Source organism: Hymenobacter negativus (genome assembly GCF_017571495.1).
GTDB lineage: Bacteria > Bacteroidota > Bacteroidia > Cytophagales > Hymenobacteraceae > Hymenobacter > Hymenobacter negativus.
On record NZ_JAGETZ010000017.1, the window covers coordinates 1 to 57382 of the forward strand.

Consider the following 57382-nt stretch of genomic DNA (forward strand, 5'->3'; position numbering starts at 1 on the left):
GGTGCAGCAACCAGTTGCGGAACTTGCGGCTGAAGAGCTTGGTGGACGTTTTTGCCATGAGGAATAGGGATAGATAATCAAATCCTGGCGAGAGATGACGAGGTGCAGCAACCAGTTGCGGAACTTGCGGCTGAAGAGCTTGGTGGACGTTTTTGCCATGAGGAATAGGGATAGATAAACCGTGGGCGACGTTGCCCAGAGGCGGGTCAATAGTAAGCAGAAAAGCGGAACAATAAGAGTGGATGTCCGGCCGCCATACTAGCCGCGGTTACAAGGCGTTTAGCCCGGCAGCTTTCCGGTCAAAAGCGGAAAGCTTAGTACTGTCTCTTTCACCCTTATTTCCTGTTCTATGGCCTTTTTTCGCCGCAAACCCATCACCGCCAACACCCCACCCAAGCCGCCGAAAACCAAAACCCGCGAGTGGGCCGACTCGCTCATTTTCGCCGTTGTGGCCGCCACGCTGTTGCGCTGGTCGGCGGTAGAGGCCTACACCATTCCCTCCGAAAGCATGGAGGGCACGCTGCTGGTAGGCGACTACCTCATGGTGAGCAAGCTGCACTACGGCCCCATCACGCCCCAAACCCCGCTGCAAGTGCCCCTCACGCATCAAACCCTGTGGTAGCACGGCCCGCAGAGCTACTCCGACCTCATCAAGCTGCCCACCTACCGCTTCCCAGGCTTCAGTTCGGTGCAGCGCAACGACGTAGTGGTGTTCCACGTGCCCCATGAGCAGCAGCGCCCCGCCGATGTGCGCACCAACCTCATCAAGCGCTGCATCGCCGTAGCCGGCGATACGCTGAGCATTCGCAGCGGCCAAGTGTTCCTCAACGGCCAACCCGGCGCAGTAGCCGGCCGTCCCCAAACCACTTACTTCTTGGAAGTGCCCGCGCCCAACGATGAAATCGTGGCGGCACTGCACGCGCAGGGCGTGGTCGACTACCGCGAGCCCGACGGCGTGCCCCGCGCCATCGTCAACCCCGAAACGGGCAAGCCCGGCTTCGTCATCAGCTGCCCGGCCGAGGTGGCCGCATACTTCCGCCGGCAGCCCTACACTAAGTCGCTGGAGGTGGTGCAGTATCCCGTGCAGCTATTCCCCGACGTGGCCGACTTCGACGTATCGCAGGCCGCCAGTGCCACCCCCTGCCGCTGGCAGCTCGACGACTACGGCCCGCTGCCCGTGCCCAAACACGGCCAGACCATCACCCTCACGCCCGCCAACGCCGCGATGTACTACAAAATCGTGTCGCAATACGAGCACAACGCCGGCATCACTTGGCAGGATGGCATGATACAGCAAAACGGCCAACCCCTGACCAGCTACACCATCAAGCAGAACTACTACTTCATGATGGGCGACAACCGCCACAACTCCGAAGACTCGCGCTTCTGGGGTTTCGTGCCCGAAGACCATATCGTGGGCAAAGCCGTCCTCATCTGGCTCTCAATGGACCCAAATGGTGACTTCTGGCACAAAATCCGCTGGAGCCGGCTGTTTCGGCCCATCGAGTAACCGCACCTCGCATCGCAGACCATCAGAAAATTGGAGTAAGTGAAACAAATGGGGTTGTTCCGGTATTCGGAGCAACCTCATTTGCCGTTATAGCCTACGCCAGCCCCCGCGCTGGCTCACGTTATCCACTCCTCACCACCTATCATGAAATCACCAATCACCACCGGCTGGATTGGCCTAGGCAACATGGGCACGCCCATGGCCCGCCGCCTGCTCGCCGCCGGCCTCCCCGTCACCGCCTACAACCGCAGCCCCGCCAAAGCCGAAGCTCTGCGCGCCGAGGGGGCCACTGTCGCGCCCACCCCCGCCGCCGTGCTCGATGCCGCGCAAGCCGTCTTCCTCATGGTGTCGGATGACCAAGCCATCCGGGAGCTATTCACCGGGGAGCAGGGCTTGCTGCAATCCTCTGCTACCGGCAAGCTCATCATCAACATGAGCACCGTCTCGCCCGGTGTCAGCCAGGAGATGGCCGAGCTAAGCCGCGGCAAAGGCCACGCTTACCTAGATGCTCCCGTCTCTGGTAGCGTGAAGCAGGCCGAAAGCGGCCAGCTCGCCATTATGGTCGGTGGCGAAGAAGGCGCTTTCCAGCAAGCCGAACCCTTGTTCGCGCACCTCGGCAAGCTGGCTCTGCGCGTGGGCACCACCAGCGCAGGCAACAATGCCAAGCTCGCCATGAATACGCTGCTCGGCTTCCAGGCCCAGGGCTTGGCCGAAGCCGTGCTCTTCGCCCAGAAGCACGGGCTGCAAACGGTCGACTTGCTCGAACTCATCAAAAGCAGCGCCCTCGCCAGCGTCTTCATCAACCTCAAGGGCGACGCTATTCTCAACGAGAACTACCAGGCCGCTTTCGCCCTCAAGCTCCTCGCCAAAGACTTGCGCCTGGCTAAAGCCGAAGGCTCGAATACCCCGCTAGCCAACGTAGTGCACCAGACCTTCCAGGAGGCGGAAGCTGCGCATGGCGACGAGGACGTAATTGCCATCCTCAAGCATCTGAACGAGTAGGGGTGGGGCTTGCCCCCGCCCGGACGTTAAACGACTCGCGTCTGAATCGTTCAACGACGGGCGGGGGCAAGCCCCGCCCCTACATTGTGCAGCCCCTGCATTTACAAGAAGTTTTGTTGGTGTGCTTGCATAAGTGTCAGGTTTCCCGCTACCTTTGCACTCCCAAAACCTGAGGCTTGCCTCGAAACCATTTGGCAGGTTGCCAAAAGAAACCATTGGCCGTACCGTCGCCGGGCGTGCCAAGTAGTCTTAACCGAAATTTCGTTGGTCCCGTTGGGCACCCGGCGAAATTTTCTTATCTTTGCGCTCCGAAAAAAGCGGACGTATTTAATAAATAATGAACACTGACCCAATTGCCGACTACCTGACCCGGGTACGCAACGCCATCAAGGCGAACCACCGGGTGGTAGAAATCCCGGCCAGCAACATCAAAAAGGAAATCACGAAAGTGCTGTACCACAAAGGTTACATCCAGTCGTACCGTTTTGATGATTCGTCGGTTCAGGGCACCATCAAAATCGCCCTGAAGTACAACCCCACCACGAAGGCCCCCGCCATCACCAAGCTGCAGCGCGTTTCGACGCCCGGTTTGCGTCAGTACGTGGCCGCCGACAACCTGCCCCGCGTCCTCAGCGGCTTGGGTGTGGCCATCATCTCGACCTCGAAAGGTGTGATGACCGAAAAGGAGTGCAAAACCGAGAACGTGGGCGGCGAGGTGCTGTGCTACGTGTACTAGTCCGGAACCGCTTTAGCAAATTCAATTATGTCACGTATTGGTAAACTGCCGATTTCCGTCCCCGCTGGGGTCGCTATTTCGGTCGACAACAACAACGCGGTGACGGTGAAAGGCCCCAAAGGCTCGCTCACTACGCAAGTAGACCGCGACATCACCGTAGCTGTGGAAGACGGTACCCTCACCGTAACCCGTCCCACCGAGCAGAAGCGCCACAAGGCCATGCACGGCCTCTACCGCTCGCTCATCAACAACATGGTGACCGGCGTTAGCGCTGGTTTCGAGAAGAAACTCGAGCTGGTTGGCGTAGGTTACAAAGCCTCGCTCGTGGGCAGCACGCTGGAACTGGCCCTTGGCTACTCGCACAACGTGTACATCGCCCTCCCCGGCGAAGTATCCGCTACCGCCGTAACCGAAAAGGGTAAGAACCCGATTGTTACGCTGAACAGCATCGACAATCAGCTGCTGGGCCAGGTGGCCGCCAAAATTCGTTCGCTGCGCAAAGTGGAGCCCTACAAAGGCAAAGGTGTGCGCTTCGTGGGCGAGATTATCCGTCGCAAAGCTGGTAAAACGGCCTCTAAATAAATTCGCATCATGGCATTTGATAAAGCAACTCGCCGCAAGCGGATTCAGCGCATCATCCGCACGAAAGTGTCCGGTACCACGGAGCGTCCGCGCCTGTCGGTGTTCCGCAGCAACACGGGCATTTATGCTCAGATTATCGACGACACGACCGGCCGCACCCTGGCTGCCGCTACGTCGAAAAAAGTAACCGCCGAAGGTGGTAACGGTGTGGCCCTGGCCGCTGCCGTAGGCCGGCAGCTCGCCGCCGTAGCCCAGGAGAAAGGCATCACGAAAGTGGTGTTCGACCGCTCGGGTTACCTCTACCACGGTCGCGTAAAATCATTGGCTGAAGGTGCTCGCGAAGGCGGCCTCAATTTCTAAACTATCATGGCGCAAGAACGCGACAACAATCGTCCTGGCGGAGACCGTCAGCGCAGCAACGACCGCGACCGGAACAAGGATAACTCCCGCATGGGTGCTGACTCCGACTTCAAAGAAAAAGTAGTAGCCATCAACCGCGTAGCGAAGGTGGTGAAAGGCGGTCGCCGCTTTAGCTTCTCTGCCATCGTGGTAGTAGGCGACGGCAACGGCAACGTAGGCTACGGCCTCGGCAAAGCCAACGAAGTAACCGACGCCATTGCCAAAGGCATTGACGACGCCAAGAAGAACGTGGTGAAAGTGCCGATGTACAAGCACACCGTTCCTCACCTCATGGAAGGCCGCTACGGCGGTGGTTTCGTGCTCATCCAGCCGGCTGCTGCCGGTACGGGTGTAATCGCCGGCGGTGCTATGCGCGCTGTGTTCGAGAGCGCCGGTATCAAGGATGTGCTGGCGAAGTCGAAAGGCTCGTCGAACCCTCACAACGTGGTAAAAGCTACGTTTGCAGCCCTCGCCAAAATGCGCGACCCGTTGCAAATCGCTCAAGCCCGTGGTATTTCTTTGGCCCGCGTTTTTAACGGTTAATTGACATGGCACAAATTCAAGTAAAGCTCGTGCGCAGCGCCATTGACCGCCCCGAGCGTCAGAAGCGCACCGTTCAGTCCCTCGGCCTGAACAAACTCAACAGCACCGCTACCCACGAATCGAACCCGTCCATCTTGGGCATGGTGAAGAGCGTGCAGCACCTGCTCCAAGTAACCGAACTGTAAGACTATTATCGTCATGCTTAATCTCAGCAATCTATCGCCCGCCTACGGCTCGACTAAAAACGAGAAGCGGATTGGCCGGGGCGAAGGCTCCACGCGCGGTGGCACGTCGACCCGTGGTCACAAAGGCGCCAAGTCGCGTTCGGGCTACAAGCGCAAGTCCGGCTTTGAAGGTGGCCAGATGCCCCTCCAGCGCCGTGTGCCTAAGTTCGGCTTCACGAACATCAACCGCGTCGAGTACAAAGCCATCAACCTCGATGTGCTCGCTGGCCTTCTCGAGAAGAACAGCGCTACCACCTTGGATGCCGCTTACTTCGTGGCCGCCGGTCTGGTTTCGAAAAACGCCAAAATCAAAGTTCTCGGCCGCGGCGAAATCGCCACTGCTGTTGAAGTTCATGCTCACGCCTTCTCGAAATCGGCTGTTGAAGCCATCGAGAAAGCTGGCGGCAAAGCGGTAACGCTCTAATAGCTACCTTCGGCAATGAATAAGTTTATCGAGTCGATAAAAAACATTTTTGCGATTGAGGATTTGCGTACGCGAATCCTCAATACGCTTTTCTTCATTGCCATCTATCGCCTAGGCGTTTACGTGGTGTTGCCGGGCGTTGACCCCACGCAACTCAAGACCGGCGCCCAAGGCTTGTTTGGCATTCTGGATACGCTGCTCGGCGGCGCATTCAGCCACGCGTCCATCTTCGCGCTGGGCATCATGCCGTACATCTCGGCGTCGATTGTGTTGCAGTTGCTCACCATCGCCGTGCCCTACTTCCAGAAACTCCAGAAGGAAGGCGAGTCGGGACGTAAGAAAATCAACCAGTACACCCGGGTTCTCACGATTCCGATTGTATTGGCCCAATCGGTCGGCTTCATCGCCACGATTAACGCGGAGGCTATCATCAACCCCGGCACGTTCTTCACCGTTTCGACCATGATTATCATCACGGCCGGTACGTTGTTCTGCATGTGGCTGGGCGAGAAAATCACGGATAAAGGCATCGGCAACGGTATCTCCATGATTATCATGATTGGTATCGTGTCGCGTCTCCCCGGTGCCATCATCGGTGAGGCTGCTGCCAAAGGCGTCAACAAATCCCTCATCTTCCTGCTGGAAATGGTGGTGCTGTTCCTCGTGGTGATGGCCGTTATCGTGCTCACGCAAGCGGTTCGCCGCATCGCGGTGCAGTACGCTAAGCAAGTAGGTGGCACTACGCAACTGGACGCCCAGCGTCAGTTCATTCCTCTCAAGGTGAATGCTGCCGGTGTAATGCCCATCATCTTCGCCCAGTCGCTGATGTTCGTCCCCGCCATTGTGGCGTCGGTATGGCAGAACCAGAGCGATACCGCCAGCTACATCGGCGTGAAGTTTTCGGACTACACCTCGTGGCAGTACAATCTGACCTTCGGCCTGCTGATTATCATCTTCACTTACTTCTACACGGCCATCAGCGTTAACCCTAACCAGATTGCCGATGACCTGAAGCGGAGCGGTGGTTTCGTACCCGGTGTAAAGCCTGGCCGCGATACCTCGGAATACATCGATGAAATCCTGACGCGCATCACCCTGCCGGGTGCCGTGGCGCTGGCCCTCATCGCCATCTTCCCCGCGTTGGCTTTGTTGCTGGGCGTAACCCGTCCGTTCTCGGCTTTCTATGGCGGCACGTCGCTCATCATTATGGTGGGTGTGGTGCTCGACACGGTGAACCAGGTGCAGAGCTACTTGTTGATGCAGCACTACGACGGCATGATGAAATCGGGTAAGCTGCGCGGTCGCACGGCCCAACCCATTTCCATCGCCTCGTAATTACGCAATGGCAAAAGGTCCGATACAATACAAAACCGAAGAAGAGATTGACCTCATGCGGGCGAGCGGCCAACTGCTAGCCCGGGCTCACGGCGAAGTCGCGAGTCTTATCAAGGAAGGAGTGACAACGCGGCAGCTTGATAAGCGCGCGGAGGAATTCATCCGAGACAACGGTGGAATACCTTCTTTCAAAGGTTTATACGATTTCCCCTACAGCCTGTGCCTCTCGCCGAATGCGGTGGTGGTGCACGGGTTCGCCACCGACGAGCCGCTGAAAAGCGGCGACATCATCTCGGTGGATTGCGGGGTGTTGCTGAATGGCTACCATTCAGATAGTGCCTACACCTACCCAATTGGGGAGGTGGCGCCGGAAGTGCTCACGCTGCTCAAGGAAACGAAAGCGGCGCTGTACAAAGGCATCGAACAAGCCGTGAGCGGCAACCGCGTGGGCGACATCAGCTACGCTATCCAGAACCACGTTGGCCCCTTGGGCTACGGGGTGGTGCGGGAGTTAGTTGGCCACGGAGTTGGCGCGAAGCTGCACGAAAGCCCCGATGTGCCGAACTACGGCAAGCGGGGTTCCGGGCCGCTCTTGCAAACGGGATTGGTCATCGCCATTGAGCCGATGATAAACCTGGGCAAGAAGGACGTGGTGCAAGAGGCGGATGGCTGGACCATCCGCACCAAGGACCGCAAGCCCTCGGCGCACTTCGAGCACACCGTAGTAGTTAGAAAAGAAAAGGCGGAGATTCTCACCTCCTTTGAATACATCGAAAAAGCATTGCAGCAGTAGCCCTTATGGCAAAACAAGCCTCGATTGAGCAGGACGGAACCATCCTGGAAGCCCTCTCCAACGCCATGTTCCGCGTGGAGCTGGAGAATGGTCACCAGCTGATTGCCCACATTTCGGGCAAGATGCGGATGCACTACATCAAGATTCTGCCCGGCGACAAGGTGAAGCTGGAAATGTCGCCCTACGACTTGTCGAAGGGCCGGATTAAGTATCGTTATAAATAAACCCGTTTCCCTTCACAGGTCATGAAAGTAAAAACCTCGGTGAAAAAGCGTAGCGTGGACTGCAAACTGGTCCGCCGTAATGGCAAGCTCTACGTCATCAACAAGAAGAACCCGCGCTTTAAGCAGCGTCAGGGTTAATTCAAATTTTTAGAACCCCGGAACCTTGGGTACTGAGTCGTTGGTTACTAGCCTTCGGCCCGCCTTCCAAGTAGTTGCCGGGTTTCTGTCCGCAAACACATAACCACACACAATGGCTCGTATCGCAGGGGTTGATATCCCGGACAACAAGCGCGGCGAAATCTCGCTGACTTACATTTTCGGCATTGGCCGGAGCAACGCCAGCAAGATTCTGGTAAAAGCTGGCGTCGACGTCAATAAGAAGGTGAAGGACTGGACCGACGAGGAGTCGGGTGCTGTCCGTGCCATTATTGCCGCCGAACACAAGACCGAAGGCGTGCTGCGCTCGGAAGTAACGACGAACATCAAGCGTTTGATGGACATCGGCTGCTACCGTGGTCTGCGTCACCGCAAAGGTCTGCCGGTTCGTGGTCAGCGCACCAAGAACAACTCGCGTACCCGCAAGGGCAAGCGCAAAACGGTGGCCGGCAAGAAGAAGGCAACGAAATAAACTTAACCGGGAATCGGCGCTGGCTCTGGCGAGTATCCTACTCGCGCAGCCAGCGCCAACACCTCCCGCATTTTTTGCGATAACCAAATGGCACAAAAAAGAAAAGACAAAGCCAAGAAGCGCGTTGTCGTGGTGGAGCAGGTGGGCCAGGTACACATCCGTGCCTCGTTCAACAACATCATCATCTCCATCACCAACAACAACGGTCAAGTTATTTCGTGGGCTTCGGCCGGCAAAATGGGCTTCCGTGGTTCGAAGAAAAACACGCCTTACGCCGCTCAAATGGCGATGAGCGACTGCGGCAAAGTGGCCCACGACCTGGGCATGCGCAAAGCCGAAGTATTCGTGAAAGGTCCAGGCTCGGGCCGTGAGTCGGCCATCCGCGCCCTCGGCAACGTGGGCATTGAGGTGACCACCATCCGCGACGTAACGCCGCTGCCGCACAACGGCTGCCGCCCCCCCAAGCGTCGTCGCGTTTAGTTTTCCACTTCAGAAATTAGATTACAATGGCACGTTATACCGGCCCTACCTCAAAAATTGCCCGTCGCTTCAACGAGCCGATTTTCGGCCCGAGCAAAGCGCTCAACAAGAAAGCCTATCCTCCGGGCCAGCACGGCCGCGGCCGTCGCAAGAAGCAGTCGGAGTACGCTGTCCAGCTGATGGAGAAGCAGAAGGTGAAGTACATGTACGGCATGTTGGAGAAGCAATTCGAAAACCTGTTCCACAAAGCAGCAGCACTGCCCGGCATCACCGGCGACAACCTGCTCGCATTGCTGGAAGCCCGTCTGGACAACGCCGTGTACCGTTTGGGCATTGCCTCGACGCGTCGCGCTGCTCGCCAGCTCGTAGGTCACAAGCACATCACCGTGAACGGTGAAGTGGTGAACATCCCTTCGTACCACCTCCGTCCCGGCGACATTGTGGCCGTGCGTGAGAAGTCGAAGTCGCTGGAAGCCATCACCACGAGCCTGTCGGTTCGCAACTCGCGCCAGTTCTCGTGGCTGGAGTGGGACGGCAAGGAGTTGGCTGGCAAGTTCCTCAACGCCCCCGCCCGTGAGCTGATTCCGGAGAAAATCACCGAACAGCTCATCGTCGAACTGTATTCGAAGTAAATAACGCTACTGGTAGCGGCCCGGCAGTTTGTCGGGCCGCACTTGTGCTTATACTTCACCAATTTTTTTCTAATTTTTTACGCCCCACATATGTCAATCTTAGCTTTTCAGATGCCGGAGAAAGTGGTGATGGAGAAATCCGACGACTTCACCGGGACGTTTGAATTTAAGCCGCTCGAGAAGGGCTACGGCGTCACCATCGGCAATGCGCTGCGTCGCATTCTGTTGTCGTCGCTGGAGGGTTTCGCCATCACGTCGGTGCGCACCAACAGCGTGCTGCACGAGTTTTCGACCATCGAAGGGGTGATTGAGGACATGTCCGAAATCATCCTGAACCTGAAGATGGTCCGCTTCAAGAAAGTGAGCGACGCCATCTCGGATAAAATTACGGTGCGCGTGAAAGGCCAGGATACCTTCTCGGGCGCTGATATTGCCAAGTTCGCCAGCGGTTTCGAAGTACTGAACCCCGACCACGTGATTGCCCACCTCGACCCCAGCGTGGAGCTGGAGTTGGAGCTGACGATTGCCCGTGGCCGTGGCTACGTGCCCGCCGACGAGAACAAGCCGGCTGACCAGGTTTTCGGTCAGATTGCCATCGACGCTATCTACACGCCCATCAAGAACGTGAAGTACAGCATCGAGAACACCCGCGTGGAGCAGAAGACCGACTACGAGAAGCTCGTTATCGAGATTCAGACCGACGGTTCGATTCACCCGGAGGACGCGCTGAAAGGTGCGGCCAACATCCTCATTCAGCACTTCATGCTGTTCTCGGACAACACGATGACCCTCGAGGGCCCGCGTGTGACCGAAGACGAGCCGATTGATGAGGAAACCATGCAGATGCGCAAGATGCTCAAGACTCCACTGGAGGACATGGAGCTCAGCGTACGCGCTAAGAACTGCCTCAAGGCTGCTGACATCAAAACGATGGGCGAATTGGTGCAGCTCGAAATTGCCGACATGATGAAGTTCCGCAACTTCGGCAAGAAAAGCCTGACCGAACTGGAAAACCTCGTGGAAGAACGTGGTTTGGAGTTCGGTATGGACCTGGGCAAGTATCGCCTGGACGAGGACTAGTAGTTAGAATACCGGATGTGCTGATTGGCTGGACTTGTCTGGCGGGTTAGCACATCTTCTTTTTTATCCATTTACTATTTCACCAGTGTGCCCCAGGGGCAGCGGTTCTAATGAGGCCTTGAGGCCCGCCGTGGTCGCCGCCCGCAAGCACACATTTTTTCAAACGACCGATGCGTCACGGAAGAAAAATCAACCACCTGGGCCGGACTACCGCCCACCGCCACGCCATGTTGTCGAACATGGCTTCGTCGCTCATCCTGCACAAGCGTCTGACGACGACTGTGGCCAAAGCCAAAGCCCTGCGCAAGTACGTGGAGCCGATGCTGACCAAGTCGAAGGAAGACACGACGCACTCGCGTCGTATGGTATTCGCCGCTCTGCAGGACAAAGAGTCGATTAAGGAGTTGTTTGGCAACATTTCGGGCAAAATTGCTAACCGTCCCGGTGGCTATACCCGCATCCTGAAGCTGAGCGATACCCGTCTGGGCGACAACGCCGAGATGTGCATCATCGAGTTGGTGGACTTCAACGAGACCCTGATTGAGTCGAAGCAGGCTGCTGCTGACAAAGCTGCGGCTGGCACTACCCGTCGTTCGCGTCGTGGTGGTAAAAAGGCTGCTGGTGACGCTCCTACTTCGGCTACCGAAGTAACCGGCGAAGCTGTAGCTCCCGCCGCTGTAGTTGAGCAGTCGGCTCCGGCTGACACGGCTACCGAAACTGTAAAAGACGGCGAGAGCCGCGAAGAAGCTAAGGCTGACGAAGCTGGTGCTTAATTCGTAACAGTTGCTGCAAAGTTGAAAGGGACGCTCCGTGAGGGGCGTCCCTTTTTTTGTTCGAAAATTTTAGGGGAACAAGAGCAAATCAGATTGCCTATTTGAGCCGATTCAATCGTTAGCGCAAACTGTGGTAAGGCGCTACGAAATGTTCTTTTAATATCGTTAGCGTGCTTATGCCGGCTGATTCGCGTACGTTTGCAGCATATTTAACTGTTTACAAAACGACTTGCTATGAGCTTCATCTCGCAAATTCACGCTCGCCAGATTTTTGATTCCCGCGGTAATCCGACGGTAGAAGTTGACGTCACGCTTGACTCCGGTGTAGTAGGCCGCGCCGCTGTGCCTTCAGGCGCTAGCACTGGTAAACACGAAGCGGTAGAGCTGCGGGACGACGATAAATCCATGTACATGGGCAAAGGCGTGCTGAAAGCTGTAGAGAATGTAAATTCTCGCATTGCGGAAGAACTGGTAGGCTTCTCAGTGTACGAGCAGGCACTACTCGACAAGATTATGCTGGAAATGGACGGCACGCCCAACAAGGCTAATTTGGGTGCCAATGCCATTCTGGGTGTGAGCCTAGCCGCCGCCCGCGCTGCCGCGCAGGATGCTGGTATGCCGCTCTACCGCTACGTAGGTGGGGTGGGGGCGGCCACGCTCCCGGTGCCAATGATGAACATCCTGAACGGCGGCTCGCACGCCGACAACTCCATCGATTTCCAGGAGTTCATGATTATGCCCACAGGCGCTTCTTCTTTCTCGGAGGCACTGCGTTGGGGCACGGAGATTTTCCACCACTTGAAGAACGTATTGAAAAAGCAAGGCTTCAGCACGAACGTAGGGGATGAAGGTGGCTTTGCTCCCAACATTAAGTCGAACGAGGACGCCATTAAGATTGTGTTGCAGGCCATTGAAACGGCCGGCTACCGCCCTGGCGAGGACGTGTTTATTGCCATGGACGCAGCTGTGTCGGAGTTTTATGAGGATGGGGTATACCATTTCAAGAAGAGCACCGGCGACAAGCTGACTTCGAGCCAAATGGTGGACTACTGGGCCGATTGGGTTAAGAAATACCCCATCATCAGCTTGGAGGATGGCATGGACGAGGACGACTGGAGCGGCTGGAAATCCTTGACGGAGCGCGTGGGCAAACAAACCCAATTGGTGGGCGACGACTTGTTCGTGACCAACGTGGACCGCCTGCAGCGCGGCATTGATGAGGGTATTGCCAATGCCATCCTCATCAAGGTAAACCAAATCGGCACGCTGACTGAAACCATCAATGCGGTGAACCTGGGCCGCCGCAATGGCTATAAGTCGGTGATGAGCCACCGCTCGGGCGAAACTGAGGACAGCACGATTGCTGATTTGGCCGTGGCTTTGAATACTGGTCAGATTAAGACGGGCTCGGCTTCCCGCTCGGACCGGATGGCTAAGTACAACCAGTTGCTCCGCATAGAGGAAGAGTTGGGCGAGGTGGCCTACTTCCCTGGCAAGAAGATGTAATAAGTCACGTAGTTAGGTTGCCAAACGGCCGATTCCGCATTATGTGGAATTGGCCGTTTGTATTACCTTTATCCCGCAATGAATCTACCGTCCTTCATTAACCCGGTATTCCGGGTTGCCCGCAGTTTTTATTTCCTTACTGGTATGGGCTTTCTGGTCTGGATGCTGGTATTCGATGCAAACGATTTGGGCAAGCAGTTCGACATTTATCGCAAATGGCAGGACCTGCGCAATGAGAAGCAGTACTACCTCGACAATATTGAGGTGGTGAAGAAGGACCGCGCTGAGCTGATGAGTTCACCGGCGCTGCTGGAGAAATTTGCCCGGGAAAAATACCTGATGAAACGCCCCGGAGAGGACGTTTTCGTGCTGGTGCCTGCCACCGCTGAGTAGCGTTTATAGGGAGTTGCTGCAACCACTGTTCGACAGCGGCCGGATTCTTGCTGCCTTAATATTCATTCATTTCATCATTTTTTCATTTCTCTTCTTATTTGTATGAAGCACTACTACCCTGCCGCTTCGCGGCTGCTTACCGGGCTTTGGAGACTACTGTTGCTGGCCGGAATTGCCAGCCCGGTGGCGGTACATGCCCAGTCTTATTCGCTGCCCCTTTCGGGTAGTAACACCATTACCACCTGCGCGGGCACGCTGTATGATGATGGGGGCGCGAATGGCTCCTATTCGACCTATGCCAGTGGCGCTACCACCATTTTGCCTGCTACAGCAGGCAACAAGGTGCGACTGCAGTTTACCACGTTTGCTGTAGAGACGTACTACGACCGGGTTTCTATTTACGATGGCACCAGCACCAGTGCGCCGCTGATTGGCACGTACGATTCCAGTACTCCGCCGACCACGGTGTATGGCACCACGGCCTCAGGGGCGCTGACGGTACAATTGACTTCCGACGGCGTGGGGCAATTCAATGGCTTTGCGGCCACCATTGGCTGCGTAACCACGGTGCCACCTCAGGCGCAGGCCGACTTAACGGTGCAAAGCGCTTACCTGTCGCCGTTGAGCGTGGTGGCGGGCGGTAGCACGTCGGCCAGTTGCTACATCTACAACTTATCGGGTGCTACTGCGAGCAGCAGCTCGGTCGGGTTCTATTTGTCGACCGATGCGGTATTGGATGCAACGGACCAGCTCCTAGGTAGTGCCATTGGCTACGCGCTGCCCGTGAGCCAGTCTTCGTCACGCTATGCCAACCTAACGGTGCCAGTAGGTACGGCGGCGGGCAACTACTACGTGCTGTTTGTGGCCGACTACCAGAACCAGGTTTCGGAAAGCAATGAGAACAATAACGTGGCAACGGTAAACCTAACCGTGACGCCACCGAGCATCGACCTGACCATTCAGCAGGCTACAGTAACTCCGCAGAATATCGCCCCTGGTACGCCGTTGAGCATGAGCTGCTACATTGACAACCAAGGTAACGCTATGGCCAACAGCAGCAGCGTAGGCTTCTACTTCTCGACCGATGCCACCCTGGACGCTGCCGACCAGCTCCTGACCTCGCAGTATGGCGCGGCGCTGTATCCGAACTATACGCAGTCGCGCTACGGCACGGCAGCGGTGCCCACAGGCACGGCACCAGGCACTTACTACATCCTGTTCGTAGCTGACTACCAGAACCAGGTGGGCGAAACGAATGAGACGAACAATGTATCGGCGGTCAGCTTTACGGTGTCACCTCCCGGGGTTGACCTCGTGATTCAGCAGGAGTACCTGTACCCGAGCTCGACAGTAGCTGGCAACTCGGTTCAGGCCACCTGCACCATCTTCAACCAAGGCAACATGCTGGCCAACAGCAGCACGGTAGGCTTTTATCTCTCCACAAACCAAACGTTTGATGCTGCCGACGTGCTGCTGAATACGTCGACTGGTTCCTCGTTGTCGGCTAACCTGGGCAGCTACCGGTCGGTGTATCCCGTGATACCCGTGGGCACAGCGGCTGGTAACTACTACGTCCTGTTTGTGGCTGACCCGGCCAATGCCGTGACCGAAACCAGCGAAACCAACAACGTGCGCAGCGTAGCACTCACAGTACTGGCAGCTACTATCGACCTGACTATCCAAACTCCTTACCTGACACCAACCGTCACGGCACCGGGTGGAACTACGGCGGCCTCGTGCTATCTCTACAACCAGGGCAACGCGCTGGCCAATACTGCTACGGTAGGCTACTATCTCTCGACCAACCAGACGCTGGATGCCAGCGACGTGCTGCTGGGCAACACTACCGGCTCGCTGTACGGCGGCGGCTACGCCTCGCGCTACACTACCCTAACCATCCCGACCGGTACGGCTGTGGGCAACTACTACATCTTGTTTGTGGCCGACCATCTGAACCAAGTAACGGAAACGGTTGAGACCAACAACATTGCAACGGCTTCGCTGCAAGTCGTAGCACCCGGCATCGACCTGATGCCTTCGCAGGCCTACGTCACGCCTTATTCGAGCGCGCCGGGCAACACCGTTGCGGCGAGCAGCTATATGCAAAATCTGGGTAACTCGACGGCTCCAAGCAGCACGCTCGGGTACTACCTCTCGACCAACCAGACGCTGGATGCCAGCGACGTGCTACTGCTGACCAGTCCTGGTGGCACCCTGGCGGCTAACCAGTACATATCGCGCTACGACAACGTGCCGATTCCTGTTGGCACCGCCCCCGGTAGCTACTACATGCTGTTCGTGGCCGACCCGGCCAATGCCGTGACTGAAACCAACGAGAACAATAACGTAGTGAGTACTGCGCTGGTGCTGGTAGCGCCCGGAGTTGACCTGACCATCACCCAGCCTTATCTGACTCCTACTTCGGTGGCCCCAGGCAGCACACTGTCAACGTATTGCTACATTCAAAACCTGGGCAACTCGACGGCGGCCAGCAGCACGATTGGTTATTACCTCTCGACCAACCAGACGCTGGACGCCAGCGACGTACTGTTGCGGACTACGGTCGGTTCCTCACTTGGTGCCGGCCAGTACACTTACCGGAGCGACAGCCCACTGGTTCCGACGAGCACTGCACCCGGCAACTACTATGTGCTGTTTGTAGCCGACCCGTCCAGCGTAGTGACCGAGACCAATGAAAGCAATAACGTAGCCAGTGCTCCGCTGTTGGTGATTGCTCCAGGCATTGACCTCCAGATTCAGCAGCCTTATCTGTCGACCACGACTGTAACGCCAGGTTTTACCCTCAGCGGTAACTGCTACATTCAGAACGCGGGCAATACTACGGCCGCCAGCAGCAACGTTGGCTTCTACCTCTCGACCAACCAGACGCTGGATGCCAGCGATGTGCTGCTCAGCACGGCTTCTGGCTTTTCTTTGCCTGCTAGCCAGACGTCGTACCGTCTCGGCAACCTTTTGATTCCGACAGGTACGACGGCCGGTAACTACTATGTGCTGTTTGTGGCTGACCCCACCAATGCCGTAGCGGAAACGAACGAGAACAATAACGTGTCGGCTCTACCGCTGACGGTACTGGGACCCTTCACGGGTACCATTGTGCCGTATACCGGTTCTTCTACCATCACTACCTGCTCGGCTACTATCTACGATAATGGTGGCTACAATGCCTACAGCACGTATTCCAGCGGTTCGCTGACCATTTTGCCGGCCACCACCGGGGCCATGGTACAGCTCACCTTCAACTCGTTTTCAACAACAAGCGGCTACGACTACGTGCGCATCTACGACGGCACGAGCACCAATGCTCCGCTGTTGGGTAGCTATACCGGCAACCAGATTCCGCTGCCCCTGACAGCGACCAACACGGCTGGTGCCCTCACGGTGCAATTCACCAGCACTTACTACACAGCCGCTGGTTTTGACGCCACGGTAAACTGCGTCGCCGCACCGTTGTCCGACTTGCTGTTGACGCAGATTGGTGCTTCGCCATCGTCGGTGCCGGCGGGGGGCAGCTTGTCGTTGAGCGCAACCATTGCCAACCAAGGCGGTGGTCCGGCGGCCAGCTCGGCCGTGGGCTATTACCTCTCGACCAATCAGACGCTGGATGCCAGTGACCGACTATTGGGCACCAGCTCCGGCACAGCCCTGGGCGTGAACCTTGACGCCAACCGTCAGCTGGTGGCCCCTGTGCCCGCCAACGTGACGCCCGGCCCGTACTACGTGCTATTTGTGGCGGACCCGGCCAACGTGGTATCAGAAACCAATGAGAACAATAACATCGCCTCGCTGGCGGTGACCGTAACGCAGGGCTTGGCCAGCCGCGACCAGACTGCAGGCTATACCGTGGCTGTAGTGCCCAACCCGGTAGCTGGTGGCAACGCCCTGCGAGTGCAGCTAAGCGGTGCCGGTACGACCAACGCAGCCGTGGTGGAGCTCTACAATGCGCTGGGTCAGCGCGTGCTCACGCAGAACATGCAACTGAGTGCTGGCCGTGCCAACCAAGCCGAGCTATCCACGCAGGGCCTGGCTACCGGCGTGTACACCCTGCGCCTTACCGGCAAGGATATGAGTGTAACCCGCCGTGTAGTGATTGATTAATTGAGCGACTTCGGCCAGCACCACTGCGGTACTGGAGCGGGGGCGGCAGGTTGGGCACAGCGCCCGGCCAGCCGCCCCCGCTTATTTTTAGGCCATGCAAGCAATGATTCGTTGGGGTATGCTGGCGGTGATAGTGGGCGGCATTGGGCTAAGCACGAATGCGGGTAGGTTAGGCGGCCACGCTGGCAGCCGGCCGGCGCAGGGCCAGGCCGCCTGGCAGTTTCTAAATGCAGTTTTACACGGCAACTACCAATCGGCCTACAGTCGGCTGGCTCCTGAAGTGCGGCAATCCATCAGCTTGGGGCGCTTTGAAGCTCAGGCGCGGCCTATCTGGAAAAGCGGGCAGCGTCATGGCAAAGTCATTGAACTGTATAAGCTCGGTATGCGACTGGGGGAGCGGGGCAGTTCGAGGCTGTTCTACAGCTTTGCTTTCGCAGCTGATTCGAGCCTGAAAACTCCATCGGAGCTGCTGGAGGTTACTTTTCGAGATACAACGACGCGGGCGGTGCTGGGCTTCGGCCTACGCAATATGGCCACGCCTGGTAAAAGAGCCATAGCAGCGCCTGCTGCGAAGCCGCTCCGCAAATAAGTGTTGACTAGAGCAAAAACAGCATCGCACAAAAGGCAATCATGCTAAGCGCCGCCGAGGTATGTTGCATGCAATACCAATGCAATTTGATTGAAACTAGTATTGCCCTCGGGGTATAACTAGGAACGCACACTATGGTGTTCAATAGATTCAGTTCTGTGCAGCTACTTGATAACGATGTTGCAAAAAGCCCACCCAGGATTTCCTGGGTGGGCTTTTGAGGACTTTTTCTGGGGTACAAAATGAGCTTTGTGCCTCGTTGTGCCGATAGAGTGGAGCTTACTCGATTTTCTTGCCGGCCATAGCCTGTTGAATCGATATGTTCATTACCCGTTCGGCGTAGGGGCGGGTTAGCTCGTCCAACTCGTCCATGGCTTTCAGAATGGGGTCGCGTTCGGTGCCGGTGAGGGCGGTTCGTACTTGCTCTACCTGGGCTTCAGTGGCCGTCAGTTCTTGCTTGGTGAGGTGTTGGCGGTTTTTGCGCGTGAAGTTCGTGACCTGATACAAAAGCTGCTCGGCGGCGGTGCGGGCCTCAATGAGCAGGCGAGCGGCCACGTCTTCCTTGGCATTAACCAGCGAATCCATCAGCATTTGCTCCACCTGCTCATCGGTCAGGCCGTATTGCGGCTTGATTTCGACTTGTTGGCGCGTGTTAGAGCGCAGCTCAATGGCCTCCACCTTCAGAATACCGTCGGCGTTGAGTAGGAAATTGACATCTACCTTGGGCAAACCGGCGGGCATGGCTGGAATGCCGCTGAGCACGAACTCGCCCAGCTTCCGGTTCTGGCTCACAAGGTCACGCTCACCCTGGTACACGGCAATTTTCAGGTTAACCTGACCGTCGACGCTGGTGGTGTACTGGCGGCCGGCTTTAGTCGGAATCTTCGAGTTGCGCGGGATAATGGGGTCCAGCAGCCCGCCCAACGTTTCGATGCCCAGCGTCAGCGGCGTTACGTCCAACAGCAGCACATCGCGCCGGTTGCCAGCCAAGATATCGGCCTGAATAGCGGCGCCCAGCGCCACCACCTCGTCGGGATTGAGCGAGTTGTTGGCGGGCTGGCCGAAGAATTCCGACACGGCATCGTACACCAGCGGCACGCGGGTAGAGCCACCTACTAGCAGCACGGCATCGAGTTTCGTTGCCAGTTGCTCGCTGTCAGTTATCAGCTTCGCATCGGCCACGGCCTGACGGCAGGCGGTGATGGTGCGGTCCACCAGCGGGCCAATAAGGGCGTTGAACTGCGCGCGGGTGAGTGTGACAGTGGTGTTCTGGCCCGCTGCGTCGGTAAGTTGGGTGGTGAAGTCGTCGTGCTGGCTGAGGTAGCGCTTGGCCATTTCGGCAGCCAGGCGCAGCTGCTGCTGTAACTGCGGGTTAGTATGGAAGGCCTCGGGTAGGCCGAAAGTGGCCGTCCAGTGGTCTACCACGGCGCGGTCGAAATCATCGCCGCCCAGGTAAGTGTCGCCGTTGGTGCTCAGTACTTCAAAAATGCCTTGCTGAATGCGCAGGATACTAACATCGAAGGTGCCACCGCCGAGGTCGTATACGGCCACGGTTTTTTCTTCGCTGGGGTCGAGGCCGATGCCGTAGGCCAGGGCCGCAGCGGTGGGCTCGTTTACAATGCGCAGCACTTCGAGGCCGGCGAGGCGGCCGGCGTCGCGGGTGGCCTGACGTTGCGAATCGTTGAAGTAGGCTGGTACGGTGATGACGGCCCGGTTAACGGGGGTTTTGAGAGCATGCTCGGCGCGGGCGCGCAACTCCTTCAGAATGTCGGCCGACAGCTCGATGGGGGAGTAGAACCGGTCTTCAACCCGGATTTTTACCAGGCCTTCCGAATTGTCATCGATGACCTTATAGCCGAGCTGGCTGGCATGCTGGCCGAGGTCACGGTAGCTTTTGCCCAGCAGGCGTTTCACCGAGTAGATGGTACGCTGCGGGTCGGTGAGGAGAAATTCGCGGGCTTCGTTGCCCACCACGGGGTCGTGGCCATCGGCTGGGAAGTGCACCACGGAGGGCACGATGCTGCCGCGGCCCTGGTCGTTGATGGCCAAGGGCTGGCGCGAGTCGGGATGCACATAGGCCACGAGGCTGTTGGTGGTGCCGAGGTCGATGCCGACAATGATTTCTTCCTGTTGAAATGTTCCGGTGGCCAGGTTGATAGCGACTGTAGCCATATGTAGAGGAGCCCGGCGCAGCCGTTGGCTCAAAAAATTGATAAAATGACGCCGACTGGCGAAGTGCAAAAGTAGGGTCTAAACCTGCCGGGGCTGGAAATGATATAGGTTCCAGAATAAGGCGCTGGTAAAACCCGAAATTTTATTTGCGAAAACGGAGGATTTTTCAATCCGAAACGATTGCTGAGCACGTAAGAACAATACTAACACGCTTAACTATTTGGGAATCCAAATTATCCGGCCTTATACGGCAGGTGTTCGGGCGCTGTATTTCTTTCTTTTTTCACCCATCCCTTTTTAGCTTTTTCATGAAAAACCTGCTTACTCGACCCCTTCTGCCAGCCGCGCTAGTAGCCACGGCCATAGGAGGAATGCTCGCCTGGAGTGGCCAGCATAACACCTTAGAGGCCTCCAGTCACCGCGAAGCCCCGCTTATTGCCGACGACCCGTTGGCCGACAACACCGACCTGTACGCCTTCCGCAGCCCCGATGCGCCGAACAACGACGCCAACGCTACGGTCACGATTATCGCCAACTACATTCCGTTGGAGCTGCCCCAGGGCGGCCCGAACTACAACACGTTTGGTGAAAACGTGCACTACGAAATCCATATCAAGAACGGTACGGCAGGCAATACGGGTGACGACATCACTTACCGCTTCACCTTCACCCGGACCAACCAGGACCCCACCACGTTCTTCAACATCCGGCTGGGCCAGCAAAACCTGAAAACCACCTACACCTGCGAGAAGAGCGTAGGCGGTGGCGCGTTCACCCCCATCGTAACCGGTGGCATTGTTCCCCCGCCGAATGTGGGCCCGCGTTCTATTGCCGGGGCTGCTGGGTTGAATACTCCGTACAATACGTTAATGACCAACGCTATCCAGACGTTGGGCGATGGGACTAAAATCTTCTGCGGCCCAACCGACGACCCATTCTTCGTGGACCTGGGCGGCATTTTTGACCTCGGCGGCGTGCGCGCTCCCGGCGCGGCCCGCGACGGCGTGGCCAAGAAAAATACCCACGCCATTGCGATGCAAATTCCGGTGTCGCTGCTGAAAAAAGCCAGTGCTGCGGCTCTGTCTTCGACCACCAGCATCCTGGACAGCGACTACGTGATTGGCGTGTGGGCTTCGGCCAGCCGTCCTTCCACGCGTGTATTGTCGGCTACCGGCGCCGCTTCCACCTACTCGGGCAACTACGTGCAAGTGTCGCGCATCGGCATGCCCCTGCTGAACGAAGTTATCAACCCCATTGGGGCGAAAGATGCATGGAATGCCATTACGCCTTACGCCGAGGTTGCTGCCACCGACGACTACCTCTCGAACCCCGAGCTGGGTCTGTATGTAGCCGATAACACGCCCGTAGCCCCCGCAAACACTACCAAGCCTGCTGGCCAAACCTACTACGGTGAGGCGGTACCCGGCCTGGGCCCGTTGCGTATCCAATCCAAGTCGCTGGCTGGTCAGGCCCTGCTCGGTGGTGCCACCTTCCCCGGTTTTGACTTCCGCAACGGCGGTGCCGGCCTCAGCGGCCTGGCCGGAAATGCCCTGCTGAACGGCACAGCCCTGGCTGCCAACACCTACGGCCCGTACCTGCTGCGCGCTGGCAAGCCCCGCTCGGTCGACATTCTGCCCATCTTCCATACGGGGGTGCCAAATGCTATTCCCTATCAATTGGCAGCCGGCAAAAATGGCAACCCGCTGGCCGCTGGCAAGCCCTTCATCAACAACTTCCTGCTGGTGGGCGCTTCGGCTAGCAACCCTGGTGGCGACGTGCTCCGCCTGAACATGGCCGTGCCGCCCACGGCCCGTAACTCGGCCGACTTCAGCTCGGAAGGCCTTCTGGCCGCTGCTGTGCTGGGTCTGACGGACACCCGCTTCAACGGCAGCACCGCCATCCAGAACATTCCGAACATGGACGGCTTCCCTAACGGCCGCCGCTTGGAGGACGACGTGACCCGCATTGAACTGCAAGCCGTAGGCGGGGTGGTACTGGCCGCCATTGGCCTGTGGTACGACGACTACACGCCCACTTCGACGAGCCCCGTAACGACCCAGCTGGGCCGCGTGCTGAGCTTCAACACTGGCATCTCGGCCAACGACACCACGTTCCGTGCGGCCTTTCCTTATGTGCAGACGCCTTGGAGCGGCACCAACGCCCAGCGTACGGTTACGTCGCAGCGCACCAGCCTCGGCCTATCGCCCAACCTGACAGTAGCCCAGGCCTACCCGAACCCCTTCCTGGACCGCACCACGCTGCACTTCGAATTGCCCACCAAAGGCACGATGAGCATTGTAATCAGCGACGTAACGGGCCGCAAAGTAGCCACTGTGGCCAAGGATAAATCCTTCGCAGCTGGTACCAACGAAATTGCCTGGACGCCGGGCCGCGACGTGGCCCCCGGCCAGTACATTGCGACGCTTTACAACGGCACCACCGTGGTGCAATCGGTACGCATCGAGCGCCAGTAAGTAGCGCTGACCGCTGATTGAAAAGAGCCGTCGTTGGACCCGCATTGGGACTGGCGGCGGCGCTTTTTATTAATGATTAACGGCTGGTAATTAATGATTGGTTGCGTCTTCTGTATGGGCTAAAAGCTCGTAAGTAACGGAGAAGCTGTTTAAGCACTCTGTTTCTGAGTTCTGGGCTTCAGTTTGCAAGCTCAGGCTAGCAGATAGACTTAGGATGACGGCTGTTCTTAATTCCTGAACAACCTTAGATTAACTATCAATCACTAATCCATTTCCCTCCGCCTTTCATCTTTTCTGTCTTGAAAAAGTATCTATACCCGAGCTTATTGGTGGTGTTTGGCCTAATGGCCGCTGCCATCTTTTTCTTTAAAAAGCCCGAGCACCGTCTTCCGGAGCTAAAAGCCCGGCGCGGCGACCTGGCCGCTGGTGGCGAGTGGTTGAACACTAAATCCGCTATTGAGGGCCTGCTGGCCAAGCTGCGCACCGACCCCACCGACCAGAAAAGCCGCCTGCTGCTGGCCCAAGCCTACATGCAGGAAGCCCGCGTAACCGGCGACCATCCGTATTATGATGGGGCCGCCATGGAGATGCTGGAAGAAGTGCTGCAAAAAGAGCCTGAAAACTTTGAGGCCCTGTGCTGCAAGGCTTCGCTGTGCCTCACCCAACATCACTTTGCCCAAGGGCTGGGCATTGCCGAGCAGGCGCAAAAAATCAACCCTAATAGCGGATTCGTTTACGGCCTGCTGACCGATGCCAACGTGGAAATGGGCCACTACGACGAGGCCGTGAAAATGGCCGACAAGATGAATGCCATCCGGCCCGACCTAGCGGCGTATGCCCGCGCCAGCTACCTGCGCGAGATTTACGGCGACATGCCCGGCGCTATTGTGGCCATGGATATGGCTGCCAAAGCCGGCTACATCGGGTTGGAGCAAACGGAGTGGACCCGCGTGGCGCTTGGCCACCTTTACGAAGTGAGCGGCGACACAGCGCACGCCCACGCCTACTATATGATGGCCCTACTGGCCCGTCCCGGCTATGCCTACGCGCTGGCCGGCCTGGGCCGCATGGCAGCAGCCCGCAAAGACTACCCAAAGGCCATCAAGCTGTATCAGCAAGCCCGTTTCACGGTGAAGGACTATGCCTTCTCGGACGAGTTGACCGACTTGTACCGCCTGAATGGCCAGCCCGATGAAGCCAAGAAGATGGCCGATGAATCCATCGGCATGCTGGCCAATGCTGCTAAGGAGGCCGATGACAACGAGCAGATGGGCCACTACGCCGACCGCGAATTGGCCTATGCCTACCTCAAAACCAACGAGTTGGACAAGGCGCTGGAGCACGCCAAAATCGAGTACGCCCGCCGGCCTGATAACATCGACGTGAACGAAACCATGGCCTGGGTGCTCTACAAGCGCAGCCAGTTTGCCGAAGCCCAGAAGTACATGCAGGTAGCCCGGCGCACCGGCTCAAAGAACCCCGTGCTGCTGTGCCGCGCCGGCCTGATTCTTTCCAAGCTGGGCAAGGCTGCTGAAGGCCAAGCGCTAATTGAAAATTCGCTGAAAACTGCGCCTTACCTCAACCCGGAACTGGAAGCGGAAGGCAAGAAGATGCTGGCGGCCCGTTAAGATGTACACCATCGGAATACCGTTGCGGAAGCTGCCGCGCCGCGCCCTGGCGCTGCTGCCGTTGTTGCTATTGCTGACCCGGCCCGCCGCCGCGCACGTCCTCAACACGGACCTGAGCAAGCTCTCGCGAACGGAGATATTCTGGACTTACCTGCAGTTGGGCTTCACGCACATCATTCCGCTGGGGTTCGACCACATTCTGTTCATCATCAGCCTCTACATTCTGGAGCCCCGCCTCAAGCCAGTGCTGATGCAGGCCACCGCTTTCACGGTGGCGCACTCCATCACGCTGGGGCTGGCGATGTACGGGCTTATTTCACCGCCTTCGGCCGTTATTGAGCCCATTATTGCGTTGTCCATTCTGTTTGTGGCCATCGAAAATATCATCACCGATAAGCTGAACCCGTGGCGGCTGCTCATTGTGTTTGGCTTCGGGCTAGTGCACGGCATGGGGTTCGCGAGCGCGCTGACGGGGCTGGGGCTGCCGCAGAAGGACTATTTCGGCTCGCTCATTTCCTTCAACGTGGGCGTGGAGCTGGGCCAGGTAAGCGTGATTCTGCTGTGCTGGGCCTTGGTGGGCCGCTGGGCAGCCAACAAAAGCTGGTACAAGCAGCGGGTGGTGGTGCCGGCGTCGGTGGTCATCGGGCTCATAGCCGCTTACTGGACAGTAGAGCGCGTTTTTTTTACCTGAAATAGTTGCTGGCGGCCAACCCATTAGTCGTCTAGTTTTCGTAGCTGGCAGATATGAACTGCGACCGGCCAGTTGATTTAGTTCGTTTCGCTTGCTGCTTCCCTCGCTTATGCTTCGCCAATACCTCACGCTGCTGCTGCTGCTCAACTACCTGCTGGTGGTTGGAGCCGGCCTCGTGGAGCGTCCGGTGCGGCCCATCGACCGGCCTTTTGCCTATGTGCACAGCCAGGACTGCCAGCTGAAGCACACCCTGCGCCTGGCCTGTTTCGATGATTGCAACGGCGTGCAGTACACGGTGCAGAAAACCGGCGAGCGCCTGCCTTTGCAGCTGCTGCTTAGCTCCTTCAAAGGGCTGGATACGCACTGCCTATCGGAGGTGCGGGTGGCGTTTACCCGGCCGGTTTTTGTTTCCTCTGAATCCCGATTGGCGGCCCGAGTGGCGGCTGTGCCCATTGGCTACCGGGGCCAGATTGAGTTGCCGCCCCGTCGGGGATAAGTTGAGTGTTGGCCTCGTTGCGTTCGGTTCGAATCCAAACGAGGCCACCGGGTACGGGTGCCGCCAGGCAGCCGCGCCGCTTCTGCTTATCCAACCATCCGACGCTGCTTGCCGGGCCGTGGAGCCCGGGCGCGTTCAACTCTCTATTACCATGATTTTCCGGGCTAATTCCCTCCAACCCGTAGCGGCTGCTACGGGCGCTGCTTCCCGTGTGCAATTGCCAGTTGCGGGTCGCCTTGCCACCAACCCATTGGGCCTGAACGGCCGTCCGACACTGCCGGCTGCGGCTATGCGCAGCCAGGCACGCGGCCACTTGGGCCAGCAGCGCACCCAGCACCAGGTGCAGTGCCGCGCCAACTGCATGAGCAAGGCCAATTTCTAATCCGAACGAGCGGCTTCGCTCCGGCGGAGCCGCCTTTCCTTCTTCTGCATCAGATGAAACAACTCTTTACTGTTCTAGTGGCCTTGCTTATTGGGCTGTGCTGCCAGGTGCCGGCTACGGCTCAAAGCACCGCCACCCTGCGCGGCACCGTGGCCGATTCCCTTTCCGGCTTGCCGGTGGCAGGCGTGAGCGTGGGCCTGCAGGGCCAGCCCGGCGGTACCGCCACCGATGCGCTGGGCCAGTTTCGCCTCAGCGGCCTCGCGCCAGGCACGTATTCGTTGCGGGTGGGCGCCCTGGGTTACCGCGCCCAAACCGTGCCCGTAGCCCTAGCCGCCGGCGAAACCCGCAGCTTCCAGCTGACGACGGCCGCCACGACTCTCAACCTCTCGGAGGTGACCGTGAGCCAGCCGCGCGACCCCAACCAGAGCTTGGCCGCCATTTCGCATATCGACCAGGTGCTGCGGCCCCTGAACTCGGCGCAGGACCTGCTGCGACTGGTGCCGGGCCTGTTTATTGCCCAGCACGCGGGCGGGGGCAAGGCCGAGCAGATTTTCCTGCGTGGTTTCGACTGCGACCACGGCACCGATTTCGCGGTGAGCATCGACGGACTACCAGTGAACATGGTGAGCCACGCCCACGGCCAGGGCTACGCCGATTTCCACTTCGTGATACCTGAAACGGTGGAACAGTTGAAGGTGTACAAAGGGCCCTACACCGCGCGGTTTGGCGATTTTGCTACGGCCGGAGCGGGCGAATTCACTACCAAAACGCGCCTCGACCACAGTCAGGTGAAACTTGAAGTGGGCCAGTTCGACACCCGCCGGGCCCTAGTGATGCTCGACCTGCTGGGCCAAAACCACCACCTGCTCAGCAAGCGCCCCGAAAGCGCCTACGTGGCTGCCGAGTACTACTTCACCAATTCCTACTTCGATGCCAAGCAGCATTTCAAGCGCTTCAACGGCATTGCCAAATACACCGGGCAGCTTTCGGAGCGCACCTCGCTCACGCTCATGGGTTCGCATTTTACTTCGAACTGGGATGCCAGCGGACAGATTCCCGAGCGCGGCGTGGAGAATGGCTACATCTCGCGCTACGGCAGCATTGACCCCAGCGAGGGCGGCCGCACCGGCCGCACCAACGCCAGCATCGTCCTCACCACCGCGCTGCCGCACGATGCCGTGCTGCGCCAGCAGGCCTACTACTCGAAATACGATTTCAGCCTGTTTTCCAACTTCACTTTCTTCCAGCGCGATTCTATCAACGGCGACGAAATTGAGCAGACCGACGACCGTCACCTCTTTGGCTACACCGCCACCTACGACCGCGACGACCAGCTCGGGGCCCACCAGCTGCACTCCACTCTGGGCGTGGGCACCCGCAACGACTTCTCCAATCTGGGCCTATACCGCGCCGTGCAGCGCCGCATTCTGGGCACTACCACCCAGGGCCGGCTATTCGAACAAAACATCAACGCCTACCTCGACGAAACCCTGACCCTGACCGACCGCCTCACGGTGAATGCTGCCGTGCGAGCCGATTTCTTCACCTTCGATTTCCGGGGCCAACTAGCTAATGAGGAAAACGGCGGTGCGCTGGAGCCGCTGCGGGGCCGCGTGAGCCACGCCCGCATCTCGCCCAAGCTCAACCTCTACTACCAGCTCACGCCCGCCGTGCAGTTGTTCGCCCGCTCCGGTTTTGGCTTCCACTCCAACGACGCGCGCGGCGTGATTCGCGACGCTAATGCCAACGTGCTGCCCCGCGCCATCGGCTCGGAGGTGGGCAGCACCTTCAAGCCCGTGCCCAGCCTGGTGGTGAATGCCGCCCTTTGGAGCCTGCACCTACAGGACGAGCTGGTGTACGTGGGCGACGAGGGCGTGACCGAGAGCACCGGCCCCACCCAGCGCTACGGCGTGGACCTGGCTCTGCGCTACCAGCTCAGCCGCCGCGTCTTCCTCGATGGCGACTTCAACTATAACCACGGCCGTCAGATTGACGCGCCCGAAAATGCCAACTACATCCCGCTCGCGCCTACTTTCACTAGCATCGGCGGCCTCACCTATAAGGCGCCGAAGGGCCTGAGCGGCAGCTTGCGCTACCGCCATATCGACTCACGCCCGGCCAATGACGACGGCAGCATCCAGGCTCGCGGCTACTTCCTTTTCGATGCCGTGCTGAGCTACACCACGCCGCGCTTCCAAATCGGGGCCACCGCCGAAAACCTGCTCAACGTGCAGTGGAATCAGGCTCAATTCGCCACCCAAACCCGCCTGCTCAGCCCCGTGCGCGAAAGCCCGGAAGGTGTGGACGAGCTGCATTTCACGCCCGGCACGCCGTTCTATGCCAAGCTAAACGCCAGTATTTTCTTTTAAGGAACTGCTCCTGATTTCAGGGGGCCAATAATGTGCATCTTCGCTTGGCGAATGCATATTATTGGCCCTTTTTTATGTTGAAACGGTACCTATTGCTTCTACCATTTGTGCTGGCTGCGGCGAGCGGCTCGGCCCAAACGGCCAAACAAACCGTCAGGCCCGCGTTGACCACCGTGACGGTATACCGAAACGGAACGGCGCTGGAACACAAAGGCCAGGTGAATTTGGTAGCGGGCCTGAACCGGCTATTGGTTACGAATCTGTCGCCTCGGATGGCTTCGGAAACGCTGGAGGTGCAGCTGGGGGAGGGGGGCGAGCTGCTGTCGGTGGACGAGGACGAGGAAGCTCCCGAAGCATCGAAGGTGCTCAATCAAACGGCGGTGGACAGCTTGGCTCGGGTCGAAGCCGAGGTACGGACCATTGAGGGAGAATTGCAGGGGCTGCAACAGGAAAAGGCCTTCCTGCTGGCCAACCAGACCCTACCTACAGGTACGCAGGCCAACTGGAGCGCCGAAGTGCAGAAAGGCGCCGCCCTGATGCGAACCCGGCTTCCGGCCATTCAAACAGAAACCACACGGCTGCAAAACCGCTTGGAAACCCTGAAAACACAGACCAGCCAGCTGCAGCCCCGCGCATCCGAAACGGGCAGTGGCAGCCGGCGGGTACTGCTGGTGCGGGCAGCGCGTGCCAGCACGGTGCCCCTCACGGTGCACTACCACGTGGGGAGCCGGAGCCCGTGGTTTCCCAAACTTGATATTCGGGCCGATGCAACCGGCCGCGAGCTAAAATTTGTGTCGCACGGCCTCTTGCGCAACCAGTCGGGGCTGCCCTGGCAACAAGTGAAGCTGGTGCTGATGCGCCATAACATCAGCGAAAACATAGCGCGGCCGAACCTGGAGCCCTGGTCCCTGGACTTCAACGGCGGCGACCACACCGGCGAAGGCCGCGTCGACGAGTTTGTGGTGAAGGGTACCGCCAAGGGCCGCCCGGTAGACGTGTCGCAGGGCACGCGCTACGAAGTGCCGGAACTGGTTACGCTGGGCATCGGTGGCCGGCGCGACCTGAGCCTGCCGGTCGTGCCACTGGCCGGCCGCCCCGAATACCTGGCCATTCCGCGCTTGTCGGAAAACGTGTTTTTGCAGTCCAAAGTAGCCGGCTGGGAAGGCCTGCAGTTGCCCGATAATGCCAGCGTGTACCACGAGGGCGTGTACGTGGGCGAAACGGAGCTAAACGCCCGCGCCTACAACGACTCGCTGGAAGTGGCCCTCGGCCACGACGACCAGTTGGTAGTAGGCCGGGCCAAGCTCGAAGATTTCAGCGGCAACGTGCCCCTCAGCGACAAGCGCCGCGTGCGCCTCACCTACGAGCTAAATGTGCGCAACCGCCACCCCGAAACCGTGCGCCTACGCCTGCTCGACCAAATTCCGATATCCGAGGAAAAGGAAATCAGCGTGAAAGCGGGCGACGTCAGTGGCGCCGAGCTGGACGCTCGCACCGGCAAGCTTACCTGGGTGCTCACGCTGGCTTCCGGCGAGAACAAACGCGTGCGCTTCAGCTTTCAGGTTGATTATCCCAAAGACAAAACGGTGGAAATCATCAACCACCAAGTCCGGATTTCCAGCCCGAAATTCCGCTAAAGCCCGCGCAAGAGGTGCACCTGCCACCCGGCCTGTTGCCGGGCCTTGTATACCTTTTGACCGTTTATATGCAATAGTTGTTGGGAAAAATACTGTTTCTGGATGTGCGAGAGCTCGGGACGGGGCTACGAGAGCTCGGGACGGGTGTACGAGCATGGTGGTAGTGGCAACGAAAGAGGAGGAGGAGCCCACGGGCATTGGGGCCACTGTAACGAGAGCGGAGGATGCTGCTACCAGCGTTGAGGCCACTGCTACGGGTGCGGTTTTGGTCTTCAATGACTGGTGTAAAAGTGCCCAAGCGGCGGGGCGATGACGGCGTAATTGCACTGCCAGCCGTACTTTCAGGGTCTGTTTGGGATGATAGAAAGGCGCGCTGCCGCCAAAAGATGATGGAAAAAGGACTGCTTCTACGTATTGCCGCCGGCGCCTTGCTGCTTGCCGGCTGCCAGCTACGAGCGAATGAGTCGGAGGTACCCAAAGCGGCACTCGCTACCAAAACGGCCACCACATCTGCGCCCGACACCACTGCTACCCAAGCTACTGCCACCACACCCATCCCCGATTCGCTGCGCCTCACGCCCGTAGCTACCGTGCCGGGCGTGCCCGATACGTTGCGCCAGGCCATCCGGCAGTTGCACGCCGCCTTGGGCCCCACCGCCGCCGAACTGCGACCCGAAGTGCTGGAACAGGCCTGCGTGGGTTACCTCACCCTGCATCCAACCGGCCGCATTGAGCGCGGCGGCCTGCTGGCCGTGGCCGACATGGACCTGCCCAACACCACCGAGCGCTTCTGGGTCATCGACCTCAAAAATGCCCAGGTGCTGCACCGCAGCTACGTGGCGCACGGCGAAGGGTCGGGCCACCTGCGCGCCACCCGGTTTTCCAACGAGGAAAAGTCGGCCTGTACGTCGCTGGGTTTCTACCGCACAGCCGGCACCTACGATGGCATTCACGGCTACTCGCGCCGAATCGAGGGGCTCGACAAAGGCCAAAACGCCAATGCCTTCGACCGCTACGTGGTGCTGCACGCCGCCGATTACGTCAGTCCGAAATACATCGAGAAATATGGCCACTTGGGCTACAGCCGCGGCTGCCCGGCCCTGCCGCCCGAGCAGTTCAAGGAAATTATTGCCACCATGCGGGTGGGCAGCATGATGCTGCTGAGTGGCCCCGGCATCAAGTCGCGCTGGCTGGATGGGCCGGCCGCGGGGCGGCGCTTCGTGCAGCGCGGCTGGCGATAGGAGGGGGCAGAAAATAGCGGTTTGGAATTATTTGAGGCGAGCGGCCGTTTATACATTGCCCTCTGAGGCTACATTCTCGTATAAGACTTTAAACCAGTTGCCGTCCGGTAACTGGTTTTTTAGCCCACGCTAATAACTTCTTCGAAATCATGCACCAGACCAGCATAGTTCAGCGGAAACGGAAGTCCTTGCGTCGCCAGCGTCTGGCGCGTCGGGTGTTGCCTTTTCTGGCCTCCTTGTTCCTGGCCACGCCCATGGCTGGCCCGGTAACTAAGTCGATGGCCGGCAACTCGCACAATGAGGTGCGGATGCCCAAAGTTGATTTCTCGCCCCAGGCCCAGTTCGACCACACCCTACGCACCACCTACCAGGCCCTCGGCGCCGAGCAGGAAGGCTTGCGTTTCGAGACCTTCGCCAAGGCCATGACCGGTTATCTCAACCTGCGTCAGGCCGGCAAGCTGGCCGAAGACAAGCAGACCCTGACGGTAGTCGACTTCGACCTGCCCAGCACCGAAAAGCGCCTCTGGGTGCTTGATTTGGCTAAGAATGAAATCCTGTTTCACACCCTTGTAGCCCACGGTCACAACTCCGGCGAGAACGAAGCCACTAACTTTTCCAACACCGACCAGAGCAACATGAGCAGCCTCGGCTTCTACGCCACGGGCAGCGAGTACGAGGGCAAGCACGGCCACTCCCTGCGCCTTGAAGGTCTGGACGAAGGCTTCAACACCAACGCCGCTGCCCGCTCCGTGGTGATGCACGGCGCCGACTACGTGAGCGAAGACTTCATCAAGCAGAATGGCCGCCTGGGCCGTAGTCTCGGTTGCCCCGCTCTGCCACTTGACCAATATGCTCAGATTATCGACGCGGTAAACGGCGGCACCTGCTTGTTTCTGAACAAGTCAGATGCCGGGTACTCATCGCGGTATCTGAACCAGGAAGCGGCCATTGCCGCGCTGGTACCGACGGCTACAAACCACACCTCTTAAACAGGCGGTTTGATTTAAAGAAACGGCCTCAGCGATATGCTGAGGCCATTTCTTTTTGCTAGGGTATAGCTATTATAGTTTCACCCCAAACTTCGCGCCCACGCCTTCCAGGTCCTTTACTACGGCATCGAGCAGTGGAATGCCTTCCAGAATTCGGTGAGCAGCTATTTCCCGCTCCGGGTCGCCGGGAATGAGCACCTTTTTGCCCTCCACAGCCTGCGCGTTGCGGAAGGTCGAAATCCAGTTATCCATATGGGCTTTGAACTCGTCGGCTGGCCGGAAGGCATCCACGCGCATGGCGCCGAAGAAATGGCCCAAACCCTGGCCCACCGGGTTAGCCGAAGGCTGCAAAAACGCCACGAAAGGCGGCACCCACGGCCCGTAGTTGGCACCGGAGAGCACGGCTGAGAAGATGTCCACGATGCTGCCAAGGGCGTAGCCCTTGTGCGAGCCGGTGGCACCGCCGAGCGGCAGGAGGGCGCCGCCGTTTTTCACGGCGTTGGCATCGGTGCTGGGCTGGCCGTCGGCGGTTTGGGCCCAGCCTTCGGGCAGGGGCAGGCCTTTGCGCTGAGCTATTTCGAGCTTGCCGTTGGCGGCGGTAGTGGTAGCCATGTCGGCCACGAAATCCGGCTGCTCGCCAGCCGGCACGGCCACGGCGATAGGATTGGTGCCGAGCAGCCGGTCCAGCGAATACGTGGGCGCGACCAAGGGTGAGGCGTTGGTCATGGCGATGCCAATCATGTCGTGCGCCAGGGGGAGCATGGCGTGGTAGCCGGCGATGCCGAAGTGGTTGGAATTCTTCACCGAAACCCAGCCACTGCCCACTTGCTGGGCTTTTTCGATGGCAATTCGCATAGCCTTGGGGCCCACTACGAGGCCAAGGCCACCATCGCCATCTACCACGGCGGTGCTGGGTGTTTCATACGTCACACCCACGCGGGGCATAGCGTTGATGCGGCCGGCTTCCCACAGCCGCACGTAGCCCACGAGGCGGGCCACGCCGTGGGAATCCACCCCGCGTAAGTCGGCAGAAAGTAGGGTTTCGGTGGCAAGGGTAGCGTCGGCATCGGGGCAGCCAATGCTGCGGAAAACGGCTTCGGTGAAGGCGAAGAGCTGGGTGTAGGAAAAGGTCATGGCGGGCAAAATTACGGCCTGGCGTTGGGACCTCATCCCCGGCCCCTGTCCTGCGAAGAGGGGAGCCTGACGATTGAGGAAGACTATGCTGCCGTGGCTCCCCTCTCCACGGGAGCGGGGCCGGGGGTGAGGTGAACAGCAGAGGCTACTGCTGCTGTTGCTGCTGGGCCCAAGTGATGTACTTCCGATACGAATTGACTGGCGCTACCAGCTCCTGCGCCTCCCGCACGTACATGGGCGTTTCGGAATCGTGCGCAGCTTTAAGCGGCTTGCCGTTCTCGATGTGCACTGATACAGTGAGTGTATGCGCCCCGGTGCCTTTGTACGTGCCTTTGATGGGCGTACAATCGGCAAATTGGCGGCCGATGGCCATGCGGACGTGGCCGTCGTTCACGATGCAGTTGTTGGTGGGGTCGAGGCCGAGCCAGCCGTAGAAGGGAATGTAGGCTTCGACCCAGGCGTGGGTGGCGCCGGCCCCACGTACGCCCTCTTCCTTGGGGCACACGTAGCCGCTCACGTAGCGTGCGGGGATACCGATGAGTCGCAGTAGGAACAGCAGTAAATGCGCAAAATCCTGGCATACGCCCGCTTTCAGCCGCCAGATTTCCTCGGTGGGTGTCTCAATGTTGGTCACGCCTTGCTCGTAGTGCAGGTTGGCGTACACGTATTCGGAAAGAACCAGGGCATTTTTCAGGGGCTTGTCGTTCCCATTCACCACGCCTTGCAGCGCCGCCCGGATTTCCTCGTGCAACAGCGAGGTATGCGGGTCCAGGAAGTCCATAAAGGCCGCGTCGTAACGGATGTCGGCCAAGTGCTGCCACTGTTGCTCGGCCGGTTCCTCATCCATCGGAAACAGGATGGGCATGGTGACAATCTCCAACGTCGAATCAATCAGCAGCTCGGAGTGCGGCTTGATGACCGTGAACACGCCCACCTGATTGCCGAAATAATCGGTGAAAAACGCGATTTCAGGATTTGCCGAAATGGTCACGGTTTGGCTTTTGACTTCCAGCCGGTCGTCTTCCAGCGGGTAAATCATAAGCTGATTGGCGCAGTCGATAACCGGGGCGGCGTAGGCGTAGCGCGTAAGGTGCTTGATTTTATAGGAAGGCATGGGAAAAACCTGATTTTAGACCGTCATGCAGCGCGCAGCGAAGTATGACGGTCAACTTGTGATGTTCAGCTAGCTATTGCCGAAATAGTGCGTGTTGAGCGCGCCGGCTACTTCGAACAACTCGCTGCGCGTCTGTTGTAGAAACTGCGCCAGAGCCGGGCCGTTGCGGGCCTGGAAACTGCTGTAGGCCACGTTGTTTTTGGCTTTGCCGATGAGGAAGTGCAAGTGGTCGTAGCTCTCGGGCAGGCTTTGGTCGCGCAGGCGCTCGCAGTAGCGCTGGAGTTGGCCCAGGCTGTAGGCCAGGGAGTGCGGGAAATCCTCGTCGTAGACAAGCATTTCGAGCACGTTTTCGGGAGTGATGACGCCCTTATAGGTCTTGGTGTAGAGTTCGTAGCCGAACAGCGCATACAGCAGGTAGCGCAGGCCGGCGGCGGAGTGGTGCGGCTCGGTGTTTGGGGCGAAGGCTTCTTGTTTCAGGCGCATGATGTCGGCCGTTTGCAGGGCGCGTTCGAGGTATTTGCCCATGCTCAGGAACACGTAGCCCTCGTCGCGCGGCATGGTGTGCTGCACGGTGCCGGCAAAGAGCAGGCCCTGCTTAAACAGGAAATCGATGCCCGAAACAGGGTCTTCCACCTGTACCAGCCGGGCCACGTCCTCCTGCCGGATGGCGTGGTAGTAGTCGTTCAGGCTCAGCCACACTTCCTTGGTGATGTGGTCCTGCACGGCGCGGGCGTTTTCGCGGCCCTGCACAATGTTGTTGTACACCGAAACGGCGTTGTCACGGTCAAAAATCAAGTGGCCGAGCACTTGCGCGGTGTCCCCAACGGTGGCCGTGATTTCCTCCTCCGTGAGGTCGCCATAAGTGTAAAGCAAAGGCCGCCAGCCTTCAAAGGCCTGCTCGTCCTGCGAAGCAATGTAGTTGATGCGCAGCACCTGAAGCATGGCCTGGCTCCGTTCGAGGTAGCGGGCCAGCCAGTAAATTGTATCGGCAACGCGACTGAGCATGGGGTAGGATGAGGGCTTTTATAAATCAAGAAAGTTGTGCCGGCTTAGGAAGACGGCCCTAGCACCCAAGTGTCTTTGCTGCCGCCGCCCTGGGAGGAATTGACCACCAGCGAGCCTTCGCGCAGGGCCACGCGGGTGAGGCCGCCGGGTACGATGTCGATGCCTGACGGACCGTAGAGCGCGAAGGGGCGCAGGTCGATGCGGCGCGGCTGGAGCACGCCATCGATGTAGCAGGGGGCGGAGGAGAGGTTGATGATGGGCTGGGCGATGAAGCTGCGCGGGTCCTGGCTGATGGCGGTGCGGAAGTCGGCCATCTGCTCCTCGGTGGCGGCGTTGCCGATGAGCATGCCGTAGCCACCCGATTCGTTGGTCTTTTTAATCACCATGCGTTCCATATTAGCGAACACGTGCTCGCGCTTCTCGGGGTCGTCGAGGCGGTGGGTGGGCACGTTTTTCAGAATCGGCTCCTCGTTGAGGTAGTAGCGAATCATGTCGGGCACGTAGCAGTACACGGCTTTGTCGTCGGCTACACCGTTGCCCATTGCGTTTACGATGGCCACGTTGCCCTTGCGGTAGGCCCAGTACAGGCCGGACACGCCCAGCGCGCTATCGGGCCGGAACACCAGCGGGTCGATGTACTCGTCATCGACGCGGCGGTAAATTACGTCCACGCGGGCCAGGCCCTTGGTGGTTTTCATGTACACGAAGTGGTTGTGCACGATGAGGTCGCGGCTTTCTACCAGCCGGATACCCATGAGGCGGGCCAGGGCGCTGTGCTCGAAATACGCCGAGTTGTAGATGCCCGGCGAGAGCAGCACCACCGTGGCCTCGCTGGCCTGCCGCGCCCCTAGCGCCAGCAGGTTGCGAAACAGCAAATCGGGATAGTCCTTCACCGGCAGCACGTTGCTTTTAGGTAGCAAATCGGGGAAAATGCGGTAAGTAATGCTCCGGTTTTCGAGCATGTACGACACGCCGGAGGGCGTGCGCAGGTTGTCTTCCAGCACGTACAGCTCGCCGTCGTGGTCCCGAATCAGGTCGACGCCCGCAATGTGCGTATAGATGTCGTGCGGCACGTCCACGTTCACCATCTCGCGCAAAAACTGCGGGCACGAGTACACCAGCGCCGCCGGCATGATGCCGTCTTTCAGAATAAACTGCTGGTGGTAAATGTCCTTCAGGAAGATGTTCAGGGCCCGCAGCCGCTGTTTGATACCGGCCTCAATGCGGACCCACTCGGCGTGGTTGATGATGCGCGGGATGATGTCGAAAGGAAAAATCTTCTCGATGCCCTCGCCGCTGCTGTACACCGTAAACGTCACGCCCTGGCTCAGGAACAGCTTTTTGGCCAGCTCAGCCTTCCGGGTCATTTCGGACCCCTGCAGGTTTTCGATAGCCGCCACGAAGTGCCGGTATTCGGGACGGGTGCCCTCTGCCCGGAACATTTCGTCCCACACGTTGGCCAGTTCCGGATAGGAATTCAGTAAGGCATTTTCGGACATGAGAGCGGAGTTAGAAGCAGTAGAAGCCGACAGAATCAACAGGCCAAAGGCGATTTCCTGTGCCCTTAACAGTTATAGGGCTATGCGATGGTATTTGGGTGTAATAACCCACCAAAATGGTGAAAAACAATAGGGGTTTTGTGGTAACCATACTATTTATCGTGCTAGTGCCTATGAAAAACAAGGGGTTTGTTCAAATTTCGCGTTCGTCATGGTGGTGTGCTACAGAATACGCTCCCGGGAACCCAGCCATGTAGCCCTTCCCGCCCAGATGCGTACTAGGAAATTCCCTTCCAGTCCTCCGCCACGACCCAGAAAATGAAGCTCTTCAAATGCACACACTGTGGGCAGCTGCTCTACTTTGAAAACAGCCAGTGCGAGCGGTGCCATTTCCCGCTCGGCTTCGAAACCACGCAGCAGGAACTGCTGCCGCTGGTAGCCCAGCCCGACGGCGCGTTCCAACTCTACGCTGCGCCGGCCCCCACCACTTACCGCTACTGCCAAAACCACGCCGACGCCTATTGCAACTGGCTGGTGCCCACAGATAGTCCCATGCCATTCTGCACCGCCTGCACCCTCAACCGCACTATCCCTAACCTCGGCAACCCCGAGCACCACCTGCGCTGGCAGCGCCTCGAAACGGCCAAGCGCCGCCTCGTGTACACCCTGCTCCGCCTGAAGCTGCCCGTGGTGAGCAAAGCCACCGACCCGGAGCACGGACTGGCCTTCGATTTTATGTCCGACCCTGAGGCCGGCGACCGCATCCTGACTGGCCACGACAACGGCCTCATCACCATCAACATTGCCGAAGCCGACGACATCGAGCGCGAGATGGCCCGCAAGGCCATGGCCGAAACCTACCGCACGCTGCTCGGCCACTTCCGCCACGAGGTGGGCCACTATTATTGGGACCGATTAATCGACAACTCCCCGTACCTGGATGAGTACCGTCAACTCTTCGGCGACGAGCGCCAGGACTATGCCGAAGCCCTAAAAACGCACTACGCCAACGGCCCGCGCCCCGACTGGTCCCAGCATTACATCAGCGCCTATGCCAGCAGCCATCCCTGGGAAGACTGGGCTGAAACCTGGGCCCACTATCTGCACATCCTCGACACGCTGCAAACCGCCCACGCCTTCCAGCTCGACGTGAACCCTCTTGGTGCTGACGACGAGCAGCACCTCCGCGCCACCTTCTCCGAAGACCCCTTCGAGGTGCCCGATTTCGGTCGCATCATGGCCCACTGGCTGCCACTCACCTTTGCCATGAACAGCCTGAACCGCAGCATGGGCCAGCCCGATTCTTATCCGTTCATCATCCGGCCCGAGGTGGTGAGCAAAATGGCGTTTATCCACCGCGTATGCCGGGAGGAACTCAAGAATTGAAACTGTTGAAGAAGCCCATTACTCAACGCAGCATTTCCGCCAGCAATCCTTCCTTTAAGGCAAATGCCGAGGTGCGGATGCGCGTGATTTCGGTGATGCCCAGCACGTAGTCGATGAGTACGGCGGCTACTACCAGCATGTCGGCCCGCATGGGCAGGATGCCGGGTAGGGCCAGGCGCTGCTCGTGGTTGCCGCTGAGCAAGTGGCGGTAGCTGCTTTGAAAGGATTCGAGGGCCAGTTCGGTGCTGGGCGGGAGTTGGCTTTCGGTACGGAGCTGGCCGAGCTGCATGTCGGCTAAGCTGTCGAAGCTGCCTGATGCACCTACCAGCCCTACTGGCTTGTAGCGCTGCACGGCCTCGATGAGCGGCGTGAGCACGGAGCCCAGATATTCCTGCTCGGCTGCCACGGCGGCGGCGGGGAACACGCCGCTGGGGTCTGGAAAAAATTTATCCAGCAGGCGTTGGGCCCCGATTTCAAAGCTTTGCTTCCAGAAAATGGTGGCCTGGTTGGCGATGATGAACTCCACGGAGCCGCCGCCGATGTCCACAATGAGCTGCTGCTCGGTCCCAAGGTCCACAGCTTGGCGCACGCCTTCGCAGATGAGCTCGGCCTCCCGCTCGCCGGGAATCACGTTGACCTGAATGCCGGTTTGCTCGAAGATGTCGCGCACCAAATCCGGTCCGTTTTTGGTCACGCGCATGGCGCTGGTGGCCGTGGCCCGCACTTCTTTTACTTCGTGCAATTCAATTTCCTCCTTGAAGCCGGCCAGCGTGTGCAGCGCACGGGCATACGGCTCGGGGGCAATAATGCCCCGGCTGATGCCGCCTTCGCCGAGGCGCACTCCGGCTTTGGTCCGCAGCAGGATGTGGGGCTTGTCGCCGGGCTTGGTGGACATTTCCACGATGAGCAGGTGGAAGGTGTTGGTGCCCATGTCGATGAGGGCGACGCGGCGATGATGGCTAGTTGTTTGGTGCATTGAGGACTGGCGTAGCGAAAGACTGGAACGGCAGGACTTGGTATATCGAAGAAGCACTATCGTTCATTCGCTTCCTACGTAACTTTGAGCGCAAAATAAGTGCTATGGCTGGTGAAAAGTTGGTTTCTACGAAGAAGTGCCCGTCTTGCCAGCAGTGGTCGAACTGGCAGCAGCAAGCTGCCGACCGTTGCGAGCACTGCGGCGAGTTGCTCGATGCCCGCGCTCAAACCGAAGCCCAGCAGCAGGCGGCTACGGAGCACCTGCGCGGCGGCATCCAGCTGATGGAAATCAACCCCGAAGATGGTGGCGTTTTACGCTTTTTCAAGACCATTGTGCGCGGCGGCCAACTGTTATTTATTGCCATCATCGGATTTATTGTCTGGCTGGTGACGGTAATGGCTGCCTGATATGCGGATGCCGGCTGTGCTCCGCCACCCCCTGTTTCTGAGCAGCGCCTTGCTCGCCGGCTGCGCCCAGCTAAGCAAGCGCTGGCTGCACTGGCCGCTACCAGCATGGCTCACTTCGTACCTGAGCGACATATTGTTCCTGCCCCTCACCTTAAGCCTTGCCCTGGCCGCGCACCAATTGTTGTATGGCCGGCAAGCTACGCTGCCCGGCTCCTGGGTACTGGCGGCCTGGGCCGTAGTGGCGCTGTGGTTCGAAGGCCTGTTGCCCCGCTGGTCGGCCACGGCCGTAGCCGACCCATTCGATGTGCTGGCTTACGCGGCGGGGGCGCTTCTCTTCCAGCGGTGGCTGAACAAGCCGGCCTGATGCTCCGCCCGAACTACGTGGCGAAGCGGCAGAACGTGCCCAACGGTAGCTTGCGCTGCCCGGCATCGTGCAGGTAAATCTCGCCCAGCTCGCGCACGGCCTTCTGGCCGGGGAAAATAGCGGTGGTCAGGTTGTCCAAAATCAAGGCCGAGAAGCCGAGCGAGTACAGGTTCACCACGAAAAAATGGTCTTCGGGGTCGAGGAGCTGCTGGCTGAGCTTGAGCATCTCGTTGAGCTCGTCTTCAAGCTGCCACTTCTCGCCGTTCGGGCCGCGGCCGTAGGCGGGCGGGTCGAGGATGAGGCCCTGGTACTTGCTGCCGCGCTTCACCTCGCGTCGCACGTACTTCATGGCGTCTTCTACCAGCCAGCGCACGCCGTCGAGCTGGCTGGCGTCCATGTTGTCGCGAGCCCAGAAGTTGACCTGTTTCACCGAGTCGAGGTGCGTGACGTCGGCCCCGGCGGCGCGGGCGGCCAGCGTGGCGGCGCCGGTGTAAGCAAACAGGTTGAGCACGCGCGGCAGCTTGGCGCGGCGCTTTTTCGTTTGATTATAAATGAACTGCCAGTTGGGGTCCTGCTCCGGAAACAGGCCCACGTGCTTGAATGAGGACAGGCCGAGGCGGAATTTCAGGCGCAGGCCATCGGGGCGCTCGTAGGCGATGACCCACTGCTCGGGCATGCTGGGCTTGAGGCGCCACTGGCCTTTTTCGGTGGAGCCGGGGGCACGGGCGAAGGCGGCATCGGCGCGCTCCCACTCCTTGAGCGGCAGGTGCGGGTCCCAGATGGACTGCGGCTCGGGGCGGGCCAGCACGTAGGGGCCAAAGCGCTCTAGCTTCTGGAAGTTGCCGGAATCAATCAGCTCGTAGTCGGGCCAGGGGGAGGTGGTGAGGAAGTCGTACATAAGCAGGCCGCAAAGGTAGGGGCGTGCCCGGTAGGGCAAGGCGTTGGGAGCACAGGCGCTGGCGCGAAGCCTTTTGGGGTCAGTGGTCGTACTGTATCTGAATCCTTCTACTTTCCCCGTTTTTGCCATGTCTGAAATTCCTCGCCTGGTCGACCAGCTCCGCCGCGCTTTCAACGGTGAACCGTGGTGCAGCCCTTCGCTGCTGGCCAATCTGGAGGGCTTAACCGCCAGCCAGGCGGCCCAATATCCACTCAAAAATGCCCACAGCATTTGGGAAATCGTAATTCATGTGGCCAACTGGACGGCTATTGTGCGCCGCCGCATTGCCGACAACAGACCCCTGCAGCTTGGCGAGGCCGAAGACTGGCCCGCCCTGCCCACCGACCTCTCCGAAGCCAATTGGCAGGCCGCGCTAACCGACCTGCGCACGGCCCAGGAGCAGTTGCTGGCGTTCATTGAAACGCTGCCTGAGGAGGAGTTGGACCGCACCATCGGGGCCACGTTTGAGCCGCCGCAGGGCAACAGCTACACCGCTTACCAGATGCTGCACGGCGTGTTGCAGCACTATTTCTATCATGGCGGACAGGTTGTGCTGCTGCGTAAGCTGCTAGAGTAACAGGAGTAGCCCTTGAGAAGCAGGCATCCCAACTACTTCCCTGTAATTGGCCTGCTTCGAACCGTTGCCGGGCCAGTTCATCGAAGAAGCCGTATCACCTGCGAGCAGAACACTAGCTTTGCCGAATGCTGCCTGCCAACCGCAAAAAGTTAGCTGCCTTAGGTATTGTCCTGCTCCTGGCCGGGCTGGTACTGCTGCTGTGGTGGCGCCGCATGCCCGTGGATGTACCCGGTGTGGGCGTCATTCTCCCGCACGATACTTACACGCCGCACCGCAATGCCTTCACGCCGACACGTGGCCGCATTTTCGACCGTCGCGACTCGGTGCTGGCCTACACGGGCCCGCGCTACCTGCTCGTGCTGCCGCACTGGGGCCGGCTCGATTCCACCCGCCTCAACCGCCTGCTGGGCTGGCCCGACAGTGCCTTTGAATACCGCAGCCGTGACCTGCGCCGCCGCGAGTTGCCCTTGCAGCTGGAGCTAACGGCTGCTGAATACAACATCCTGCGCCGCCACCGGAGCGAGTGGCCCAAGCTCACGCTGCGCGAATACACGGCCCGCAACTATGCCACCCACGTGGCCGCGCCCGTGCTGGGCTACGCCTACGCCAATGCCCAGCCCTTTCTGTACCAGGCGCAGCGGCTGGCGCGGGGCCGATTCTATCGCCTGCGCAACGGCGGCCTCGAAACATACTACAACAGCCTGCTGAAAGGTAGCTTCGGAGCCTACCACCCGCTGCTCGACGTGCTGAATCAGCCCCACGGCACCTGGGCCACCGATACCATCTACCATGCGGGCCAGGACCTGCACCTCAGCCTCGACACCGAGTTGCAGGCCTACGCCGAGCGCATCATGCGCGAGCGCAAGGGCTACATCGTGGCCCTCGACCCCGCCACCGGCGAAATTCTCTGCTACGTTTCGGCCCCGACCTACGACCCCGCCACCATCACCGCCCTCAGTCGGGGGCGTGAGCGGAGCGCCCTGCTACTCAGCGAAGACATGCCGCTGCTCAACCGCGCTGCCTTGCAAGCCAACCCGCCCGGCTCCGTATTCAAGCTGGTGAATGCGGCCGTGGCCCTGCAATTGGGCAGCATCACGGCCAAAACGGGTTTCCGTTGCGACCAGTCGCTCATCAACTGCGTGCACGAGCACCCCAAAGCCCGCAACCTCACCCAAGCCCTCAAATACAGCTGCAATCCCTACTTCTACCAGGTACTGCGCAAGCTGGTAAACGACGTGCCCGATACGCTGGTGCAGCCCGTGGATACCTGCGCCCAGCGCCACCAAAACCTGGCTGCCTGGACGCGCCACGTCAAGTCCTTCGGCCTCGACACGCTGCTGGGCGTCGACTTGCCGCAGGAGCGCCCCGGTTTCATCCCCACACCCGCCTACTACGACCGCCGCCGCGGCCGTTGCGGCTGGACCTACGGCAGCATCTATTCCCTGAGCATCGGCCAGGGCGAAATCAACCTTACCGGCCTGCAAATGGCCAACGTGCAGGCCATCATTGCCAACCGCGGCTACTATTATATCCCGCATTTCGTGCGCAGCGTGGGCACAAGTGGCCCGTTGGCCCGCTTCCGCGAGCAGCACCACACGCTGGTCGATAGCATCCATTTCGCGGAGCTCATCCCCGGCATGGTGGCCGCCCTGCGCCCCGGCGGCACCGCCTCTCTGGCCAACCTCGACGATGTAGGCATTAGCGTGGCCGGCAAAACCGGCACCGTGCAAAACGACGAAGGCGACGACCATGCCACCTTCGCCGGCTTCGCCCCAGCCGAGAAGCCCAAAATTGTGGTAGCCGTCTACATCGAAAACGCTGGTTTTGGCGGTCTCTCTGCCGCTCCTTGCGCCGCCCTGATTATGGAAAAATACCTGCGCGGCAAAGTCGCCAAAAAGCGTAAGCGCTGGGAAAACTGGCTCCGCTGCGGCGATTTGGCCGAGCAAGGGCACTGAGGAACGAAATGCCGACGCGGCGGTTTTCGATGAACGTTACTTTTGCACCATGCAATTTCACAAATACCAGGGTACGGGCAACGACTTCGTCATGATTGACGACCGCGCCCGCGGCTTCGACGAAACCGACCAGCCGCTCATTGCCCGCCTTTGCGACCGCCGCTTTGGCATCGGCGCCGACGGCCTCATCCTGCTGCGCAATAAGCCCGATTTCGACTTCGAGATGGTGTATTTCAACGCCGACGGGCGGCCCAGCTCCATGTGCGGCAACGGCGGCCGTTGTACCGTGGCCTTCGCCAAATACCTCGGCCTCATCGGTGACCAAACCCGTTTTCTCGCCATCGACGGCCCCCACGATGCCCGCGTAGAGCCCGACGGCACCGTGCGCCTCAAAATGATTGACGTGAATGCGCCCATCGAAGCCGAAGTAGGGGAGGAGGACGTATTCCTGCACACCGGCTCGCCTCATCACATCCACTTCCTCGACCCTGCCGAGTCGCCCAGCCTGGCCGAGTTCGACGTGTACGGCACCGGCCACGACATCCGCTACGACCAGGCCTACGACCCCGCCGGCACCAACGTCAACTTCGTCGAAATCCCCGCCGACCCCGCCCACGCCTGGCCCGTCCGCACCTACGAGCGCGGCGTCGAAAACGAAACCCTGAGCTGCGGCACTGGCGTCACGGCCGTCGCCCTGGCCGCCTCGCAGCGCGGCGCGGTATCGCCCGTGCGCCTGCAAACCATGGGTGGCGAGCTGCAAGTAAGCTTCGACCAGCAGGCTGACGGCAGCTTCACCAATGTGTGGCTGAGTGGCCCGGCTACGCGCGTATTTGGCGGTGAGCTGTAACCTCATCTCCTGGCCAGAGGCCGGACCTGCTACTGTAGAGATGAAACAAAAAAAGGCCACTGCAAACGCAGCGGCCTTTTTGCTTGATTTAAGTCGTCTAATTTGAACCAATGCCTCCGCTCCCAAAAGAGAGGGAGTAGGTTACTTCGCCAGCAGCTTCAGCAGCTCCTGTGCTGCGGGCTCTGATGAGGCCGGATTCTGGCCCGTAATCAGGTTGCCGGCCGATACCACGTAAGGCTGCCAGTCGGCGCCCTTCGAGTAGTTGCCGCCGTTTTCCTTCAGCATGTCTTCTACCAGAAAGGGCACCACGTTGGTTAGCTGCACCGCTTCCTCTTCGGTATTGGTGAAGCCGGCTACTGCCTTGCCCCGCACCAGCGGCTCGCCGTTGGCCGCCTTCACGTGGCGGAGCACACCGGGAGCGTGGCACACCAGCGCCAGCGGCTTGCCGGCAGCGTAAGTGGTTTCGATGAGGGCAATCGACTTTTGGTCTTCGGCCAAATCCCACAGCGGGCCGTGGCCGCCAGGGTAAAACACGGCATCAAAATCCTCGGCTTTGATGGTATCGAGCGTCACGGTATTAGCCAAGGCCTTTTGAGCGGCCGGGTCTTGCTTGAATCGCTCGGTAGCTTCGGTCTGGGCACCAGGCTCGTCGCTTTTGGGGTCGAGGGGCGGCTGGCCGCCTTTGGGCGAGGCCAGGGTGATGTCAGCCCCAGCATCAACGAAAGCATAGTAGGGCGCGGCGAACTCCTCCAGCCAGAAACCGGTCTTGTGGCCGGTGTTGCCGAGTTGGTCGTGCGAGGTCAGAATCATGGCAATTTTCATGGGGCAATAGAATAAGTGGGAAGTAAGGGCAGGTTGTACCCGCCCGTCATTTAAATGGAATCGGTGGTTTTGAGCGAAGGATGGGCGAGTGCAACCCGCGCCTAGGCCACTTTCACCACGGCCTTACCGGTGTTCTCACCGGCAAACAGGCCCAGGAAAGCCGCTGGAATCTGGTCGAAGCCTTCGGTGATGGTTTCCTCGCCTTTCAGCTTGCCAGCGGCATACCACTCAGTTAGCTTGGCCACGCCTTCGGGCCAGCGGCTGTGGTAGTCGCTCACGATGAAGCCCTGCAGCTTGGTGCTCGTCTTGAGGAGCTTGCCTTCGGGGCGCGGGCCGGTGGGCGTTTCGGTCACGTTGTAAGTCGAAATCTGGCCGCAGAGGGCAATGCGGGCGTGCTTGTTCAGCAAGTCGTACACGGCATCGGTGATGGCGCCGCCCACGTTGTCGAAGTAGCAGTCCACGCCGTTGGGCGCGGCATTGGCCAGCGCCTGGGCAATGTCCGGCGTGGTTTTGTAGTTGATGGCCTCATCGAAACCCAGGGCTTTGAGGTGGGCCACTTTCTCGTCGGAGCCAGCCGTGCCAACCACTCGGCAACCCTGGATTTTGGCCAGCTGGCCCACAAGCAGGCCCACCGCACCGGCTGCGCCCGATACCACCACCGTTTCGCCCGCCTTGGGTTGGCAGATATCAAGCAGCCCGAAGTAGGCCGTGAGGCCAGGCATACCCAGCAACCCCAGGAAGTAGCTGGCCGGGGCCTTGTCCACGGGCACGGGGTTCAGCGTTTTGGCATCGGCCACGCTGAATTCCTGCCACGGCAGGTTGCCAACCACAGTGCTGCCTACAGGCAGGGCGGCACTTTGACTTTCAATGACTTCGGCCACCACGCCGCCCGCAATTGGCTGGCCCACTTCAAAGGGGGCTATGTACGATTTGGCGGCACTCATCCGGCCACGCATGTAGGGGTCGACGGATACATACAGCGTTTTCAGCAGCACCTGTCCCTCAGTGGGGGCAGAAATCTCGCGGGTTTCGAACTGGAACTGGGCTGCGGTAGGCGCCCCTTGGGGGCGGCTGGCGAGCAAAATGGCTTGCGATTTCATAGGCTGTAGCACTGGATTGGAAATAAAAATAGCCGTGCCCTAGCAGCGCCGGCACGGCTATTTTGGGGTGGCGGCGTGGCAGCCGCGGCAGCAACTAGGCGTTGGTCGTGGTGCTCAGGGTCACCTCGATGTTTCCTTTGGTGGCGCGCGAGTACGGGCAGATGCCGTGCGCAGCTTCTACCAATTCTTCGGCCTGCTTCTGCTCCACGCCGGGAATGTTGACGTGCAAATCGGCCGATATGCCATAGCCGCCATCTTCCGCTTTGCCGAAGCCGATGAAGGCTTCCACGGTCACATTTTCCAGCTTCACTTTGGCCTGGCGGGCCGCAACTCCCAGCGCACCCTCAAAGCAAGCGGCGTAGCCGGCGGCAAACAGCTGCTCGGGGTTGGTAGCGCCGGGTTTGCCGGGGCCGCCCATCTCCTTGGGCGTGCTCAGGTCGATGTCGAGCACGTTGTTATTGGTGGTTACGTGGCCGTCGCGGCCGCCTTTGGCCAAAGCCTGGGCGGTGAAGATTTTTTCGATTTTCATTGGAATGGGTAAGTGAATTGGGTAAGAAAAAAGTGCTGGCGACTAAGCCAGCTGGGTAAGCAAGTGCGTGAGGTGAACCCGCAGGGCCATTATTTCAGCTTCTGACATCTGCATCTTATCGAGCATCTGCTCCGGAATCGGGCCAGCCTGCGCCTCCAGGGCTCGTCCGGCGGGCAATAGCTCGATGATGACGGAACGCTCGTCGCGCGGGTCGCGGCGGCGGCTGAGCCACTGCTTCTGCTCCATGCGCTTGAGCAGTGGGGTGAGTGTGCCCGAATCCAGCAGCAGCTTTTCGCCCAACTCTTTCACTGTAAGCTGCCCATGCTCCCACAGCAGCAGAAACACGAGGTACTGCGGGTAGGTGAGGTCAAGGGCTTGCAGCAGCGGCTGATACGTTTTGGTAATCAGCCGCGACACGGCATAAAACGGAAAGCAAATCTGGCTTTCCAGCTTCAGCAGGGAGTTCTTGGCGGGTTGGGTTGGGGTCGTTGCCATGTGGGTTCGCAAAGGTAAACGCAGAATGGTTGTGTAATGCTTGATTGTGTACAATTAATTTTTTGTTCTAGCGTGATATTTCGCTTCTGCCCTTACTCATCTGAGCAAGGAAGCAGGGGTGAAGTATCTATGGCATAAGCTGTAGCCTGCGCATTATGCACATCGTTGCATGGTTCCGGCACGAATCAAATCATTCGCAACAAAAACCGTCTTCACGAACTGGTGCCTAGAGGGGGCAGGGGGGGTAGAAACGCAGAGGACGACCCAGCAAAAAGCTACCTTTGCCCCTCCATGCACCTGCGCGCGCTCGAACCCGACGACCTCGAATTTCTCTATGCTCTTGAAAACGACCCGGACATTTGGGGCGTTTCCGACACCCTGGCACCGGTGTCGCGGCATGCCCTGCGTGAGTACTTGGAGCATGCGTCTGCGGATTTCTACGTAGTGCGACAGTTGAGGCTAGTGGTTACTACTGAAATTAGCGGCCCACCGGTAGGCGTCGTCGACCTGTTTGACTTCGAACCGCTGCATCAACGGGCTGGTGTTGGTATCACTATTCTGGCAAAAGAGCGGAAAAAAGGCTACGCCCAACAGGCCTTGGATTTGCTAAAAAACCACGCCCGGAATGCCTTGCGACTGCACCAGATTTACGCTACCGTAGGCGCCGATAACCTGGCTAGCATGAGGCTTTTTGAAGCTGCCGGGTTTCGAAAAATCGGCACTCGACTAGCGTGGCTGCGCACCCCTTCCGGCTGGCAAGATGTTGTGGAATGGCAGTGCTTTTTGGCCAGCCCGGACGACATCAGAGAATAGGCTTAGCCGTATATCCTGTTGATAGCGTGAAGAATCGGTGAGCTTTTAGTATTGTAAGCTGGGCTATATCCTTTGGCCCAGGGCCTTCGTATAGGGTAGCAAGCGGCCCGGCCTGGCAGGTACAGCATCCTGTGGCGCGGCGCGAAACTCCTTTTTCCTGCTACTTTTCATGCCACCTTCTTCGACGGTGGAAGCGCCCTTGCGTGCCTCCGCCACCGCTGCCCGGCCCAGCGATTCAGCCGCCGAAACTCCTGCCTCTTACACCCTGCCCGACCTGGTTTGCTTCGCACACCTGCATTGGGACTTTGTATGGCAGCGCCCGCAGCATTTGCTGTCGCGTTTTGCCCAGCACGGCCGGGTTTTTTACGTTGAAGACGCCTTCTACCACAACGACGACCTGATTGAGCCGCACGTCGAAATTAAAGACCGCAATAATGGTGTGAAAGTGGTGGTGGTGCACCTGCCCCAGCGCCTGCGCCACGATGAAAATGCCGCCGACCAGGCTCAGTTCGAAACCTTAAGCCATTATTTCAACGAACAAGGCGTTACCAACTACATTTTCTGGTACTACACGCCGATGGCCCTCGGCAAGTCGCGCCAGTTCACGCCCAAGCTCACCGTGTACGACTGCATGGATGAGTTGGCTGCATTCAAATTCGCTCCGCCCGAACTGCGCAACCGCGAGCAGGAGTTGTTCGGCAAGGCCGACCTCGTATTCACCGGCGGCCACACGCTCTACGAATCCAAGCGCGAGCAGCACCCCGATGCCCATCCCTTCCCGAGCAGCATCGACAAAGCCCACTTTGGCCTGGCCCGCGGCCCGCTGGCCGAGCCCGCCGACCAGGCAGGCATTGCGCACCCACGCATCGGCTTCTTCGGAGTGGTAGACGAGCGGCTGGACATTGAGTTGCTGCGTGAACTGTCGCAGCAGCATCCGGAGTGGCAGTTTGTCATCATCGGGCCGGTGGTGAAGATTGACCCGGCCATTTTGCCCCGCACGCCTAACGTGCATTACCTCGGCGGTAAGGACTACAAGGAACTGCCTTCATATTTAAAAGGTTGGGAGGTGGCAACGCTGCTTTTCGCCGACAACGAAAGCACCAAGTTTATCTCGCCAACTAAAACGCCCGAGTACCTCGCCGCCGGCAACCCCGTGGTGAGCACACCCATCCGCGACGTGGTGCGCCCCTACGGCGATTTGAACCTCGTCCAGATTGCTGACAATGCCGTTGATTTCGGCAAGGCCATCTCAAAGGCCCTCACCCAGCGCGAAGATGCCGACTGGCGTCAGCGCACCGATGATTACCTGGCCACCATCTCGTGGGACCAGACCTGGCAGCAAATGGTGGACCTGATGCAAACCCGTCTCGCCGCCAAAAAAGTGGACGCCGCCACTACCACCCACGACAGCCAGCCGCGCATGGCCACCAAAGTGTCGGAAGTAACCCTGCCGCCTATTGCGGCGAGCTAAAATCAGCTGCGCAAACAGCACCAAGTAGTCGGCATGCGGAGGACGCTAATAAATCCTGTCTCCGCCTTTTGCAGCTGCTTGCTGAATAACAAATAATTACTACGAATCAACACGTCCCTCCCTTACACATTTCCATACCCCTGCACTATGTTCGACTACCTCATCGTTGGGGCCGGTTTCGCCGGCAGCGTGCTCGCCGAACGGCTAGCCACCCGCAGCAACAAAAAAGTCCTCGTTATTGACAAGCGTAGCCACATTGGGGGCAATGCGTACGACCATTACAACGAAGAAGGCATTCTGGTGCATAAGTATGGTCCGCACATCTTCCATACCAATTCGAAGGATGTATTTGACTATCTGGGCAACTTCACCGACTGGCGTCCTTACGAGCACCGCGTGCTTGCTTCGGTCGACGGCCAGCACGTGCCGATGCCCATCAATCTGGATACCATCAACAAGCTTTACGGCCTGAACCTAACCAGCTTCGAGGTCGAAGAATTCTTCGCTTCGGTAGCCGAGTCGGTGCCTGTCATCAAAACGTCGGAAGATGTAGTGGTAAGCAAAGTTGGCCGCGAGCTGTACAATAAATTCTTCAAGAATTACACCAACAAGCAGTGGGGCCTGGACCCCTCGCAACTGGATAAGTCGGTGACCTCGCGTGTGCCCACCCGTACCAACCGCGACGACCGGTATTTCACCGATACCTACCAGGCTATGCCCCTGCACGGCTACACCCGAATGTTTGAGAACATGCTCAACCACCCAAATATCAAGGTGATGCTGAACACGGACTACCACGAGGTAATCGACTTCATTCCTTTCAAGGAAATGATTTTCACAGGCCCGGTAGATGAATATTTCGACTACAAGTTCGGTAAGCTGCCCTACCGCTCGCTGGAGTTCAAGCACGAAACCCTGAACAAGGAGAAGCACCTTGCTGCACCCGTGGTGAACTACCCTAACGAGCATCCTTACACCCGCATCACCGAGTTTAAGGCCCTCACCGGTCAGGACCACCCTAAAACGGCCATCGTGTACGAGTATCCTCAAGCCGAGGGCGACCCGTACTACCCCATCCCGATGCCCGAAAACGCCGAGTTGTACAACAAGTACAAGAAGCTAGCCGATGAGACGCCCAACGTTCACTTCGTGGGTCGCCTGGCTACCTACAAGTACTACAACATGGACCAAGTAGTGGCCCAAGCCCTGACGCTCTATAAGAAGCTGACGGAAAAAGAGAATGCCAGCAAGCCAGTGCTTCCCGCAATTTCGGGTAGCACCGCGCTGGTAGAGAAGCTGATTAGCCGCTCGCCGAAGCAGGAGTAGCTTGCCCTTGCAGAATAGCTGATAATAGCGTCATGCTGGGCTTAGCCGAAGTGCATTGTATGCAACAGTAAGCCAGCCTGCTGAAAGATAGAGTTACTCCGCAAGCGAGATGCTTTCTCGGCGCTCAACATGACGTTTTATTTTATCAGCCAATGAAAAAGCCCCGCCAATTTGGCGGGGCTTTCCTTTTTGGGACGGTTTTAGCGGAAGGCTCCGTAAATTTGGGGTGCGCCACAGCGCTATTCGCTAAAATACTACCTGATGTTTGAATTCCTAGGCAAGACCGTCGCCAAAATATTTGGCTCCAAGTCGGAGCGTGATTTAAAGGAAATCACGCCCTACGTGGCGCTGATTAATGCCGAATATGCCAAACTGGCTGGTTTGAGCGACGACCAGCTCCGCGACCAGACCGATGCTGTGCGCGCCCGCATTGCCGAGCGCCTCGCTGGCCTCGACGGACAGATTGCCGGTTTGCAACAGCAAATCGACAGCCAGCCTCAGCTCGATGTGGCCCAGAAGGAAGGCCTTTTTGAGCAAATTGATGCGCTGGAAAAGCAGCGCAACAAAGACCTCGAAGCTGTGCTGCTGGAAGTGCTGCCATCGGCCTTTGCTATTGTGAAGGAAACTGCCCGCCGCTACAAGGAAAATGGCCAACTGGTAGTAACCGCTAACGACCACGACCGCGAATACGCCTATACCCATTCCAACTGCCGCATCGAAGGCGACCAGGCCATCTGGTCGAATAAATGGCTGGCGGCCGGGGCTGAAATCGTCTGGGATATGGTGCACTACGACGTGCAGCTGATTGGCGGCGTGGTGCTGCATCAGGGCAAAATTGCCGAAATGGCCACGGGTGAAGGCAAAACCCTCGTTTCGACCCTGCCGTCCTTCCTGAATGCGCTGTCGAAGCGCGGTGTACACCTGGTTACGGTCAACGACTACCTGGCCAAGCGTGACTCGGAATGGAACGCGCCGCTGTTCGAATTCCACGGCATAACGGTGGACTGCATCGACAAGCACCAGCCCAACACGCCGGAGCGTCGTGCCGCCTACCAAGCCGACATCACCTACGGCACCAACAACGAATTCGGCTTCGACTACCTGCGCGACAACATGGCGCGTGACCCCGAGGAACTGGTGCAGCGCAAGCACCACTTTGCCATGGTCGACGAAGTGGACTCCGTGCTGATTGACGATGCACGGACGCCGCTCATCATTTCGGGCCCGGTGCCGCGAGGCGACGTGCACGAGTTCTACCAACTCAAGCCGCGCATCCAGCGCCTTGTGGACGAACAGAAAAAGGTGGTGCAGAACTACCTCGTGCAAGCCCGTAAGCTCATCGCCGAAGGCAAAACCGGCGTGGAAGAAGGCGATAAAAACGGCCTCGGTGGCCTGATGCTGTTCCGCGCCCACCGTGGCCTGCCCAAGAGCAAGCCGCTCATCAAGTACCTGTCGGAGCCTGGTATCCGGGCGGTGCTGCAAGCCACCGAAAACCACTACCTGGCCGATAACTCGCGCCAGATGCCCAAAGCCGACGAGCCGCTGTTCTTCACCATTGACGAGAAGAACAACCAGATTGAGCTGACCGAAAAAGGCATCGATTTGATTACGGCCCAGGGCGAAGACCCGAAACTGTTCATCATGCCCGACATCGGCATGGCCATTGCCGATATTGAGAAAAATAACACCCTCTCGGCCGAAGAGAAGCTCCAGCAAAAAGAAAAGCTGATGAGCGACTATAACGAGAAGTCGGAGCGCGTGCACACCGTGAACCAGTTGCTGAAAGCTTACACGCTGTTTGAGAAGGATGACCAGTACATCCTGACCGACGACGGCAAGGTGAAAATTGTGGACGAGCAAACCGGCCGCGTGATGGAAGGCCGCCGCTACTCCGATGGCCTGCATCAAGCTATCGAGGCCAAGGAAAACGTGACCGTGGAAGACGCCACCCAGACTTACGCTACGGTAACGCTGCAGAACTATTTCCGCATGTACCACAAGCTGTGCGGCATGACTGGTACGGCCGAAACCGAAGCCGGTGAGTTCTGGGAAATTTACAAGCTCGACGTAGTGGTAATTCCCACCAACCGGGTGATTTCGCGCAAAGACGCCGACGACCAGGTCTACAAGACGGTGCGCGAGAAATACAACGCCGTGGCCCTGGAAATCCAGAAGCTGGTGGAAGCTGGCCGCCCTGTGCTGGTAGGTACCACAAGCGTGGAAATTTCGGAGCTGATGTCGCGCATGCTCAAATTGCGCGGCATTCAGCACCAAGTATTGAACGCCAAGCAGAACCAGCGCGAAGCCGAGATTGTAGCTGCCGCTGGCTACCCCGGCACCGTGACCATCGCTACCAACATGGCCGGTCGCGGTACCGACATCAAGCTGCGCGAAACCAGCCGCGAGGCCGGTGGCCTAGCCATCATCGGCACGGAGCGCCACGAGTCGCGCCGGGTGGACCGCCAGCTGCGGGGCCGCGCCGGTCGTCAGGGCGACCCGGGCACGTCGCAGTTCTTCGTGAGCCTGGAGGACAACCTGATGCGCCTGTTCGGCTCCGACCGGATTGCGAAGCTGATGGACCGCATGGGCATGGAAGAAGGCGAGGTGATTCAGCACTCGATGATTACTAACTCCATCGAGCGCGCCCAGAAGAAAGTAGAGGAAAACAACTTCGGCACCCGCAAGCGCCTGCTGGAGTACGACGACGTGATGAACGCCCAGCGCGAGGTGGTGTACAAGCGCCGCCGCAATGCCCTGCACGGCGACCGCATGGAAGTGGACATCCTTAACATGATTTACGACGTGAGCGAGGACATCGCCAGCGGCCACAAAATCACGGGCGATTTCGAGGATTTCAAGCTGAACGTCATCAAGGTATTCGGCTATGATACCTATATCACGGCGCAGGAGCTAAGCAGCCTGCAGCTGCCCGCCCTCACGCAGAAGCTGTACGACGAGGCCCTGGGCTACTTCCAAAGCAAGAACGAGCACATTGCTTCGAACTCGCTGCCGCTGGTGAACGACCTGCTGAATAACGGCGCGCCTTACGAGAACATCGCCGTGCCCTTCACCGATGGTAAGAAGCAGGTGCAAGCCATTGCCAACCTGCGCCGCGCCCAGGCCACCGGCGGCCACGACATCCTCCGCCAGATGGAGAAAGTGGTGGTGCTGTCCGTAATCGACACAGCCTGGACCCAGCACCTGCGCCAGATGGACGACCTGAAACAGGTGGTGCAAAACGCAGTATATGAGCAGAAGGACCCGCTGCTGGTGTACAAGTTCGAGAGCTTCGAGTTGTTCAAGCGCATGATTGCGAAGGTGAACGAGGAAACCACCACCTTCCTCTTCCACGCCGACGTGCCGGTGCAGCAAGGCGCTGTGGGCACCAACGACGAGCAGGAATACTACTACGAAGACGAGGAGCCCGCTCCGCGCCTCACCGTGGAGCACGAGTCCAACCTCGACTCCCTCGGCGCCGGCCCCGAAGACATGGGCCCCACCGACCAGCCCGCCGTGAAGCAAACCCCTGCGCGGAGCCAGAAAGTGGCCAACCGCAACGACAAGGTGAACGTGCAGTACATGGACGGCCGCGTGGTGCGCGACGTGAAGTACAAGTCGGTAGAGCAGGACGTGGAAAGCGGCCGGGCGGTGCTGGTGGATTAAGTAGCCTTCGCACTTAATGAGAATGAAAACGCCCTGGCCGGTTGGTCGGGGCGTTTTTGTGTGTTAGGGCTAAGCTACTAATGGCTAGATTTGCCGACTTTATTATATTTTGAGTTCTTCCTATAAATGAAGCGCTTTTTCGCTTTTTTGCGCAGTTGGCAAGTGGTCAGCGTCATTTTTTTAATATTGAAGGGACCTGTGGTTCAAGCTCAGGCGCCGGTTTGGCAGATGGCCACCTCGGCAGCGGGTGATTTTTCTGTGGTGTATGCAGCAGAAGTGGATGCTGCTGGCAATGTTTTTTTGACCGGTATTTTCCAGGGAACGGTCAGCTTCGGCACTACCACGTTGACCTCGGCCGGTAACTACGACGTGTACGTGGCCAAATGGAGCACGACTAGCCAACGCTTTGTGTAGGCTCAGCGAGCCGGTGGGGTAAGCGACAACAATATCTACATTGCCGGTCGCTTTCTGACCCCATCCACTTCCACTTTTGGCAATATTGTGCTAACCGGTGCTAATTTGGTTCAGCATGAGGTTTTTGTGGCCAAACTCGTTGATAATGGCAGCACGGGCAGCTTTGTGTAGGCGTACCAAGCGGGAGGAAACACCAACGATACGGTGCCTTGGTCGTGTCAGGTAACAACGTGTACTTGGCGGGGAGCGTTAGCCCACCGGCCGGTTTCGGGTCATACACCATTAACACGCCCACTACTAACAGTGTCGGTTTCCTAGCATCCCTCGCCGACCCTACGCTCACCGCTACTGCGCCCGCCCTGCGTCCCGAAAGCATCGGCCTCTTTCCCAATCCTGCTCGCGGCAAGGCCACTATTCAATTGCCCGCCATCCCCGGTGCGCCCACGGCCACCCTTATCATCCTTGATGCCCTGGGCCGCACTCTGCGCACCCAAACGGCCAATGCCAACACCAAGGCCGAACTGGACCTCACCGGCTTCGCACCCGGCCTCTACACCGTGCGCGTGCAGGCGGGCAGCAGCACCGCTACCCATAAGCTGGTGGTAGAATAAGTAATAGGGCCGTGTGGTATTAGGCCGGAACTTCCAACAGAGATTCAATTGCCTATTTGTGGGACAAACCCTGTTTTCGCAGTGAGTGAGAGAAGAAGTGCCCCAGCCAGCTGGTCAGGGCGCTTTTTAATGGGCCTTGGCGGTACATTCCCGCTACATTTGCCGTCGTGGCCTATAAGTACTTTTGCTTCTACTAACCTGACTCTCGGCATGAGATATCACGCTACACGGAATGCCGGCCTTTGGCTGGCTAAGATACTTGTGCTAATGTTGCTAGCCACGGCCGTGGCCCGGGCCCAGGCGCCCACCTGGCAACTGGCCGTGGCTGCCACGGGTGGCACCTCCGAGGTATTTGCCACGGCCGCCGATGCCAGCGGGAACGTGTTCCTGACTGGCACGTTCAGTGGCACAGTCGGCTTTGGCGGCATGTCCTTGACCAGTACGGGCCGGAACGACAACGACGTATTCGTAGCCAAGTGGAGCGGCGTCACCAACCGTTTCGTGTGGGTGCAGCGGGCCGGCGGCGTGGGCAACGATAGTTCCCCAACTATTGCTGTGAGCGGCACCAGCATCTACATCGCCGGGCGCTTTGCTGGTACAGCTAGCTTTGGAACTACGGTTTTGACAGCCGTGGGCTCTGATGATGGCTTCGTGGCCAAGCTGACCGATGCGGGTACTACTGGGGCTTTTGGGTGGGCCTTTGGGATAGGCGGGCGCGACAGCGAGCAGGCCACTGCGATAGCCGCTACGGGCAGTAGCGTATATGTGGGCGGAAGCTTCTATAGCCCCACGGTAGGTTTCGGCAGCATTTCGTTAACCAATTTTTCGGCGGCGGCCCCGTTACAGTCTGATGGCTTCGTGGCTAAGCTAACGGATGCTGGCACCACTGCCAGCTTTGTTTGGGTGCAGCAGGTGGGAGGCTCCGGCGATGACCATGTAGTGGCCCTGGCCAGCACAGCTAACGGCGTGTACGTCACAGGCAACTTTTCCAACACCGCCAGCTTTGGGGCTACCATGCTCACGGGGGGCAATCTGGCGGCCTTTGTGGCCAAGCTAACCGATACCCCCGTCCCCAACCGCTTTGTCTGGGCCGTGGGTACGAGCGGCGGCGCGGTATTCCCCAATGCCGTGGCAGTGAGTGGTCCGAACGTGTACGTGGCCGGGCGGTTTGTCTTCACTACAAGTTTCGGTCCGACGGCCCTTACCAGCACGGGCACCCAGGGTGGCTACGATGTGTTCGTGACGAAAATTGCCGATGCCGGCACCACTGCGGGCTTCACCTGGGCCGTGCAGGCCGGCGGGGCCCAGAGCGACTTCGCTACTGCGATAGCAGCCAGCGGCAGCAGCCTCTATGTGGCGGGCGTGTTTCTGGGCCCCAGCAGCTTTGGCAGCGGTAGCCTCACTAGCTTTGCCAGCAGCGACGACGCCTTTCTGGCCAAGCTCACCGATGCCGGCCCCACCGGCAGCTTTGCCTGGGCCACGGCGGCCGGCGGCAGCGGGGCCGACCAGGCCAATGGACTCGCACTCAGCGGCAGCACCATCTATGTAGCCGGCCCCGTGATGCCTCCCGCCAGCTTTGGGCCCCTCGCGCTAGCCAGTCCGGGGGGAGCTTCCGTTTCTTTCCTGGCCTCTCTGGCTGACCCTACGCTCACGGGCACCACATCGGGGCACTATTTGGAAAGCCTGCACCTGTTTCCCAACCCCGCCCACGGCCGCGCCACGGTGCAACTGCCGGCTGGTATCGGTCCGGCCACGCTTACTGTGCTCGATGCCCTGGGCCGGGTTATGCGCACTCAGACGACCATTAACGGTCCCAAAACCGAAATCGACCTGACTGGCCTCGCGCCCGGCCTCTACGCCGTGCGGATGGCGGCAGGCGGTGGCGCAGC

The 57382-nt window shown here is 58.9% G+C and carries 54 protein-coding genes and 1 pseudogene (1 of these 55 cut by a window edge); 44 read left to right on the plus strand and 11 right to left on the minus strand.

The genetic code is table 11. From position 1 onward, the window contains the following. Nucleotides 1-349: 349 nt before the first annotated feature. The 22 genes and pseudogenes from lepB (J4E00_RS30105) to J4E00_RS25345 form a co-directional block, all read left to right on the plus strand. Nucleotides 350-829: pseudogene (lepB, locus tag J4E00_RS30105) on the plus strand (signal peptidase I); the annotation flags it as partial. A gap of 456 nt (nucleotides 830-1285) precedes the next feature. Beyond that, the gene (lepB, locus tag J4E00_RS30110) at nucleotides 1286-1510 is read left to right on the plus strand and encodes a signal peptidase I (RefSeq protein WP_317196671.1); all 225 of its coding nucleotides are present in this window, start codon (nucleotides 1286-1288) and stop codon (nucleotides 1508-1510) included. Between the two features lie 144 nt (nucleotides 1511-1654). Beyond that, nucleotides 1655-2512 (plus strand): NAD(P)-dependent oxidoreductase, encoded by an 858-nt coding sequence (locus J4E00_RS25250; protein WP_208178137.1) that lies wholly within the window; start codon nucleotides 1655-1657, stop codon nucleotides 2510-2512. Between the two features lie 337 nt (nucleotides 2513-2849). After that, nucleotides 2850-3248, plus strand: a complete 399-nt coding sequence (gene rpsH / locus J4E00_RS25255) for a 30S ribosomal protein S8 (protein ID WP_068191741.1) — start codon at nucleotides 2850-2852, stop codon at nucleotides 3246-3248. A gap of 27 nt (nucleotides 3249-3275) precedes the next feature. Next, on the plus strand, nucleotides 3276-3830 hold the full coding sequence (rplF, locus tag J4E00_RS25260) for a 50S ribosomal protein L6 (protein WP_208178138.1): 555 nt from the start codon (nucleotides 3276-3278) through the stop codon (nucleotides 3828-3830). Nucleotides 3831-3839: 9 nt separating this feature from the next. After that, entirely contained in the window at nucleotides 3840-4190 is a 351-nt protein-coding gene (rplR, locus tag J4E00_RS25265) for a 50S ribosomal protein L18 (RefSeq protein ID WP_188561971.1), read from the plus strand. 6 nt (nucleotides 4191-4196) lie between these two features. Continuing rightward, nucleotides 4197-4772 (plus strand): 30S ribosomal protein S5, encoded by a 576-nt coding sequence (rpsE, locus tag J4E00_RS25270; protein ID WP_051719164.1) that lies wholly within the window; start codon nucleotides 4197-4199, stop codon nucleotides 4770-4772. A gap of 5 nt (nucleotides 4773-4777) precedes the next feature. After that, nucleotides 4778-4957, plus strand: a complete 180-nt coding sequence (gene rpmD / locus J4E00_RS25275; RefSeq protein ID WP_190925707.1) for a 50S ribosomal protein L30 — start codon at nucleotides 4778-4780, stop codon at nucleotides 4955-4957. 13 nt (nucleotides 4958-4970) lie between these two features. Further along, entirely contained in the window at nucleotides 4971-5420 is a 450-nt protein-coding gene (rplO, locus tag J4E00_RS25280) for a 50S ribosomal protein L15 (protein WP_196291018.1), read from the plus strand. Nucleotides 5421-5435: 15 nt separating this feature from the next. After that, the gene (gene secY / locus J4E00_RS25285; protein WP_198067464.1) at nucleotides 5436-6755 is read left to right on the plus strand and encodes a preprotein translocase subunit SecY; all 1320 of its coding nucleotides are present in this window, start codon (nucleotides 5436-5438) and stop codon (nucleotides 6753-6755) included. A 7-nt stretch (nucleotides 6756-6762) separates the two neighbouring features. Next, nucleotides 6763-7548 carry a type I methionyl aminopeptidase gene (map, locus tag J4E00_RS25290; RefSeq protein ID WP_198076175.1) on the plus strand — a complete coding sequence of 262 codons (786 nt, stop codon included), beginning with the start codon at nucleotides 6763-6765 and terminating at the stop codon, nucleotides 7546-7548. 5 nt (nucleotides 7549-7553) lie between these two features. Then, on the plus strand, nucleotides 7554-7772 hold the full coding sequence (gene infA, locus J4E00_RS25295) for a translation initiation factor IF-1 (protein WP_035567874.1): 219 nt from the start codon (nucleotides 7554-7556) through the stop codon (nucleotides 7770-7772). A 21-nt stretch (nucleotides 7773-7793) separates the two neighbouring features. Next, nucleotides 7794-7910 carry a 50S ribosomal protein L36 gene (gene rpmJ, locus J4E00_RS25300; RefSeq protein ID WP_046246595.1) on the plus strand — a complete coding sequence of 39 codons (117 nt, stop codon included), beginning with the start codon at nucleotides 7794-7796 and terminating at the stop codon, nucleotides 7908-7910. A 112-nt stretch (nucleotides 7911-8022) separates the two neighbouring features. Then, nucleotides 8023-8400, plus strand: a complete 378-nt coding sequence (rpsM, locus tag J4E00_RS25305; protein ID WP_196291020.1) for a 30S ribosomal protein S13 — start codon at nucleotides 8023-8025, stop codon at nucleotides 8398-8400. A gap of 87 nt (nucleotides 8401-8487) precedes the next feature. Then, nucleotides 8488-8880: a 30S ribosomal protein S11 gene (gene rpsK, locus J4E00_RS25310; protein WP_035567868.1), complete on the plus strand. Its 393-nt coding sequence runs from the start codon at nucleotides 8488-8490 to the stop codon at nucleotides 8878-8880. A 26-nt stretch (nucleotides 8881-8906) separates the two neighbouring features. After that, the gene (gene rpsD / locus J4E00_RS25315; protein ID WP_196291021.1) at nucleotides 8907-9512 is read left to right on the plus strand and encodes a 30S ribosomal protein S4; all 606 of its coding nucleotides are present in this window, start codon (nucleotides 8907-8909) and stop codon (nucleotides 9510-9512) included. A 90-nt stretch (nucleotides 9513-9602) separates the two neighbouring features. Further along, nucleotides 9603-10592 (plus strand): DNA-directed RNA polymerase subunit alpha, encoded by a 990-nt coding sequence (locus J4E00_RS25320; protein WP_198067467.1) that lies wholly within the window; start codon nucleotides 9603-9605, stop codon nucleotides 10590-10592. Nucleotides 10593-10762: 170 nt separating this feature from the next. Continuing rightward, on the plus strand, nucleotides 10763-11365 hold the full coding sequence (gene rplQ, locus J4E00_RS25325; RefSeq protein WP_208178139.1) for a 50S ribosomal protein L17: 603 nt from the start codon (nucleotides 10763-10765) through the stop codon (nucleotides 11363-11365). Between the two features lie 234 nt (nucleotides 11366-11599). Next, the gene (eno, locus tag J4E00_RS25330; RefSeq protein ID WP_208178140.1) at nucleotides 11600-12871 is read left to right on the plus strand and encodes a phosphopyruvate hydratase; all 1272 of its coding nucleotides are present in this window, start codon (nucleotides 11600-11602) and stop codon (nucleotides 12869-12871) included. Between the two features lie 144 nt (nucleotides 12872-13015). Next, nucleotides 13016-13264, plus strand: coding sequence for an FtsB family cell division protein (locus J4E00_RS25335; RefSeq protein ID WP_236050146.1), 249 nt, complete (start codon nucleotides 13016-13018; stop codon nucleotides 13262-13264). 102 nt (nucleotides 13265-13366) lie between these two features. Further along, nucleotides 13367-17380, plus strand: coding sequence for a CARDB domain-containing protein (locus J4E00_RS25340; protein ID WP_208178142.1), 4014 nt, complete (start codon nucleotides 13367-13369; stop codon nucleotides 17378-17380). Between the two features lie 103 nt (nucleotides 17381-17483). Next, nucleotides 17484-17969 carry a hypothetical protein gene (locus tag J4E00_RS25345; RefSeq protein WP_208178143.1) on the plus strand — a complete coding sequence of 162 codons (486 nt, stop codon included), beginning with the start codon at nucleotides 17484-17486 and terminating at the stop codon, nucleotides 17967-17969. Nucleotides 17970-18248: 279 nt separating this feature from the next. Here the strand turns inward: J4E00_RS25345 and hscA are convergent, their stop codons facing one another. Continuing rightward, entirely contained in the window at nucleotides 18249-20141 is a 1893-nt protein-coding gene (hscA, locus tag J4E00_RS25350) for a Fe-S protein assembly chaperone HscA (protein ID WP_208178144.1), read from the minus strand. A 308-nt stretch (nucleotides 20142-20449) separates the two neighbouring features. On the opposite strand from hscA, the gene J4E00_RS25355 reads away from it, so the two are divergent. The 9 genes from J4E00_RS25355 (at nucleotide 20450) to J4E00_RS25395 (ending at nucleotide 32048) form a co-directional block, all read left to right on the plus strand. Next, nucleotides 20450-22615, plus strand: coding sequence for a DUF4331 family protein (locus J4E00_RS25355; RefSeq protein WP_208178145.1), 2166 nt, complete (start codon nucleotides 20450-20452; stop codon nucleotides 22613-22615). Between the two features lie 299 nt (nucleotides 22616-22914). Beyond that, entirely contained in the window at nucleotides 22915-24243 is a 1329-nt protein-coding gene (locus J4E00_RS25360) for a transposase (protein ID WP_208178146.1), read from the plus strand. A gap of 1 nt (nucleotide 24244) precedes the next feature. Next, nucleotides 24245-24934: a HupE/UreJ family protein gene (locus J4E00_RS25365; RefSeq protein WP_236050147.1), complete on the plus strand. Its 690-nt coding sequence runs from the start codon at nucleotides 24245-24247 to the stop codon at nucleotides 24932-24934. A 109-nt stretch (nucleotides 24935-25043) separates the two neighbouring features. Continuing rightward, nucleotides 25044-25430 (plus strand): hypothetical protein, encoded by a 387-nt coding sequence (locus J4E00_RS25370; protein WP_208178147.1) that lies wholly within the window; start codon nucleotides 25044-25046, stop codon nucleotides 25428-25430. A gap of 151 nt (nucleotides 25431-25581) precedes the next feature. Further along, a complete protein-coding gene (locus J4E00_RS25375) occupies nucleotides 25582-25812 on the plus strand; it encodes a hypothetical protein (RefSeq protein ID WP_208178148.1) in 231 nt (76 codons plus the stop codon). Between the two features lie 53 nt (nucleotides 25813-25865). Further along, nucleotides 25866-28181 (plus strand): TonB-dependent receptor, encoded by a 2316-nt coding sequence (locus tag J4E00_RS25380; protein WP_208178149.1) that lies wholly within the window; start codon nucleotides 25866-25868, stop codon nucleotides 28179-28181. Nucleotides 28182-28255: 74 nt separating this feature from the next. Continuing rightward, nucleotides 28256-29818 carry a DUF4139 domain-containing protein gene (locus J4E00_RS25385; RefSeq protein WP_208178150.1) on the plus strand — a complete coding sequence of 521 codons (1563 nt, stop codon included), beginning with the start codon at nucleotides 28256-28258 and terminating at the stop codon, nucleotides 29816-29818. Between the two features lie 386 nt (nucleotides 29819-30204). Continuing rightward, on the plus strand, nucleotides 30205-31059 hold the full coding sequence (locus J4E00_RS25390; RefSeq protein ID WP_208178151.1) for a murein L,D-transpeptidase catalytic domain family protein: 855 nt from the start codon (nucleotides 30205-30207) through the stop codon (nucleotides 31057-31059). Nucleotides 31060-31208: 149 nt separating this feature from the next. Further along, on the plus strand, nucleotides 31209-32048 hold the full coding sequence (locus J4E00_RS25395; protein ID WP_208178152.1) for a murein L,D-transpeptidase catalytic domain family protein: 840 nt from the start codon (nucleotides 31209-31211) through the stop codon (nucleotides 32046-32048). A gap of 72 nt (nucleotides 32049-32120) precedes the next feature. Here the strand turns inward: J4E00_RS25395 and J4E00_RS25400 are convergent, their stop codons facing one another. The 4 genes from J4E00_RS25400 to J4E00_RS25415 form a co-directional block, all read right to left on the minus strand. Beyond that, on the minus strand, nucleotides 32121-33182 hold the full coding sequence (locus J4E00_RS25400; protein WP_208178153.1) for an Ldh family oxidoreductase: 1062 nt from the start codon (nucleotides 33180-33182) through the stop codon (nucleotides 32121-32123). 145 nt (nucleotides 33183-33327) lie between these two features. Next, nucleotides 33328-34296: a transglutaminase domain-containing protein gene (locus tag J4E00_RS25405; protein WP_208178154.1), complete on the minus strand. Its 969-nt coding sequence runs from the start codon at nucleotides 34294-34296 to the stop codon at nucleotides 33328-33330. Nucleotides 34297-34365: 69 nt separating this feature from the next. Next, nucleotides 34366-35301, minus strand: a complete 936-nt coding sequence (locus J4E00_RS25410; RefSeq protein ID WP_208178155.1) for an alpha-E domain-containing protein — start codon at nucleotides 35299-35301, stop codon at nucleotides 34366-34368. 44 nt (nucleotides 35302-35345) lie between these two features. Continuing rightward, complete coding sequence (locus J4E00_RS25415; RefSeq protein ID WP_208178156.1) at nucleotides 35346-36800, minus strand: circularly permuted type 2 ATP-grasp protein; 1455 nt, start codon at nucleotides 36798-36800, stop codon at nucleotides 35346-35348. A 318-nt stretch (nucleotides 36801-37118) separates the two neighbouring features. Here J4E00_RS25415 and J4E00_RS25420 point away from each other — a divergent pair, with 318 nt between their 5' ends. Continuing rightward, nucleotides 37119-38186 carry a putative zinc-binding metallopeptidase gene (locus J4E00_RS25420; RefSeq protein WP_208178157.1) on the plus strand — a complete coding sequence of 356 codons (1068 nt, stop codon included), beginning with the start codon at nucleotides 37119-37121 and terminating at the stop codon, nucleotides 38184-38186. Between the two features lie 22 nt (nucleotides 38187-38208). On the opposite strand, the gene J4E00_RS25425 is transcribed toward J4E00_RS25420, so the two are convergent. After that, a complete protein-coding gene (locus tag J4E00_RS25425) occupies nucleotides 38209-39162 on the minus strand; it encodes a phosphatase (RefSeq protein ID WP_208178158.1) in 954 nt (317 codons plus the stop codon). 104 nt (nucleotides 39163-39266) lie between these two features. On the opposite strand from J4E00_RS25425, the gene J4E00_RS25430 reads away from it, so the two are divergent. Both J4E00_RS25430 and J4E00_RS25435 read left to right on the plus strand, forming a co-directional pair. Then, nucleotides 39267-39569, plus strand: coding sequence for a hypothetical protein (locus tag J4E00_RS25430; RefSeq protein ID WP_208178159.1), 303 nt, complete (start codon nucleotides 39267-39269; stop codon nucleotides 39567-39569). A gap of 16 nt (nucleotides 39570-39585) precedes the next feature. Beyond that, nucleotides 39586-39933, plus strand: coding sequence for a hypothetical protein (locus J4E00_RS25435; protein ID WP_208178160.1), 348 nt, complete (start codon nucleotides 39586-39588; stop codon nucleotides 39931-39933). Between the two features lie 13 nt (nucleotides 39934-39946). On the opposite strand, the gene J4E00_RS25440 is transcribed toward J4E00_RS25435, so the two are convergent. Then, on the minus strand, nucleotides 39947-40831 hold the full coding sequence (locus J4E00_RS25440; RefSeq protein WP_208178161.1) for a class I SAM-dependent methyltransferase: 885 nt from the start codon (nucleotides 40829-40831) through the stop codon (nucleotides 39947-39949). A 127-nt stretch (nucleotides 40832-40958) separates the two neighbouring features. Here J4E00_RS25440 and J4E00_RS25445 point away from each other — a divergent pair, with 127 nt between their 5' ends. From J4E00_RS25445 to dapF, 3 genes are all read left to right on the plus strand, one after another. Continuing rightward, nucleotides 40959-41447, plus strand: coding sequence for a DinB family protein (locus J4E00_RS25445; RefSeq protein ID WP_208178162.1), 489 nt, complete (start codon nucleotides 40959-40961; stop codon nucleotides 41445-41447). Nucleotides 41448-41572: 125 nt separating this feature from the next. Further along, nucleotides 41573-43402: a peptidoglycan D,D-transpeptidase FtsI family protein gene (locus J4E00_RS25450; RefSeq protein ID WP_208178163.1), complete on the plus strand. Its 1830-nt coding sequence runs from the start codon at nucleotides 41573-41575 to the stop codon at nucleotides 43400-43402. 49 nt (nucleotides 43403-43451) lie between these two features. Continuing rightward, entirely contained in the window at nucleotides 43452-44249 is a 798-nt protein-coding gene (dapF, locus tag J4E00_RS25455) for a diaminopimelate epimerase (protein ID WP_208178164.1), read from the plus strand. Between the two features lie 141 nt (nucleotides 44250-44390). On the opposite strand, the gene J4E00_RS25460 is transcribed toward dapF, so the two are convergent. From J4E00_RS25460 to J4E00_RS25475, 4 genes are all read right to left on the minus strand, one after another. Continuing rightward, nucleotides 44391-45071 carry a type 1 glutamine amidotransferase domain-containing protein gene (locus tag J4E00_RS25460; protein ID WP_208178165.1) on the minus strand — a complete coding sequence of 227 codons (681 nt, stop codon included), beginning with the start codon at nucleotides 45069-45071 and terminating at the stop codon, nucleotides 44391-44393. A gap of 101 nt (nucleotides 45072-45172) precedes the next feature. Further along, nucleotides 45173-46171, minus strand: a complete 999-nt coding sequence (locus tag J4E00_RS25465; protein WP_208178166.1) for an NADP-dependent oxidoreductase — start codon at nucleotides 46169-46171, stop codon at nucleotides 45173-45175. A 94-nt stretch (nucleotides 46172-46265) separates the two neighbouring features. Beyond that, nucleotides 46266-46700: an organic hydroperoxide resistance protein gene (locus tag J4E00_RS25470; protein WP_208178167.1), complete on the minus strand. Its 435-nt coding sequence runs from the start codon at nucleotides 46698-46700 to the stop codon at nucleotides 46266-46268. A gap of 42 nt (nucleotides 46701-46742) precedes the next feature. Beyond that, complete coding sequence (locus J4E00_RS25475; protein ID WP_208178168.1) at nucleotides 46743-47195, minus strand: MarR family winged helix-turn-helix transcriptional regulator; 453 nt, start codon at nucleotides 47193-47195, stop codon at nucleotides 46743-46745. A 291-nt stretch (nucleotides 47196-47486) separates the two neighbouring features. Here J4E00_RS25475 and J4E00_RS25480 point away from each other — a divergent pair, with 291 nt between their 5' ends. The 7 genes from J4E00_RS25480 to J4E00_RS25510 form a co-directional block, all read left to right on the plus strand. Beyond that, entirely contained in the window at nucleotides 47487-48008 is a 522-nt protein-coding gene (locus J4E00_RS25480; protein WP_208178169.1) for a GNAT family N-acetyltransferase, read from the plus strand. 169 nt (nucleotides 48009-48177) lie between these two features. Next, a complete protein-coding gene (locus tag J4E00_RS25485) occupies nucleotides 48178-49479 on the plus strand; it encodes a glycosyltransferase family 1 protein (RefSeq protein ID WP_208178170.1) in 1302 nt (433 codons plus the stop codon). Between the two features lie 147 nt (nucleotides 49480-49626). Further along, entirely contained in the window at nucleotides 49627-50805 is a 1179-nt protein-coding gene (gene glf / locus J4E00_RS25490) for a UDP-galactopyranose mutase (protein WP_208178171.1), read from the plus strand. A 261-nt stretch (nucleotides 50806-51066) separates the two neighbouring features. Then, a complete protein-coding gene (gene secA, locus J4E00_RS25495) occupies nucleotides 51067-54468 on the plus strand; it encodes a preprotein translocase subunit SecA (RefSeq protein ID WP_208178172.1) in 3402 nt (1133 codons plus the stop codon). A gap of 126 nt (nucleotides 54469-54594) precedes the next feature. Beyond that, nucleotides 54595-54882 carry a hypothetical protein gene (locus tag J4E00_RS25500; RefSeq protein ID WP_208178173.1) on the plus strand — a complete coding sequence of 96 codons (288 nt, stop codon included), beginning with the start codon at nucleotides 54595-54597 and terminating at the stop codon, nucleotides 54880-54882. 215 nt (nucleotides 54883-55097) lie between these two features. Continuing rightward, entirely contained in the window at nucleotides 55098-55493 is a 396-nt protein-coding gene (locus tag J4E00_RS25505; RefSeq protein ID WP_317196672.1) for a T9SS type A sorting domain-containing protein, read from the plus strand. A gap of 267 nt (nucleotides 55494-55760) precedes the next feature. Then, nucleotides 55761-57382 carry the 5' portion of a T9SS type A sorting domain-containing protein gene (locus tag J4E00_RS25510; protein ID WP_208178175.1) on the plus strand. The gene runs 25 nt beyond the window's last position, so only the first 1622 of its 1647 coding nucleotides appear in the window; the start codon lies at nucleotides 55761-55763; the stop codon falls past the right edge of the window.

Coding starts and splice junctions, on each gene's coding strand:
- J4E00_RS25480 (WP_208178169.1), top strand. CDS start 47,487: ATGCACCTGCGCGCGCTCGAACCCGACGACCTCGAATTTCTCTATGCT.
- J4E00_RS25355 (WP_208178145.1), top strand. CDS start 20,450: ATGAAAAACCTGCTTACTCGACCCCTTCTGCCAGCCGCGCTAGTAGCC.
- J4E00_RS25250 (WP_208178137.1), top strand. CDS start 1,655: ATGAAATCACCAATCACCACCGGCTGGATTGGCCTAGGCAACATGGGC.
- rplQ (WP_208178139.1), top strand. CDS start 10,763: ATGCGTCACGGAAGAAAAATCAACCACCTGGGCCGGACTACCGCCCAC.
- J4E00_RS25470 (WP_208178167.1), bottom strand. CDS start 46,700: ATGAAAATCGAAAAAATCTTCACCGCCCAGGCTTTGGCCAAAGGCGGC.
- J4E00_RS25440 (WP_208178161.1), bottom strand. CDS start 40,831: ATGTACGACTTCCTCACCACCTCCCCCTGGCCCGACTACGAGCTGATT.
- J4E00_RS25420 (WP_208178157.1), top strand. CDS start 37,119: ATGAAGCTCTTCAAATGCACACACTGTGGGCAGCTGCTCTACTTTGAA.
- J4E00_RS25415 (WP_208178156.1), bottom strand. CDS start 36,800: ATGTCCGAAAATGCCTTACTGAATTCCTATCCGGAACTGGCCAACGTG.
- secA (WP_208178172.1), top strand. CDS start 51,067: ATGTTTGAATTCCTAGGCAAGACCGTCGCCAAAATATTTGGCTCCAAG.
- dapF (WP_208178164.1), top strand. CDS start 43,452: ATGCAATTTCACAAATACCAGGGTACGGGCAACGACTTCGTCATGATT.
- rpmJ (WP_046246595.1), top strand. CDS start 7,794: ATGAAAGTAAAAACCTCGGTGAAAAAGCGTAGCGTGGACTGCAAACTG.
- eno (WP_208178140.1), top strand. CDS start 11,600: ATGAGCTTCATCTCGCAAATTCACGCTCGCCAGATTTTTGATTCCCGC.
- J4E00_RS25395 (WP_208178152.1), top strand. CDS start 31,209: ATGCACCAGACCAGCATAGTTCAGCGGAAACGGAAGTCCTTGCGTCGC.
- infA (WP_035567874.1), top strand. CDS start 7,554: ATGGCAAAACAAGCCTCGATTGAGCAGGACGGAACCATCCTGGAAGCC.
- J4E00_RS25390 (WP_208178151.1), top strand. CDS start 30,205: ATGATGGAAAAAGGACTGCTTCTACGTATTGCCGCCGGCGCCTTGCTG.
- J4E00_RS25375 (WP_208178148.1), top strand. CDS start 25,582: ATGATTTTCCGGGCTAATTCCCTCCAACCCGTAGCGGCTGCTACGGGC.
- J4E00_RS25430 (WP_208178159.1), top strand. CDS start 39,267: ATGGCTGGTGAAAAGTTGGTTTCTACGAAGAAGTGCCCGTCTTGCCAG.
- J4E00_RS25460 (WP_208178165.1), bottom strand. CDS start 45,071: ATGAAAATTGCCATGATTCTGACCTCGCACGACCAACTCGGCAACACC.
- J4E00_RS25340 (WP_208178142.1), top strand. CDS start 13,367: ATGAAGCACTACTACCCTGCCGCTTCGCGGCTGCTTACCGGGCTTTGG.
- J4E00_RS25385 (WP_208178150.1), top strand. CDS start 28,256: ATGTTGAAACGGTACCTATTGCTTCTACCATTTGTGCTGGCTGCGGCG.
- J4E00_RS25345 (WP_208178143.1), top strand. CDS start 17,484: ATGATTCGTTGGGGTATGCTGGCGGTGATAGTGGGCGGCATTGGGCTA.
- J4E00_RS25380 (WP_208178149.1), top strand. CDS start 25,866: ATGAAACAACTCTTTACTGTTCTAGTGGCCTTGCTTATTGGGCTGTGC.
- J4E00_RS25335 (WP_236050146.1), top strand. CDS start 13,016: ATGGGCTTTCTGGTCTGGATGCTGGTATTCGATGCAAACGATTTGGGC.
- rpsD (WP_196291021.1), top strand. CDS start 8,907: ATGGCACGTTATACCGGCCCTACCTCAAAAATTGCCCGTCGCTTCAAC.
- rpsM (WP_196291020.1), top strand. CDS start 8,023: ATGGCTCGTATCGCAGGGGTTGATATCCCGGACAACAAGCGCGGCGAA.
- J4E00_RS25475 (WP_208178168.1), bottom strand. CDS start 47,195: ATGGCAACGACCCCAACCCAACCCGCCAAGAACTCCCTGCTGAAGCTG.
- rpsK (WP_035567868.1), top strand. CDS start 8,488: ATGGCACAAAAAAGAAAAGACAAAGCCAAGAAGCGCGTTGTCGTGGTG.
- secY (WP_198067464.1), top strand. CDS start 5,436: ATGAATAAGTTTATCGAGTCGATAAAAAACATTTTTGCGATTGAGGAT.
- lepB (WP_317196671.1), top strand. CDS start 1,286: ATGATACAGCAAAACGGCCAACCCCTGACCAGCTACACCATCAAGCAG.
- J4E00_RS25500 (WP_208178173.1), top strand. CDS start 54,595: ATGAAGCGCTTTTTCGCTTTTTTGCGCAGTTGGCAAGTGGTCAGCGTC.
- map (WP_198076175.1), top strand. CDS start 6,763: ATGGCAAAAGGTCCGATACAATACAAAACCGAAGAAGAGATTGACCTC.
- J4E00_RS25450 (WP_208178163.1), top strand. CDS start 41,573: ATGCTGCCTGCCAACCGCAAAAAGTTAGCTGCCTTAGGTATTGTCCTG.
- J4E00_RS25465 (WP_208178166.1), bottom strand. CDS start 46,171: ATGAAATCGCAAGCCATTTTGCTCGCCAGCCGCCCCCAAGGGGCGCCT.
- rpsH (WP_068191741.1), top strand. CDS start 2,850: ATGAACACTGACCCAATTGCCGACTACCTGACCCGGGTACGCAACGCC.
- rplR (WP_188561971.1), top strand. CDS start 3,840: ATGGCATTTGATAAAGCAACTCGCCGCAAGCGGATTCAGCGCATCATC.
- hscA (WP_208178144.1), bottom strand. CDS start 20,141: ATGGCTACAGTCGCTATCAACCTGGCCACCGGAACATTTCAACAGGAA.
- J4E00_RS25400 (WP_208178153.1), bottom strand. CDS start 33,182: ATGACCTTTTCCTACACCCAGCTCTTCGCCTTCACCGAAGCCGTTTTC.
- J4E00_RS25370 (WP_208178147.1), top strand. CDS start 25,044: ATGCTTCGCCAATACCTCACGCTGCTGCTGCTGCTCAACTACCTGCTG.
- J4E00_RS25405 (WP_208178154.1), bottom strand. CDS start 34,296: ATGCCTTCCTATAAAATCAAGCACCTTACGCGCTACGCCTACGCCGCC.
- rplF (WP_208178138.1), top strand. CDS start 3,276: ATGTCACGTATTGGTAAACTGCCGATTTCCGTCCCCGCTGGGGTCGCT.
- rpsE (WP_051719164.1), top strand. CDS start 4,197: ATGGCGCAAGAACGCGACAACAATCGTCCTGGCGGAGACCGTCAGCGC.
- rpmD (WP_190925707.1), top strand. CDS start 4,778: ATGGCACAAATTCAAGTAAAGCTCGTGCGCAGCGCCATTGACCGCCCC.
- J4E00_RS25410 (WP_208178155.1), bottom strand. CDS start 35,301: ATGCTCAGTCGCGTTGCCGATACAATTTACTGGCTGGCCCGCTACCTC.
- J4E00_RS25485 (WP_208178170.1), top strand. CDS start 48,178: ATGCCACCTTCTTCGACGGTGGAAGCGCCCTTGCGTGCCTCCGCCACC.
- rplO (WP_196291018.1), top strand. CDS start 4,971: ATGCTTAATCTCAGCAATCTATCGCCCGCCTACGGCTCGACTAAAAAC.
- J4E00_RS25445 (WP_208178162.1), top strand. CDS start 40,959: ATGTCTGAAATTCCTCGCCTGGTCGACCAGCTCCGCCGCGCTTTCAAC.
- J4E00_RS25365 (WP_236050147.1), top strand. CDS start 24,245: ATGTACACCATCGGAATACCGTTGCGGAAGCTGCCGCGCCGCGCCCTG.
- glf (WP_208178171.1), top strand. CDS start 49,627: ATGTTCGACTACCTCATCGTTGGGGCCGGTTTCGCCGGCAGCGTGCTC.
- J4E00_RS25320 (WP_198067467.1), top strand. CDS start 9,603: ATGTCAATCTTAGCTTTTCAGATGCCGGAGAAAGTGGTGATGGAGAAA.
- J4E00_RS25425 (WP_208178158.1), bottom strand. CDS start 39,162: ATGCACCAAACAACTAGCCATCATCGCCGCGTCGCCCTCATCGACATG.